The sequence below is a fragment of the Streptomyces sp. NPDC006435 genome, assembly GCF_040612315.1.
Taxonomy (GTDB): Bacteria; Actinomycetota; Actinomycetes; order Streptomycetales; family Streptomycetaceae; genus Streptomyces.
In genome coordinates this window covers 1-49,846 of the sequence record NZ_JBEXPY010000053.1, presented here as the reverse complement: position 1 = coordinate 49,846, position 49,846 = coordinate 1, and the positions used below count along the sequence as shown (strand labels likewise).

The following is a 49,846-nucleotide window of genomic DNA, read 5'->3' as shown; positions in this document are numbered from 1 at the left end:
CGCATGGTCAAGGAGTACAAGGCCGAGCTGATGCACCCGTACTACGCGGCCGAGCGCGGACTGGTCGACGACGTCATCGACCCCGCCGAGACCCGGCAGGTGCTGATCGCCTCGCTCGCCATGCTCCGCAACAAGCACGCCGACCTGCCATCCCGTAAACACGGCAACCCGCCCCAGTAAGTCATGAACGACGGGGCGCGGCGGGACCGGCCCCGATCGGGGGTCGTGCCGCCGGTCCCGTAGCCAGGAGACATTTGATGGTCAAGCAGGACCGTGCGGCCCGCACACGTCAGTCGTTGATCCGTGCAGCCGCCGAAGTGTTCGCGCGGGAGGGCTTCGCGCCCGCCTCGCTCACCGCGATCAGCCGCGGGGCCGGGGTGAGCAACGGCGCGTTGCACTTCCACTTCGAGAGCAAGAAGTCGCTGGCCAGGGCCGTGGAGGAAGAAGCGGTGCAGGTCGTGCGCGACATCATCGGAAAGGCGCTCGACGGCGGGGGAGGAGGTCTGCGGACGCTCATGGGCACCACGCGCGAGCTGATGGGCCGACTGGGCGACGACATCGTCCTCCGGGCCGGTTTCGAACTGGGCGGCGACCCGGCCCGGGGGGAGGAGGAGTCCCTTCTGAGGAGCGAGTGGCAGCAGTGGGTCGAGAGCATGCTGCGGCGCGCCGAGGAGGAGGACGAACTGGCCGAAGGGGTGTCGCCGGGCGATGCCCTGCCCGCCATCATGGCGGCGACCGTGGGCTTCGAGGTCCTCGGTGCCGAGGACAAGGCGTGGCTGTCCGAGGAGACGATCGACGGGTTCTGGGAGCTGGTGCTGCCCGGCCTGGTGGGCGGACGGGAACAGCCGGTGCCGGTGGGTCCGCCCTCGGTGGAGGCATCCGGCCATCGGGTCGTACGGCCCGCGCAGCCAACAGACTGATCATGCTGTTTTGATGGTTCATCGTGGATGATCATCACCCGACACCCCTCCTCGCCCGCCGGGCGCGGAGGGGTTGTTTTTTCTGCCGTCTCATTGAAATGCCAGGTCAGAGGGTTTTTTGAATGCCAAGGGGGAGTCAAAAGAAACAGCACGTTCGGTTTGATATTGACAAACCGTACGTCCTGTTTTTTACTCGAGGTACTTCGGAGCTCATGATTCATGCACGAACAGGGGAGACGGCGTGGATATCGATGTACTGGGCGCGTTGGCCGTCCGTGAGAACGGGCTCTCGGTGACGCCGACGGCGCCGAAGCCGCGGCAGGTCCTGGCCCTGCTGGCTCTGCACGCCGATCGGGTCGTGCCCGTGGCCACGCTGATCGAGGAGCTCTGGGGCGACCGGCCGCCGCGCAGCGCCCGCACGACTCTGCAGACGTACGTGCTGCAGCTGCGGGACCTGATCGCGGTCGCGCTGCGGGAGGACCCGGAGGGTGCCGGGCCCCGTTCCGCCAAGGACGTGCTCGTCACCACCCCCGGTGGCTATCTGCTCAACACCTCGGGCGGCACCAGCGACGTCCGTGAGTTCGAGCGGCTGGCGGGGCTGGGGTACCGGGCGATGGACGCCGGTGACTTCCCGGGCGCGGCACGGCAGTTGGGCGACGCGCTCGCGCTGTGGACCGGCGCCGCGCTGGCCGACGTGCAGACCGGGATGCAGCTGGAGATGGAGACCCGGCGGCTGGACGAGACCCGGCTCTGCGCGCTCGATCAGCGCATCGAGGCCGATCTGCGGCTGGGCCGGCACCGGGAACTGCTGGGCGAGCTGACCATGCTGGTCAGCCGCTACCGCACGCACGAGAATCTGCACGGCCAGTTCATGCTGGCGCTGCACCGCTCCGGGCGCCGCAGCGAGGCGCTCGACGTCTACCAGCGACTGCGCTCCGTCCTGGTACGGGAGTTGGGGTTCGAGCCGTCCGCCGGGCTGCGGCGGTTGCAGCGGTCGATCCTGATGTCCGGCCCGGAGTCCGCCCTCGACCCGGCCGCCGCCGGCGGTGGTCGCGAGCGCCTCAGCCGGGTCGGCTGAGGGGAGGGGGACGAAGATGCAGGCCAGATCGCAGCGGACCCGCCAGAGGCTGGTTCGCGCGGGCGCGGAGATGTTCAACCGGAACGGCTACGCCAACGCGACGCTGGGACAGATCGCCGGAGCCGCCGGGATGACGAAGGGGGCGCTGTACTTCCACTTCGCCTCCAAGGACGGACTCGCCGACGCGGTGCAGGAGCGGGGCCGCGACATGCTGCAGGACTTCATCCGGGAGCACTGGGAGGCGGGCGTACCGCCGGTGCAGGTGCTCATCGACATGACGCACTGGCTGGCGCGGACGTTCCACGACGACCCGGTCATCCGGGCCAGCTTCCGGATCACCAACGAGTGCACTGGGCGGCAGCCGCCCGTCACCGACTTCCACCAGGCGTGGATCACCGAGGTGCTGCGGCTCCTCGGCCAGGCCCGGCAGGAGGGCGCGCTGCAGGACCGCGAGGCGGTGGACGGGCCCGAGGCGCTGCTGTCCGCGACGGTGTGCGGCATCGGGGTACTGGCCGGCACCGGCATGCCGTACCCGCAACTCGGCGACCGGGTCGCGGCGTTGTGGAAGCCGTTGCTGTCGGCGCTCGTACCGCCCGGTGACGCGGCGCGCTACCGCACCCACCCGCCGGCCGTCGCGGGGACCCCCCGGCCGCAGGTCGTCGTCGAAAGCCCCCACACGCAGGTTGCCCATGCGCAGGTTCCCCGCGCGGACGCCCACCGGCCGGTGGCCGCTGCCGCTGCCGCTGCCCACGCCCCCGTGTCCGCGACGGGTGCCCCCGTGCCGGTCGGCGGCGTGAACGGAGAGCCGGTGCTTCCCGCCGGGAGTCCGGTCGGGGACCGGGCCGCCTGAGCGGCGCCGGGACGCCGTGCACGACGACACGGCTCGCTCGTACGGAGTAGTCGCGGGGGAGCGCTCCCTCCCGGGGACCAGCCCGCGGCCGCACATTTCAGCACGGACGGCGATAGCCGCCGGTCGGACGCGCCTTCGATACTTCCTTCGTCGGCCAGCCGGGACGGACACTTTGGAGCCCATCCATGCCCCATGAACGTCAGAATTCCCTCAGGGCGGATGTCATCGCACCGCCGCCCGACGCGATGACCGAGGCCGTGGTGACCGAGGTCGTGGTGATCCTCGCCGACGTACTGCGGCTGAAGCCGGAGAAGATCGACCCCGAGCAGACGTTCCGTTCGCTGGGCCTCGACTCGCTGCTGACCGTGGAGTTCGTCGCCACGGTGAACGCCCGGTACGGAACGGCCGTCAGGGCGGCCGCCCTGCTCGACCATCCGACTCCGCTGGCCTTCACCCGGCACGTGGTGGGTGAGCTGGGGACACGGGGTTCCGCGACGGGGGCCGTGCCGACGTCCGGTGCCCGGAGCACGGCCGCGGTCCAGGGCCGGGGACCGGCGCCCGTCGTGCCGGTGGGGGGTGTCGGGATGCCGACGCCGGTCGTTCCGGTTCCGGAAACCGTGTCCGTGCCCGTCCCGCCGTCCGGCGGTCCGCTGCCCGCGGCCACGTCCTCGACGTTCGGGGCGCGGGAGATCCTCGACCACCTGCGCGAGGAACTCGCCCGCATCCTGTGCTGCGACCCGTGGGACATCGACCCCACGGCCGCGTTCAACCTCCTCGGCGTGGACTCCATCATCGGCGCCCAGTTCATGGCGGTCATCAACGGCACGTACGGCATGGAGGAGCGGCCGGTCGCGCTCTACGAGCACCCCAGCCTCGCCGCGATGGCCGCGCACATCGCCCTCGCCACCACCGGGACGGCGACGGCCGCACCGGCGCCGACGGCCGGGCCGGCACCCGCACCGGCGGCGGAGCCGGTCACGGAGACCGAGGACCCGGGGCTGCGGGCGCTGCTCGACGCGGTGCGCGACGACCGGCTCTCCGTCGACGAGGCGCTGACTCTGCTGCCCAGGCGGGCGTGAACGGGCGGAAGGCAATGGACGAACGAGAAATACTCACCCGCTTCAAGGCCGGAACCCTGGAACGGGGCCGGGCCGTGCGACTGCTGGCCGGGCTGAAGGCCGTACCCGGCCCCGCTCCGGAGCCGGTCCTGTCGACGGCCCCGGACACGACGGCTCCGGGGACCACGGGGCCGGTGACGCTCGGGACCGCGGGCCCGGTGACGTCCGGGACCACGAGCCCGGTGACGTCGGAGGCCCCGGACGCGGTGACGCCGGAGGCCCACGACCGGGTGCCCTCGCAGGTGCCCGGTCAGGTACGGCCGCGGGCGCAGACGCCGGTACCGGGGTCCGTGCCGGTACCGGTTTCTCCGGCGGATCCGTCGGCGGCCCTCCCGCAGGGCCTGCCGCAGGTCCGCCGGACCGATGAGGCCATGGCGGACGTCGAGGACCGGTTCGCCGTCGTCGGGATCGCCGGTCGTTATCCGCTCGCCCCCGACCTGCGTGCCTACTGGCAGAACCTGCGTGAAGGACGGGGCACCTCGTCGGGCGCGCCGCTCGGCCGCCCCGGTGCGTCACCGCTGGGCGCGGGACAGTGCGGACACTTCCTGGACGGGGCCGCCGATTTCGACGCGGACTTCTTCGGACTGACCGACCGGCGGGCCAGGCTGATCGACCCCCAGGAGCGACTCTTCCTCGAAACAGTCTGGGAGGCGCTGGAGGACGCCGGCTGCACCGGCACCCGGCTCGACGCCCTGACCGGTCCGGGCGGTGCGCCGCGCGGCCTCGGGGTGTTCGTCGGGGTCAGTGCCGCCGACTACTCGCTGGTGGCCGCCGAGGCATGGGCGCGCGGCGGGCGGGAGATGCCCGACAGCGGGCACTGGAGCGTGGCGGGCCGGCTCTCCGGCCTGCTGGGGTTGAGCGGACCGGCGCAGGCCGTCGACACCGCGGAGTCCTCCGCCCTCGTCGCGGTGCACCTCGCCGTCGGCGCACTGCGGCGCGGGGAGTGCGCGGCGGCGGTGGCCGGTGGGGTCGAACTGCTGCTGCATCCCTCGCGCGGCCGGCAGGGCGCGGGGGAGGGCGTGGGCGCCGTGGTGCTCAAGCCGCTGGCCCGTGCGCTGTCCGACGGCGACCACGTGCACGCCGTCGTGCGTTCCACCTCGGCGGGCACCGGTTCCTGGACCGGCCCGACCGGGCTGCGCGAGACGAGGGGGACGACCGCCCGCCGGGTGGGCGACGCCGGGGCCGTCACCGGCCTCGCCGCGCTGACCGCCGCCGTGCTCCAACTGCGGTACGGAGTCCTCGCCCCCGCACGGGGCGAGGACACGGCCACGCCGTGGCCGAGGCCCCGCGACGCACAGGGACACGAGCTGCCCCGCACGGCCGTCGCCGAGGTGACCGGCGCGACCGGGCCGTTCGACGCGTACGCCGTCCTGGAGGAGTTCGTACCGGCCCGGAGCCCGGGGGACGGATCCGGGAACGGGCGGAGCGAGGCCGGTCGCGCCGACGGGACCGGTATGACCGATGGGGTCACCAGTGTTGATGGGACTGACGCGACCGGTGAGGACAAGGGGAGGGACGGTGCCGGACGCGACGAGCTGATCCTGCTCTCCGCCCCCACTCCCGGCCATCTCGCCGCCACGGCGACCAGGCTGGCCGACTGGCTCGCCTCGGACAACGGCAGGAGCGGTGACACCACCACCGGGGACGAACGGGTGGCGCTCGTCGATGTGGCCCACGCCCTGCGCGTCGGCCGTGGGGCGAGGGCCTGCCGGATCGCGCTGCTCGCCCGTGACCTGCCCCAACTGGTCGACTCATTGCGGGAGTTCGTCCGTTCCGGGATGGCCGCCGGCGGAGCCGATGGGGCATCCGGCACGCGCGGTGCAGGTGCAGGTGCAGGTGTCGGCATCGGTGCAGGTGGGGTGCGGTACGCGGATCTGCGTACCGGCGGGACCGACCCGCTGGGCCTGGGCGACGTGCCGGAGACCGGCGACTACCTCGGCGCGCTGTGGCGGGCCGGTCGGGTCGAGCAGCTGACGCGCCTGTGGCTGTCCGGGCTCGACATCGACTGGGCCGCGCTGGAGTCCGGGCCGGACGCCGGACCTGAGACGGGCAGGACCCTGGTACCGCTGCCGCCCTCGGCTTTCCTGCGCCGTTCCTTGTGGCTGGGGGACCAGGAGGGCACGGAGGAGAAGGGGGCGTCCGGATGACCGGCCTCTCGGTGGTGGAGCGTCCCGTCGACAGGTTCGCGCCGGCCCGGTCCGAACCCGTCAAACTGTGGTTCTGCCCCAATGACGAGCTCACGCCGGGGATCGCTGCGACCCTGGCCACGCACTGGCTGGACGAGCACGAACAGGAGATCGCGAGCCGGTTCCTGTTCGAGCGCGACCGGCGCCAGTACCTCGTCGCCCACACGCTCGTACGGCGGGTGCTGGCACTGGAGAGCGGCGTGCCCGAGGCGGAGGCCGTGATCTGGCGTTCCTCGCGAGGACGGCCGTTCCTGCAGAAACCCGTGGAGGGGCTGCCGCGCGGCGGCCGGGAGCTGGACTTCAACCTCTCCCACGCACACGGCCACAACTTCCTCGGCGTGGTCCGGCGGCACCGCATCGGGGTGGACGTGGAGCGGCTCGACCGGGGCGACCAGGGGTTCGACGCCATTGTGGAGACCTTCGCGCCCGAGGAGCAGCAGTGGGTGGCGCAGGCGGCGGCGGGCCGCCCCCGGGACCGCCGGGTGCTGCGGCTGTGGACGCTGAAGGAGGCGTACTCCAAGGCGCGCGGGCTGGGGCTCGGGCTGCCCTTCGACAGCTTCGCCTTCACACTGGCCGAGGACCGGGGGGTACTGGGCTTCCGTCCGCCCGAGACCGAGTCCGCGCTGCCGTGGCGGTTCCTGGAGCTGGAACCCGTGCCCGACGTCCTGGCGGCCGTGGCCGTGGCGGCCGACACGGACGTCCCGCCCGTCTTCCACCTGCACCACGGGTTTCCGTGGGACCGGGGGGCGCCCCGGCTGCTGGCACTGCCGGAGCCGGTCGCCATGGCTGCGTAGAAGCAGCCCCACAGGGGAGCCGCTCCACAGGGAACTGTCCGGCAGGGAGCCGTTCCGCAGGAGGGGCGTTTCGTAGGGGGCGAGGACAGGGGGGCCTTCGGGGTTCCGGGCGACGGGCGGACCGGCCGACGATGGGTGCGCCCACGTACGGGCCGGTCACCGGCCCGTACGAGACAGCGCGGGCCGGCCGCGACGCGTCGTACCCGCGCGCGGGCCGGCCGTCGACCGAGGGAGCCCCTTCTGTGACCGTGCCGTACACACCGCCGCGGGCCGCCGCGACAGGTGCCCAGGAATTCCGGGACGCGATGGCGCTGCTCGCCGCACCCGTCACCGTCATCACCACCGTCGACGGCGACGGCCGCCCGCGGGGGTTCACCGCCAGCTCGGTCACCTCCGTCTCGCTCGACCCGCCGCTCGTCCTGGTCGGCGTCACACGCGGTTCGAGCTGCCACCGACCCCTCCTCGAACAGGGGGAGTTCGTCGTCAACGTGCTCGGCGGCCGGCACGGCGCACTGGCCCGGCGCTTCGCGACCACCGGTGCGGACCGGTTCGCGGGCGGGGAGTTCGAGACGTGGCCCGGCAGCGGCCTGCCGTACCTGCCGGACGCATCCGTGCTGCTGCGCTGCACCCTGGCGGACGTCGTGCCCGCGGGCGATCACGACCTGCTGCTGGGCAGCCCGGTCGAGGTGCGCACGAACGGCTCGAGCGGGGCTCTGGTCTGGTACCAGCGAGGCTTCCACGTTCCTGTGCAGACTTCCCAGGAGAGGACGGCGGCCATCCGGGTGGCCTGACGACGTGGGGGGTGCCGGTGCGGCTGGTCCGGCGGGACGCACAACTCGACCTGATCGAGCGGCATCTGACGGCCGCCCGGCGGGGCGGGGGCGGTGCGGTGCTCGTCACCGGCAGTCCCGGCACCGGCAAGAGCGCGCTGCTGCGGGCCTTCGCCGAGCGGGCCGGGGACTCGGGCGCGCTGGTGCTGGACGCGTCCGCCTCACCGGCCGAGACGGACCTGCCGTTCGGCGTGGTGGGGCAACTGCTCAGCGGCGCGGGCCGGGACGCCGGACGCCACCGGCCGGAGCCCCCGACGCCCCGTTCCCCCGCCCGGCCGATCGTGCCCGGGAATCCCGGCGACGACCCTGCGGTGCTCCACGAGGCCCTGCGGGAACTCGCCGTGACCGCCCCCGTGGTGGTCCTCGTCGACGACGCGCACCACATGGACGAGGTCTCCGCCCGGTGCCTGCTGTACGTGTGCGGGAGGCTCGCCGCGAACCGGGTCTTGCTGGTGATGAGCGGCCCGCCGCGGCCGCGCTCCCGGCCCCCGCTGCCCCTGCCGCTGGCCGAACTGCTGAGGCACCCCCGCTGCACGCCCGTACCGCTCGCCCCCCTCGACGAGGACGGCGTCGCCGCGTTCCTGGCCGCGTCCCCGGGCGGTGCGGCGGACCTGCCGACGGCACGGCGGCTGGCCCCCGACTGGCACCGGTTCACCGGCGGGAACCCGCGACTGCTGTGCGGGCTGCTCGACGACCACCGGGACTGCGAGCCGGTGCGGCCGTCCCGTCCGGTGGCGGGTACGGCGTTCCGGCGGGCCGTCACCGGCTGTCTGCGGGGCGCCGGTGATCCGGCGGTCTCGGCCGCGCGGGCCCTGGCCGTGCTCGCCGACGCGGCGACGCTCACCCTGCTCGCCCGGCTGCTGGAGCTCCCCGAGCGCGCGGTCGGCCCCTGCCTGGCCGAACTCGACGCGATCGGACTGCTGGACGGCGGACGGCTGCGCCACGAAGGAGTGCGGGCGGCCGTACTGGAGGAACTGTCCGCCCGGGAGTCCAACCGGCTGCACACCACGGCGGGCCGGATGCTGTACGAGAACGGTGCCGAACCGGCCTCGGTCGCCCGCCACCTGGTCGCCGCGGACACCGCCGGTGGCGGACCCGGCCCGGCGTGGGCCGTGCCCCTGCTCGCCGAGGCGGCCCGGCACGCGATGAGTTCCGGCGGGGCGCGGCAGGCCGCGGAGTTCCTGCGCACCGCCCACCGGGCCGGTGGCCACGAGGCGGCCGGGCTGCTGACGATGCTGGCCCGCGCCGAGTGGGAAGCCGACCCCGCGGCGGTGATCCGGCATCTGCCCGCCCTCGGACGGACCCTCGCCGGCACCCGGCGGCAGACGGCCGAGGACACGGCGGGAGCGATGGGGCTGCTGCTGTGGCACGGACGCCCCGCCGAGGTGGCACGGGCCCTGGCCGGGGCCCCGCGCCCCGGCGGCGCGGATGGCGCGGACGGGTCCGGCGGAACCGGTGGAGCGGGCGGAACCGGTGGGATGGACGGACCGGCCGCGGCGTTGGCGTACGTCTACCCGGGTACGGGCGTCGGACCGTACTCGTACGGCGCCGACGGCGCCCGCAGTGCCGACGGCGCCGATCCGTCCCCGTACTCCCCGCTCGACGACCGCAGGCAAGAGGCTTCCCCGTACTCCCCGTACTCCCCGTTCGACGACCGTGGGGACGGGTCCTCCTCGCGGGACGCCGACGACATGGCCGGACTCCGGGACGAGGCCGCCGAGCGGGTGCTGGCGTCGATCGTCTACGACCACGCGCCACCGGCGCCCGTGGCCGCCGTCCTGTCGGCGCTCCTGCACACGGGGGAGACCGGGCGGGCCGCCCGGTGGTGCGGGCTGACGGCCGACGGGGACCGGACGGGGGCCACCACGGCCCGTCGGGCGGTGGCCGCCGCTGCGGCGGCCGTGGTGCACGGCCGCACCGGTGCGCACGACATCGCGTCCGGGTACGCGGATCGGGCGCTGTCGCTGATGTCTCCGGGCGCGTGGGGCGTGGCCATCGGCATGCCGCTGTCCGCCGCCGTGCTGGCGGCGACGCGCCGGGGCGCGCACGAGGAGGCCGTGCGGTGGCTGCGCGTCCCGGTGCCCGCCGCGATGTTCCGCACCCGGGCCGGGCTGCACTACCTGCTGGCCAGGGGCCATCACCAGCTGGCCGTCGGACGGCCGAAGGCCGCACTCGGCGACTTCCACGCCTGCCGGGACGTACTGTCCGGATGGCGACCGGAACTGCGGGGCGCCGTCGACTGGGACACCCCGGCGGCCGATGCCCTGCGGGCGCTGCGCGGGGAGGACGCCGGGAACGGGGACCCGATCGCCGGACTGACCGAGGCCGAACGCCGGGTCGCGGTACTGGCCGCCGACGGCTGCACCAACCGGGCCATCGCGGCCCGGCTGTACGTCACCACCAGCACGGTGGAGCAGCATCTGACCCGGGTCTACCGCAAGTTGTGCGTGAAGTCGCGCGGGGACCTGGCACACCTGGTGGCGGCCCGCTCGCACTGAGCCCCGCTCGCACCGGGCCCCGTCCGCGCCGAGCCCTGTCCGTACCCGGATCGGTTCCTCCGTACTACTGGTGTGTCACCGGGTTCCCGTGAAGGCCGCCGTCCGCGCACGGCCAGACACCGCTGTCCAGGGGGCCGAGGCCCGTCCGCCGCAGGACGAGGAGTTCGTCGTGGAGGGCGAAGAGCACCCGTCCCCGGTCGAGCAGCATGATCCTGCTCATCACGGCGCGCTCCTCGCCCTCCGGGGCGAACAGCTCCCGCATCCGCGATCCGGCGTCGACGGCGAGCAGCCGGCCGTCCCGCCAGAACACCGCGGTGCCCTCGTCGTCCAGGGCCGGGTAGGCGGTGTAGTAGCCGGAGAGTTCGGGGCCGTGCCGCACCGTGCCGTCGGGGTCGAGGCGGACGAAGCGCGAACGGGACGGCAGGACGTTCTCGGACTCGGGTCCGCTGATGGCGCCATGCCGGTTGACCAGCGGCATCGTGTGCGTCGGCCACTCCCGTACCACGGCGCCGGAGGAGTCGTGGTGGGCGGTTCTGAACGCGCCGTAGCCCTGGGAGCCGATCAGGAACTCGCCGGGTGCGACGATCGCCTTGTGGTGGCCGGGCCCGGGGCGGCTCGCGGCGACGGGCCGACCGGTGGCGGTGTCCAGGAAGAACGTGACGGATATGCCGCTGCCGCCGTCGGCGAACGTCGCGGCGACGCGGTGACCCGAGACCAGCAACGGTTCCCAGTGGTGCGCCTCCACCGTCCGCGGAGTCCACGGCTTCGAGGGCCGTGTCTCCCAACCCGTCTCCGCACTGATCTCGATGCAGCCCGGAAACGACAACCGGTCGAGCACGGCCGGTGTCGACCATCGCACCGAGCCGTCCCCGTCGTGACGTGCGACCCGCGGATGGCGGCCGGCCGGGACGACACGGCCCCGCCCGGCGGGCAGCCAGGACGCGCACACGCCGTCGGGCAGCACCACGAACGCGCCGAGGTGTTCGTGGGGTTCGTGGTCGGGGACGACCGAACGCAGAGTCGAGCCGGTGGCGTCCAGCTCGGTCAGCACGACACCCTCCGGCCCGCGACGGGCGACCCACACAGATCCGTCCGGACCCACGCGCGGCGGGCCCGGGTGTCCGTCGAACCTGCGGCGCCACAGGACCTCCCCGTCCACGTCCACGGCGGTGAGCACCGTGGTGGACAGGTCCTTGCCGTCGTAACCGGTGATGAAGACGGGCCCACCGGAATCCGGTGCCGCCAGACCCCACACCTGCCCGGACATCGGTACACGCCGCGGTTCAGCCATGGGTTCGGCCCCCTCTTTCCCCGATCGGGCGGATCAGGAGCCTACACAGGCGCGCAGGAGCGGTGCGGTGCCTTTCCCGTGACGGTTCATCATGGGAAAGGCACCGGCGGGGTCCGTCAGCGTCGGGCGCCCGTGGTGCGCAGACCGCGGCCGTTCTTGCGGCCGAGCAGGCCCGCGGCCACCAACTCGTCCAGGGCTGCGGCCGGTTCGTACTCGGGGGTGCGGAAGCACTCGTACAGCCGGTTCTGGATGGCGAGCGAGACGTCGAGGCCGATGGTGTCCAGGAGCGCGAACGGGCCCATGGGGTAACCGAATCCGGACCGGATCGCGTGGTCGGTCTCCTCGATGTCCGCGTCGTGCCGCTCCAGCAGGGCGAGGGCCGCGCCGAGGTAGGGGAACAGCAGGCTGTTGACGATGAAGCCGGTGCGGTCCGGACACGTCACCGTCGTCTTGCCGAGGGTGCGGCAGAAGGCGTGCGCCGTCGCCAGGGTTTCCGGGGCCACCGTGTCCGTGTGCGCCAGCTCCACCAGCTTCATCACGGGGGCCGGGTTGAAGAAGTGGACGCCCACGACATCGGCCGGGCGGCCGGACGCCTCGGCGCACGCGGCGACCGAGAGGCTGGACGTGGTGGTGGCCAGTACCGTGCCGGGAGCACAGACCCCGCCGAGCGCCGCGAACATCGCACGCTTGACGTCGAGGTCCTCGGCGACCGCCTCGATGACCAGGTCGCAGTCGGCCAGCGCCGTCATGTCGTGGGCGCCGGTGAGGAGTTCACCGGCCGACGCCTTGGCCTCGACGGTGACCCTGCCCCGCCGTACGCCCCGGGTCAGGGAGTCGGCGACGGCGTCCAGCGCCCGCTGCGCCTTCTCCGGGTCGCGGGCCACCAGGACCGTGGGGTACCCCGCCGTGGCCGTGACCTCGGCGATGCCGCGCGCCATCGCGCCGGAGCCGAGCACGCCCACCCGGCGCACCGGCGCACCGTCCGGTTCGCCGGTGCCGTCGGCCGGCCGGCCGAGCACGGCACCGGTCTCGTCGTACGTGTGGAAACCCTCGCCGGTGGTACGGCCCAGGCGCCCGGCCGCCACCATCCGGCTGAGCAGCGGGGCGGGCTCGAAGGTGCTGTCGCCGGTGCGCCGCCACAGCTCCGTCAGCGCGGCGTGGGCGGTGCCGAGACCGATGCGGTCGAGCGTCTCCAGCGGACCGGCCGGCAGTCCGCAGCCCAGCCGCATGGCGGTGTCGATGTCGTGCTGGGTGGCGTAGCCCTCGTCGAAGAGGATCACGGCACGGTTGAGGAACCCGAGCACCAGGGCGGTGGCGTCGGCGGCGGGCCGGGCGCCGACCGCGACCGGGGTGAGACCGGCCGAGGCAACCAGCGCGTCCATGGCGGCAGCGGTCTCCGGGGAGGTCAGGGCCGTCCGCACCGGTTCGACGGGACCGCCGGGGACGGGCGGGGTGAACAGGCGCAGCCCCGCCACGTCGGCCGGCCGGCCGGTGGCGATGGCCAGACGGGTGACCGGCAGCGTCGCCGTGGTGGTCAGCACCGGGGTGCCGGGCGGGCAGACCGCAGTGATCCTGCCGAGTGCTTCGGTCTTGGCGGCGAGGTCCTCCTGGACCGCCTCGACGACCAGACCGGCCGCGCCCAGCGCGGTGTGGTCGGCGGTGAAGGCGACGTCGGGGCGGTCGGGGCCGTCCCCGGCGGCGACGGTGGCCTTGAGCCGCCCGGCCACGCGTGCCAGGACGTCCAGGTCGGTGTCCACGGCGACGACGGTGTGGCCCGCGTCGTGCAGCAGGTGCAGGAGCGCCTCGCCCGTCGGGCCCAGGCCGACGATGCCCGTCACGGGTGCGGGGGCGACGGTGCTCGCCGCGGGTGCGGCGGTGGCGGTGCTTGCCGCGGGTGCGGCGGTGGCGGTGCTTGCCGCGGGTGCGGCGGTGGCGGTGCCCGTCGCGGCTGCGGTGGTGCCCGTCGCGGGTGTGGTGTCGCTCTGTCGCGCAGTCATGAGGTCCGCGCCTCCTCTTCCCGGAACCGGTTGATGGCGTCGATGTGCTTCTCGCGCATTTCCTCGTCCCGGACGCCGAGCCCCTCGCGCGGGGCCAGGGCCAGCACGCCGACCTTGCCCTGGTGGAGGTTGCGGTGCACCTCGTACGCGGCCTGGCCGGTCTCCTCCAGGGAGTGGACCTTCGACAGGGTCGGGTGGATCTTCCCCTTGGCGACCAGGCGGTTGGCCTCCCACGCCTCGCGGTAGTTGGCGAAGTGCGAGCCGACGATCCTCTTCAGCGACATCCACAGGTAGCGGTTGTCGTACTCGTGCCGGAACCCCGACGTGGAGGCGCAGGTGACGATCGTGCCGCCCTTGCGGGCCACGTACACCGAAGCGCCGAAGGTCTCGCGGCCCGGGTGCTCGAAGACGATGTCCACGTCCTCGCCGCCGGTCAGTTCGCGGATGCGCTTGCCGAAGCGCTTCCACTCGCGCGGGTCCTGGGTCTGCTCGTCCTTCCAGAACCGGTAGCCCTCGGCGCTGCGGTCGATGATCGCCTCGGCGCCCATCCTCCGGCAGATCTCCGCCTTCCGTTCGCTGGAGACCACACAGATCGGGTTGGCGCCGCCGGCCAGCGCCAGCTGCGTCGCGTACGAACCGAGTCCGCCGCTGGCGCCCCAGATCAGCACGTTGTCGCCCTGCTTCATCCCCGCGCCGTTGCGGGACACCAGCTGGCGGTACGCGGTCGAGTTCACCAGGCCGGGGGAGGCGGCCTCCTCCCAGCTCAGGTGCTCGGGCTTGGGCATCAGCTGGTTCGACTTCACCAGCGCGAGCTGTGCCAGGCCGCCGAAGTTGGTCTCGAAGCCCCAGATGCGCTGCTCCGGGTCGAGCATCGTGTCGTTGTGCCCGTCCGCCGACTCCAGCTCCACCGACAGGCAGTGCGCGACGACCCGGTCGCCGGACCGCCACCGGTTCACCCCGGGACCGGTGCGCAGGACGACGCCCGCCAGGTCGGAACCGAGGACGTGGTACGGCTGGTCGTGGCGGGCGGCGCCGGGGAACCGCCTGGCGTACCGCTCCAGAAAACCGAAGGTCGGCAGCGGCTCGAAGATCGACGACCACACGGTGTTGTAGTTGATGGCGCTCGACATGACGGCGACCAGGGCCTCGCCCGGACCGGGCTCGGGGGTCGGTACGTCCTGGAGGTGCAGCGACTTGCGCGGGTCCTTGTCCGCGGAGGCCATTCCCTCGAACATGCCGGTGTCCTCCTTGCGGACAACGGCACCTCGATAGCTCTCCGGGAGCCGCAGACCCGCGAAGTCCTGCGGCGTCGCGTCCTCGGAGAGAAGAGCACTGATGATCTCGTCCACGTGAATTCCCTGATTCTCTTGAGAGCCGAGGAGAGCGGAGCGGGCCACCGTGTCCGTCACGGGTGTCTGCCGGCAGACGTCCGTCACGGTGTCCGGTCCCGGATGCCCGTTCCGGACGTCCGCCACAGGTGCCTGTCACAGATGTCTGTCACAGGTGTCCGTCCAGCGTGGGACACCGCACCGCCCACGGGGCACCCCTGTCCGCCCCCAGAAGGCGCGCGCCCGGTCATAGGGGGCGATTAGGGGAGGACCGGGAGCGGGGCGCGCAGCCATCCTGTGCGCAGGCCCCACTCGGATCGGCTAGGAGAACTCATGACGGGAATTCCCGGCGACAGCCCCTGGTTCAGGAACTACCGGCCCGCCCCCGACGCACCCGTGCGCCTGGTCTGCCTGCCGCACGCCGGCGGTTCGGCCAGCTTCTACTTCCCGGTGGCGCGGGAGCTCTCGCCGCAGGTGGAGGTCCTGGCCGTCCAGTACCCCGGCCGGCAGGACCGCCGCACCGAGCCGGCCACCACCGACCTGGAGTCGCTCGCCGACCGGATCGCCGAGGCGCTCGGCCCGTGGACGGACCGGCCGTACGCGCTGTTCGGGCACAGCATGGGCGCCGTCGTCGGCTTCGAGGTGGCCCGCCGGATGGAAGCCGCGGGCAACGGCCCCGCCGAACTGTTCGTCTCCGGCCGCAGCGCCCCCTCGCTGGACCGCGCGGACGCGTGGTACCCGGACACCGACGAGGAGGTCGTCGCCGAGATCCGGAAGCTGGACGGTACGGGGGGCGCGCTGCTCGACGACGAGGAGACGCTGCGCATGATCCTGCCCGCGCTGCGCGCCGACTACCGGGCGGTGCGCGGCTACCGCTACCGTCCGGGCCCGGCCCTGGACTGCCCCGTCACCGCGTTCACCGGCGACCACGACCCCAAGGCGCGCATCGAGAACGTACAGGCGTGGGTGAACCACACCAGCTCGGGCTTCGGCCTGCGGGTGCTGCCCGGTGGGCACTTCTTCCTCGTCGACGAGCAGGAGGAGGTGCTCCGCACGGTCCGGGAGCGGCTGGCCCGGACCCCGGTGGCGGCATGACCGTGTACTCGCCCGCCCCGGGCGGCACCGGCATCCTCGGCACCGGCTCGTACCTGCCCGAAGGGATCGTCACCAATGAGACGGTCGCCGCCCGGGCCGGGGTCACCGCCGAATGGATCGAGCGCAAGACCGGCATCCGCGAGCGGCGCTACGCGGCGGACCACGAGGCCGCGTCGGACCTCGCCACCGAGGCCGCCGTACGGGCCCTGGCCGATGCCGGGGCCGGCCCGGAGGATCTCGCCTGGATCGTCGTCGCGACCTCCACCCCCGACCATCCGCAGCCGGCCACGGCCGCGTTCGTGCAGCACCGGATCGGCGCGCGCCGGGCGGCGGCCTTCGACGTGAACGCCGTGTGCGCCGGATTCATCGCCGCGCTGCACACCTGCTCCCGGCTGCTGGCCGGGCCCGGGACCGACGGGCGGCAGCGCCTGGGACTCGTCGTCGGCAGCGAGGTCTACTCGCGCATCATCGACCCCGAGGACCGCAGGACCGCGCCGCTGTTCGGGGACGGGGCGGGCGCCGTGGTGCTCGGTCCGGTGTCCGGGGGCCGCGGCCTCCTGGGCACGGGCATGCGCACCGACGGCCATCTGCACGGCCTGATCGGCGTCACCGCGGGCGGCAGCAGGAAACCCGCGTCGGAGAAGACCGTCGCCCGCGGCGACCACTTCTTCCGGATGCAGGGGAGGGACGTGCGGGCCTTCGTGGAACGGGAGCTGCCGGACGCCGTCGCGGGCACCCTCGACGCCTTCCGGGTCACGGCCGACGAGATCGACCACTTCGTACCGCACCAGGCCAACGGCGAGATGCTGCGGAGCGTGGCCGCCGGGCTCGGGCTGACCTCGGCACGGGTCCACCTCCCGGTGGAACGGCACGGGAACACCGGGGCCGCCTCGATCCCGCTGGCACTCGACCACGCCCGCCGCACGGACGGGCCGGTCGACGACGACCTGGTGCTGCTGGCGGGATTCGGCGGCGGAATGACCCTCGGAACCACCCTGCTGCGCTGGGGCCGTTAGAACGCGTCCGACGAGGGCCGCCGTGCAACCGCGTCACCTCGCGGTCGCACGACGGCCCTTCTCCGGTGACGGCCTTCGCCGGTACGGCTCCTGCCGGGCCGGGCCTTCGCCGGGTTCGGCCCTCGCGGGGCCCGGTCCTCGTCGAGCGCGGTCGGGGGCCGTCGTCGGGACCGGTCAGTCGTTCTCGCGGGGTTTGCCGAACTCCTCGATCAGCACGGGGTATTGCTCCCCACCGTGCCCCGCGGCGATCGCCCGGTCGGCCATCGCCTTGAACAGTTCGGGAAGTTCGGCGTTGACACCCAGCGCCCTGCTCTCCTCGATCAAGTGCTCCATCGCCCGTGCGTCGGTCTCCAGGGCCGACACCTCGGCGGGGAAGGAGCCGCTGTCGATCTGCTCGGCGTACCCGGGCAGCCATTCGGCCACGCCGGTGGCGATCCGCTGGGCGAACGGCGCGTACGTCGCGGCGTCGACACCGGCCGTGCGGAGCAGGGCGGTGCCCTGGAGCCAGGCGTTCAGGACGCTCCACATCATGGCCAGCCCCGCCACGTCGTACAGGGCCGCCAGTCCGTGGTCCGCACCGAGGTGGGTGACGGTGCCGAGCGCTTCGAGCGTCGACCGGTGCGCCTCGAAGTCCTCCTGCGGCCCGCTGTGCAGGATCACCGCCTCGGCGGTCCCGATCACCGGCGGGACCGCCATGATGGCGCCGTCCAGGTAGCGGGCGCCGATCCGGTCGGCCCACCGGGCCGCCTCCCGGGCACCGGCCGAGTCGCCGGAGGTCAGGTTGACCAGCGTCGTACCGGCCGGCACGACATCGTCCGCGCCGAGCAGTTCGTGCACGGCCGTGTAGTCGGTGAGGCAGACGACCGTCAGGGGGGAAGCCTTGAGCGCGGCACCGACGGTGGGCGCCAACTGCGCGCCCTCGGAGACCAGTCGGTCGGCCTTGGCGGCCGTACGGTTCCACACGGTTGTGGGGTGGCCGGCTTTCAGGAACGCGCCGGCGAGCGCCTGACCCATCAGCCCGAGTCCGATGACCGTCACGGGCGCAGTGGTTGTGTTGTTCATGGCAGCATCGTCAACGTTGATACCGGTATGAAGGTCAAGCGAGGTTTCGATGAGGATCGGGGAACTGAGCCGTCGGACGGGCGTCAACGCCCATCAGTTGCGCTACTACGAGGCCCAGGATCTGCTGGAGGCGGATCGCGGCACGAACGGATACCGGGAGTACGACGAGAGCGCCGTGCTGCGGGTGAAACAGATCCGGCACCTGCTCGGCGCCGGTCTGTCCTCCGAGGACATCGCGTACCTGCTGCCCTGCGCGGTAGGGGAGGCCCCGGAGCTGGCCGGATGTCCCGAGCTGCTGGCCGCGATGCGGTCACGGCTGCGGCAGCTGGACGACCGGATGGAAAGCCTCGCCCGGTCCCGTGAGGCCCTTGCCGGCTACATCGACGTGGCCGAGCGCATGGGCGGCGAGAACTATCCACCCTTCGACGGCGCCGACCCGGAGCCCGTCCCCGCCTGAGCGGGGCCGCGGCCGACCGGGGGCCGCCGCCCCTCCGGTCGGCCGGCCCGCCTCAGCGGCGCAGATACCGCCGCAGGGCTCCGGCCAGGCCCTGGTGCCAGGTGTGGAGGTGGGTGGCGCGGCGGGCGTTGATCTCGCAGGAGTACGACGAACCGTCGTGCAGCGCGAGGGTGACGAGCAGCCGGGTGCGGCGGACGGTGCGACCGGTGACGTCGGCGATCTCGGACCAGGCGAACTCGGCCTCCACGTCCGGCTGTTCGGGGTCCTCGTCCTTCGCGCCCCGGTCCGGGGCGCCGGTCCGGTACAGGGTGAACATCACGCCGTCGGCGTCCACCAGGATGCTGGAGTCGGAATCCGCGGCGATGAACACCTCCTCCTCCTCGGAGGCGGGGGTGTGCGGGGCGGAGACGTGCGGGGCGTGGGCGGGCCTCGGCGGCATGTCCAACCGCGTCGGTACGTACGTGGCGGCCTGCGCCACCGGGACCGGATCCGGGGTCGGAGTCGGCAGCGGTTGGGAAACGGGGGCCGGAGCCGGAGCCGGGTCCGGCCCCCGGACAGGGGTCGGCGGGGGTGTCGGGTCCGATGCCAGCAGCCGGCGCGGGTCGGTGCCGGGCCCCTCGCCTCCCTCCGTCCGTTCCGCGGGCGCCTCGAACCAGTCCAGGAGCCGGTCGGTCGTCGGGCGCCGTTCCGGCTCCTTCGCCAGGCAGGCCGCCGCCACATGCCGCACGCCGTCGGGCACGGCGTCGAGATTCGCGGGTTCGTGCACCGTGCGATACATCATCCCCATGGGCGTCCCGCCGCCGAACGGGCTGCCGCCCGCCGCCGCGACAAGGACCGCACCGAGCGCGAACACGTCCGCCGCACCGGTGACTTCGTCGCCCGTCGCCTGTTCGGGGGCGAGGAAACCCGGTGTGCCGAAGGCATGGCCCGTCGCCGTCAGGCGGGTGGACTCGACCGCCCGCGCGATGCCGAAGTCGAGCACCCGGGGACCGTCGTCGGCCATGATGATGTTGCCGGGTTTCAGGTCGCGGTGGACGAGCCCGCACCGGTGGATGGCCTCCAGCGCCTCGGCCAGACCGGCACCGAGTGCCCGCAACGCCCTTTCGTCCATGGGGCCCCGCACACGGAGGAACTCCGCGAGCGTGGGCCCGGGGACGTACGCGGTGGCGAGCCAGGGCGTCGGGGCGTCCGGATCGGCATCGACGACGGGCGCGGTGTGGAAGCCGCCGACGGCGCGCGCCGCGGCGACCTCGGCGAGGAACCGCTCGCGGAAGACGGGATCGGCGGCCAGCTCGGACCTGGCCACCTTCACGGCGACGGCCCGCCCGCCGCGGGACCGGGCGAGGTACACGCTCCCCATCCCGCCCTCGCCGAGCTTGCGTTCGATGGTGTACGAGCCGATACGGCTGCCGGGCGCCCCGAGCGCCCCGCCCCCTGTACTCACGCGGTCCCCCACAGTCTTTCCGCCGGCCACCCCGGCCGATTCCCGCCGACGTGGTGGAGGAGATCGTCTCACCACTCCGGCCCGGGGAACGCGGAGGGCGGAGTTCCAGCCGCCTCCCCGGCCGGGCGGATCATCGCGCGTGACGAGGCGAGCTGATTCGAACCGATCCGAACCGAACCGATCCGGGCCACTCGGATCGGTGCCGACCCGGTCGGGTCAGAGCCGGGCGGTCAGGGCGTCGATGCGGCGGGACAACGCCTCCTGCTCCCGGCCCAGTTCGTCGACGCGCCGCCGCAGCCGGGCCAGTTCGTCCCCGGGGTCGGGGGCCGCCCCGACAGTCACCGGGGCGTCCGACGGGGCCGGGGCGGACAGGGCGGGCGCGTGGTTGAGGATCGCCTCCATCCGGCCGCGCAGCGCCGGACCCGGCTCGATGCCGAGCGCGTCCCTCAGCCGACGGCGCGCCCGCTCGTACACGCCCAGCGCCTCGGCCTGGCGGCCACCGCGGTACAGGGCGAGCATCAGCAGGTCGTAGAAGCGTTCCCGCAGCGGGTGATCGGCCGTCAGTTTCTCCAGCTCGCCGGTGATCTCGCCGTGCCGGGCGCAGCGCAGGTTCGCCTCGTACAGCGTCTCCAGGGTGGTGAGCCGGTTCTCCTCCAGCCGGTCGGCCTCGGTGGCGCAGATCCGTCCGTGCCCGCTGTCCTGGAGGGCGGGGCCGCGCCACACGGCCAGGGCGCGGCGCAGCAGTTCGGCGGCGCGGCCGGGGTCGGAGGCGAGCATCGCCCGGCCCTCCGCGGACAGGCGGTGGAAACGCTGGACGTCGGTGGTGGCCGGGCCCAGGTGCAGCAGGTAGCCGGCCGGCAGGGTACTGATCCATTCCCGCCCGCTGTCGACCGCGTTGCCGCCGGTCGCACCGCCACCGTCCGGGCGGCTGCCGGGGGCCGGGAGCAGCCGCCGCAACCGGGCGACATGGGCCTGCAGGGCGTTCGCGGCGTTCGCCGGGGGACGGTCGCCCCAGAGTTCGGCGGTCAGCCGGTCGCCGGGCAGGAGCTGTCCGGCGTGGACGACGAACGCGGAGAGCAGGGCGCGTTGCTTGGAGCCCGGCGGGACGATGCTCGTACCCGTCAGCGGATCGCGCACCTCCACCGGCCCCAGCAGCCGGAACTCGACCTCGCTGCCGTCCGCGGCGGCCGGGGGCGCCGGTGCCGCGGACGGCGGGGCGAGTTCGAGCACGGACATCACGGCATCTCGGGGGCGGACGCGGCGAGGGCGAGCGCACGCCGGGCGTCCTCGGCGATCCGCCCGGTCAGCGCGGTGGGGTCGGGCTGGAAGTAGAAGTGCCCGCCCTCGAACAGGTGCAGGCCGAGGAAGTGCTCCGCCCGGTCGGCCCAGCCGGACATCCGGGCGGGCGGCGCCACCGTGTCGTCGATCCCGCCGAAGACGGACAGCGGCACGGGCAGGGGCACGGGGTCGGGGGTGGGCCGCCAGGTCTCCACCAGTCGCAGGTCACCCCGGATGGCCGGACTGAACAGCTCCCACATCTCCTGGTCCTCCAGGACCACGGCGGGTGTGCCGCCCATCGCGGCCAGCTCCCGGCGCAGCCCGGCGTCGTCGAGCAGGTACCGACGGGTTCCCTCACCCTCGGGGCGCGGCGTCCCGCGTGCCGACAGCCCCAGCCAGACCGGCGGGGTACGGCCCTCGGCGAGGATCCTGCGGGTGAGTTCGTAGGCGACGAGGCCACCCATGCTGTGGCCGAACAGGGCGTAGGGGCCGGTGAGTTCGGCATCCAGTTCGGTGAGGAAGTGGTCCACGAGCCGATGGGCGTCCCCGATGGCGGGCCGGTCCGCCAGCAGACCGTGCCCGGGGGCGTCGACGAGCCGTACCTCCCAGTCGGCCGGGAGACGACCGGGCCAGTCGCGGTAGAGCAGATGGGAACCACCCGCGTGGTGGAACACGAACAGGCGCAGTTCCATGCTGACTCCGTCTTGTGGGACTTGTGTCTTCGGTCGGAGTACCGGACCTTAGCCGATGTACGCGAACGGTGATCACTCCTCCGGCCCTGTTCGAGCACGTGTGCACTTCGCCTGGACGCCCGACGACCCCGCGCACGGTGGGAAGCCGGTCCCGGCCCCCGCGCGACGAAGAAGGGTGGCTCGTTCCGGTTCGAGGACCCGGACGGGGCGTGTACCGGTCCGGGCCGAAACCGGACGGTCGTGAGCCGCCGAAGGAACCGGAGGCGGAGCGGTGGCGTTTCCCGGGCGGTCGAACTTTGGGGAGACACAGTGCGGATCTACATCAGTGTGGACTTGGAAGGCATCACAGGGCTCGTGGACGCCGACGACGTCCAGCCCGGCGGCCGGGACTACGAGCGTGGACGGCTGATGATGGCGGAGGACGTCAACGCCGCCGTCAGGGGAGCCGTCGCGGCCGGTGCCACCGACATCACCGTCAACGACGCGCACGGCCCGATGCGCAACCTCCTGCCCGAGGCGCTGCATCCGGCGGCACGCCTCATCCGCGGCAGGCCCAAACAGATGGGCATGCTCGAAGGCCTCGTTCCCGAACACGACGCCGTGATCTGCGTCGGCTACCACGCGCGGGCCGGTGCGCTCGGAGTGCTGAGCCACAGCTTCATGGGGCACGAGATCGAAGACATCTGGCTGGACGGACGGCCCGTGGGCGAGATCGGCCTGGCCCACGCCACCGCGGCAGCCATGGGTGTGCCGGTGACGGTCCTCACCGGTGACGACAGTGCCTGTACGGAGATGGCGGAGTGGGACGCCTCGGTGACGACCGTGGCCGTGAAGTACGCGCGGGACAGATTCGCGGCAGATCTGCGCCCGACGGAAGAAGCACGTGCGGCGATCGAGAGTGCGGTCGCTTCCGGTCTTGCCGCACTTCCGAAGGTTTCGCCCATGCCCCCGAAGGGTTCAGCCGTTGCTGCGACCCCGTCCACCCTCGAAGTCCGCTGGCAGTCGGCCTCGGTGGCCTCGACGCTCCTGGGAATTCCGGGAGTCACCTTGGTGGACACCCGGACCGTCCGGGCACAGGGCGCTCTGCCCGGCCTCTACAGGCTGTTCGGAGTGTGGATGCGAGTGGCGGCGTCCCTGACCAACCAGCCGCCGTACTGCTGAGAAGAGTTGTTCCGTCCTGCCGGGGCCGTCCCGCCGGGGGGTCGTGCCGGGGCTGTCCCGCCAGGGGGGCGTGCCGGGGTTTTCGCGCCGGGTTCTTCGTGCCGCCGGTCCCGCACGGGGTGCGGGACCGGGGCGGAGGGGGCGTCAGCCGGTGCAGGTGGCCTTCACCGCAGATATCGCGTGGTGTTCGTAGTGGTCGTCCTCGCCCCGGTCGTGCAACCGCACGGAGAGCTTCATGGCCTCCACGGGGAAGGTGCCCGGCACGTTGTACCAGGTGCCGCGGCGCTCCGTCTGGCGGATGGTGAAGGAGCCGACCAGGTTGCTGGTCCGGGGCAGGAAGCGGTCGTAGACGGTGTAGTAGCTCGGGTTCCCGCCCACCTGGACGATGTTGGAACTGCCCGGGACGTGGACGGAGACGCTGCACTTCTTGGCGGTGGAGGGCAGGTCGAACAGCCAGGTCGCCGAGCCGCCCGAGTCCTTGGAGGAACTGCCGGACATCGGCATGGAGAGGTACTTCCCGTCGCAGCCGGAACCGCCGTACCCGCCGGAGTGTGTGGCCCAGCCCTCCTTGCCGTCGGTGTAGTAGCCGTACTGCTGGAAGCGCTGGGTGTCGCACTCCGGTCCGGACACGCCGCTGTACACCACGGTGGTGGTCGACTTGGGTGCCGTGCCGGTCGAGGGGGCCTTGGCGGAGGTGCCCGAATCCTTGTCGCCGGAGGAGCTGCCGCCGGTGCCGCTGTTCGAGGTCCGGTCGGTCCCGCCCCCGGTGGACTTGGTGTTCCCGGTGTCCTTCGCGCCGTCGGCCTTCGTGTCGGTGCTGTCGTTCACGGGCTTCCCGCCGGTCCCCGTGTCCGTCCGTACGTCACCGGCCGGGCCCTTGCCGTGCCGGGCCGCGCCCTCCCGGTCCTTGGACCCGGTCGGCCCCTTGCCCTGGGCGCGGTCGGGGTCGGTGCCCGGGACGTAGCCGCCGGAGCTGCCGTCGTCCTTCCACGCCGCCGCGGCTTCCTTGGTCTTCCTGTCGGGCTCGTCCTGCTGCGCCCCCGCCACGATGAAGGGGGTCGCCAGGAGCAGCGCACCGGCGAAGGCGGCCGCGACCACCATGGGGCGCGAGATGCGGCCGGGGCGTTCCGGTGCGTCTCCCGTTTCCGCCGAGCCCTCAGCGGGGGGAACGGACGAGGCTGCTGTGGAAGCGGACGCGGAAGCAGAAGCGGTCGCGGTGGAGGCGGCCATGGCGGTCTGCTCGGCGGTGGCGGATGCGCTTGTGGTGGCCGGTTCGGTGGAGGTGGAGGCGGAGGGAGTCGCCGCCTCCGCCTCGGGTCCGCTTTCCGCCTTCGCGGTGTCCGACGAGGTGGCGGGGGCGCCCACGGCCACGGAGGCGGTGCTCGGGCGGGCGGCCTTCCGGGGCGCCGGAGCCTCCTCCTGCGCCGCTGTCACCGCCGCCGCCGCCGCGTCGTCGCCGTCCGGCTGCTCGGAATCGGACGTGTTCCTGCCGATGGAGACCCCGACCGCGTGCACCACCGCCGCGGTTTTCTCAGCGGGCTCGTCGGGCTCGTCGGGCTCCTCCGGGCCGGACTCCGAAACGATCGGCGTCCGTGCCCCGCCGCCGGTCGTCGTGTCGGTGCCGCTCTCCGTCGACGTGCGGGACGACGGCTCGGACGGTGCGTCCACGGCCTCTCCCCGGCCGCCGACGGGCTCGCTCTCCTCGCCGGACCGCTCCCGCTCCACCGATCGCCCCTCTTTCCCTGCCATTGCCCCTTCTCGTCCCTTCACTCGTTCTTCCCACTCGCTCTTCGGCACAACACCTGACGTTGTGTCACTTCTCGTAGGCCTGGTTCTCGCTCTCGGGGGTCAGCCATGCGACGGTGCGTTGGAGACGTCTCCCCGCACGCTGGAACGTTCCGAACTCGCCCGGTTGCAGGTTCCGCACCCCGAACTCATCGTTCAGATGGGATTCCAGCACTTGCAGCAGGGGGAACGGTCCGCTGGCCGCGGGACCGGACATCAGCATCTCGTCGGCTTCGGAAAGGCCCTGCCGTTCGATGTTGTCGCGGACCTTCTCGATCAGGCTGTCGATGAAGACGGATTCCTTCTGCGCGGCGATGAAGTGATTGCCGTAGCCGCCGGTGTGCAGCAGGTGCTCCGTAGCGATGTCGATCCGGGTCTCGGCGGGCTCTTTCAGCAGTCGGGCGAGGTCCATGCCGCTCGCCCTCGCCACATCGGCCAGTACTCCCCCCAGGCTCTTCTCGTCCCGGATGAGGGGGCCGAACACGGGCAGGTCGTTCTCGCGGAGCCTGAGCGCGTCCGATCCGAGGTCCACCGTCCCCGGCCCCAGGTCCACGTCGGCGTACACACCACCGTGCATCTTGAGGATGCTGTACCGGGCGAGGTCGGAGGCGAACGGGTACGCCTTGCCCTTGCTCGCCACCGAATAGGTGGCCGCCAGGCGCTCGTCCAGGGCGCCTTCGATGGTCTTGTGCACCAGTCCCGCGCGCCAGATCTTCGCCTTGCTGGCGAGACTCAGCGCCGTGTTCCCGTCCGTCCACAGGTTGGTTCTCCACTTGGCCGGCGTGGCCTTCGCCGCCCATTTGGCGATGTTCGTGAGCGCGGCCGCGGGGATGTCCCCGCCGATCCAGACGAAGTGGAGCTCGTGCGGGATCTTGGGCGGAGCCGGGATTCCGGTGAGAAGGGGCTCGGCCAGCGAGCGCAGGTCCTCCAGTTGGCCCGATGGGAGGGGCGAGCCCTTCAAACGGCTGAAGAGCAGCTCCACGGCGTCCACGTCGTGCTTGTCGATCGCGGTGAAGAGGTACGCCTGCAGCTCCGCCTTGTCGCCGGAGCTCAGGATCTGTTCGGTGTCGTCGTTGCTCCTGAAGGCGATGTCCAGCGATACCGATGCGGGTCCGGTCTGCTCTCCGGCATGTTGCTGGGTCTGCTGGGTCTGCTGCTCGGTTTCCGGGGTGTTCGTCATCGCATCGGAGGAAGCCGTCTGCTCCGTCGATTCCTGAGTGCCGGTCGGCGGAACGAAGTTGAGGGCTTCGAAGATCATGTCCGAGTACGTGGACGCGGACGTGGATGTGACCGGCTGGGCATCCAGGCCCTCCTGGGCATCCTGGCTCTCGTGGGCATCCTGGCTCTTCTGGGCCTTCTGACTCTCCTGGCTCTTCTGGCTCTCCTGGTCCGGAGCGGGCGTCGCGTCCTCGATGCCCTCGCCCGCCGTGAACCATTGGCCGCGGCGGCCGGTGACCGGGTCCGAGAGAAGGCCCAGCACCCCCGAATCGACATCGGTCCCGGTCGTCGGCCTGGCGTGACCGACCGCGACGTCGGGTGCGTACCAGAGGCGTCCCGGTACGGCGCGTGCCGCGTCCATCACGAGGCTGCGGCCGTCGGTCCGCCGGGGCTTCCCGGTTTCGCACGCGACCAGCACGACCGGGGCCGGGGGCCGTGCCGGGTCGCGCAGCGTCTCCATGAAGTGCGCGAACTGGGCCCCGTCGACCACCAGCGGCTTGTCGCCCACCACATGGAGTTCGACACCGTCCTCGGAGCCGTGCGCGTCGAAGAACAACGGGCTGACCGGCTTCTTCGCCCCTTGCTCCTCGGCCTTCGAGGTCTGCGCGTCGGCCTGCCAGGGGACCTCGCCGGTCGCGGGGCCCTCGTCGGTGTCGAGGACGTACGTCTCGTCGCCCACGGCCCGGTGGTGCGTGAACACCGTCTCGTCCGGCCGGTACGTGGCGTAGAAGTCCTTGCGGGGGCCCCAGTCCTGCGGGTTGTGGGACGCGTACCCCAGGGTACGGCCGTCGGCGCCACGGATCACCTGGAGGCCCTCGTATATACGGCCGTAGGTGACCCGGCGGCCGTCCTTGCCCGTGAGGACGGCGTCCGGCTTCGCGTGGGCGGACGCCGACGGGGGCGGCGGTCCGTCCGAGGGCCAGGAGAGCGGGGAGGACGGCGCGGGGAGGCCGTTCCCGGTGAGGGGCGACGTCGTCCGGTCGTTGGAGAAGAACTTCTGCGTTCCGGAGAAGAGGGAGGAGGAACCGGTGCCGTGGCCGGTGGGGTTCCTGCGCAGCGTGCCGGTGAGCCTGCCCAGCCTCTCCCGCAGCGTGCCGGACCGCTCGACGGACTGCGACACCGGCTCGCTCGGGCCGGTCAGGGACGCGGTCTCCTGGTTCGCGCTCTCGGCCGTCACCCACTCCAGGTCGATCCAGGTGTTCCGGACGGCCTCCGTGGGCCTGAACCTGGCCGGTCCCCGCTGTGCGCCCTCCTGCTGGGACGGGTTCTTCTCCAGCCCGTAGCTGTTCATCATCTTGTCGATGAACCCCGGCCCCGTGATGCCGGCCACGTTCCGCTCCCGCATCTCCTTCTTCCGCGCCTCCCACAGGAGGTCCGCGTACTCCTTGCCCCTCTTCTTCCCGAGGTCCTTCTCGTACTGGTCCACGAGCCCCTTCTTGCTCACGAGGTTGTCCAGCAGGTGGTTCAGGAAGGGGTTCTGCGGGTGGGCGGCGATGAACTGGTTGCCGTACTCGCCGGTCTCGTAGCAGTGCACGGCGGCGTCGCGGATGTTCTCCGGGGTCAGGGGCGGGGGCGCCTGCTCCTCGGTGATCGTGAGCGGTTCGGTGGTCGAGGACTGCTGGGCGGTCGACGGCTGCGTCGTGTCCGTGCCGGGGCCGAGCCTCTTGCGTACGCTCTCCTCGTCCCGGAGCAGGGGGCCGAGCATGGGCAGGACGTCGCCGTTCGACATCTGTACGCCGCCCTGGGGCAGGTCGAGCCGGCCGGGCGCCAGGTCCACGTCCATGTACACACCGCCCTGCTCGCGGAGGACCGTGTACCGGGTGACGTCCGAGGCCATGGCGTAACTCCGGTACTCCTGGCCCATCCTGTAGAGATTCCTGGCCTTCGCCAACGGGTCCTTGAAGGAGAGGTCGTGCCAGTTCTTCTCGAAGAGCTGGTCGACGGAAGGGTTCTTGACCCGGCGGGTCCGCGCGAGTTCCTCCAGGAACGCCCGGTTGTTCCTCGCGCCTTCCTCGTCGGTCCAGAGCTTCATCTCCCAGCCCGCTTCTTCGGCCTTGGCCGCCCAGTCCCGGAGGTTCGTGCGGGCGGCCCGGGTCATCTCGCCGCCCAGCCAGACGAAGTGCAGGTTCTTGGGGATCGGCTGTTGGTTCTCGGTACCGCCGCCCAGGGTCAGTCCGTTGGGCGTGGCAGGGGACTGCGCATCGGAAGGAGAGTTGAGCAGTAGCGTGTCGGTCCTGTGCCAGGACTCCGCGGGGGCCGAAGCCTTCGTCGCGGTCGAGGTGTTCGAGGTGTTGGGAGCGTTGGGGGTGCTCTCGCCGGCGGATATCCACCGGCCCGGACGCTGGGTTTCCGGGACCGGGAGCAGCGCGAACACCCCGGTGTCGACGTTCCCGCCCGTCCCGCTCTTCGACGCCACGTGGCCGACGGCGACGTCGGGTGCGTACCAACGGCGTCCGGGCATGGCCCGTGCCGCATCCGTGAGGAAGCTTCCGCCGTCCGTCGACCGGGTGCCAGCGGTGTTGCAGGCGACCATCACGACCGGGGCCGGGGGCTGTGCCGGGTCGCGCAGCGTCTCCATGAAGTGCGCGAACTGGGCCCCGTCGACCTCCAGCGGAAGTTCGCCGCGGATGTGGAGCTTGACGCCGTTGCGGGAGCCGTGCGCGTCGAAGAAGAGCGGCTTCGGCTTCTCCCGACCGGGTGCCGTGCTGCTCGCCCCGGTCTGCCAGGGGGACTCGGGGGGCGGGGCGGTCTTGTCGGTGAGGGGGACGAACTTTCCGTTGTCCGTCTTCCGGTAGGACCGGGAGGACAGTTCGTCCGCGCGGTACTTGGCGTAGAAACCCTCGCGCGGCGCCCAGTCCGTGTCGCTGTGCGACGCGTATCCGACGACGGCCCCGGAGGCGTCGCGGATCGTCCGGAGGTTCTCGCGGATCTTTTCGTACGAGACCTTCCGGCCGTCGCTGCCCACGAGTTCGCCCGGGGACTGCGTGGTCTGCGTGGTCCGCGCGGAAGGCTCCGACGACATGTGGAGGTCGCCCGACCACGTCTCGTTGGTCGGCAGGACCGTGGGCCGCGTCCGCGTGCTGCCGGACCGCAGGGTGAGGTTGCCGAGGGCGGAGGTCATGCGCCGGACCAGGGTGTTCCGCCCGGACTGCGTGGACGTCGTTCCGGGAGCCTCCTGGTTCTCGCTCTCGGCCGTCACCCACTCCAGGCCCGTCCAGTCCTCCCAGTCCGACGCGTGGACGCGGAACCGGGGAGGCCGCTGCCGAAAGGAGTGCGCCGCGCCGTCGGCGTTCCGGAGGGGCTTGGTGTGCTCCGACAGCTGTTTCCAGAGGAAACCCGGACCGGTGCTCCCGGCCACATTCTTGCTCTTCATGGCCGCGTGCAGCGTGCCCCTGATGACGGCGTCCTTGTGGTCGGGGTCCGGCAGGGCACGCAGGACCCGCCCCATGAAGGCGCTCCCGGGGTGGGCGACGATGAACTGATTGCCGAGTTCCCCCTGCTCGTACATCGCGAGGGCGGCTTCCCGGCCACGGCCCGTTGTCGGGTCGTCCTCGCCGAGACCGAGGGCTCTGCGAACAGTGCCCGAGTCCCGCAGCAGCGGGCCGAACATCGGCAGGGTGTCGTCGCCCTCCGGCAGCAGCAGACCCTCGGGGCGCAGCGTCACGGCTCCCGGCCCCAGGTCCACGTCGAGGTACACCCCGCCGTGCTTGTGGAGGAGCGCGTACCGGGCGACGTCGGACGCCATCGCGAAGCTGTCCGCCTTCTTCGCGGCCCGGTACAGGGCGGTCGCGTGGGGCGGGATCTTCTCCTGACCGCTGCCCTTCTCCGGGGCGAACAGGGACTTGGTCGACCTGAGTCGGACGGTGTCGGGGGCGGCGGCGACGAGGTCCTTCAGGAACATCTCGTTGCTGAGGCTTCCGGTGCTGTTCGTCCAGACCGAGACCTTCCAGTCGGCTTCCTGCGCCTTCTGCATCCAGTTCCGGATGTTGGCGCGGGCCGCTTCCTTCAGCGGGCCGCCCATCCAGATGAAGTTGATCTCCTTGGGAACCGCGACGCGCGGTCCGGTGCCGCTGCCCACGTAGTGGACCGGGGCAGCGGGAGCCGTCACGGTCGGGGCCGGCGTGATCTCGGTGGTCTCGGTGGTTTCGGTGGTCTCGGCGTTGAGCAGTACGTCGTCCACCTCGGTGGCCACGGCGGCCCGGTACAGGTCGTCCGCGAGGTGCAGCACCACGCCGGGCAGCGGGGGAGCCCCCGCCGTGAGCGGTCCCGCGGCGTCGAACGTCTGATGGTTCAGGTCCTCCCGCACCACGGTCACGGGGATTCCCAGCACCCGGGCCGCGAGCAGCGCCATCAGGTCACCCGCGCCGTGATTCCAGCCGGCGTCCTTGCGGTCGCCGATCTGTTCGCCCGCCGGGCGCAGCAGCGCCGTGCGCGCCAGGGCCAGTCGCTGGTCCGGGGTCAGCCGGTCGGCCACGGCCTGCGGGAGACGACCGCGCGCATCGGTGTGCTCGACGGTCTCGGGGGCGCTGAGCACGACACCGGCGTCGGCCAACTCCTGTGCGGTGAACCGCTCCTGGGGGTCGGTCGCGAGGAACGCCGCGAGCTCGTCGCGGTCCGCCGTCAGCTGCTCGGCGAGCCGTTGCCTCAACCGTACGACGTCGGCCCCCGGCCGGTCCTTCCCGTGCCGTCCGCGCAGCCCCAGTTCGGTGAGCAGCCCGGGGCGGGCCCGCTCGACCGCGTCGAGGAGGGAGCGTTGGAAGCTCGTACCGATGTCGAGGAGCGGGGACGTGCTGCTCGGCGGCTCCACGAGTTCGAGGACACGGCCGTCCGGGTCCTTCAGGCCGACCGTCCGGCCCTCCCCGTCCTTGAGGTGGACGGTGTACGGCTCCGGGAGGGACGTCGCGTCGGACGGGCGGACGTGGCCCTCGGGCTCCGGCTCGGGGTGCCAGGGGGCGAAGTCCTGGTCCTGCGGGCGCGGTCCGAGGACCTGGGCGGCGGACGCCGTCGCCGCCTCGAAGTTCGCCAGGACCAGGGCGAGTTCGCGGTGCGCTGCGGTGAACTGCTCGATCGCCCGGTCGTACGCGGGCTGCGCCGTCTGCACCGTCTGCTGTGCGGCCCCTATCAGGTCGAGCCGGGCGGCCAGTACCTCTTCCAGGGCCGACCGGTACGCGGCGTCCGCCGCCCGCAGGCGCTGCGCCGCGCCCGCCGCCTTGATCTGCTCCCTGCGCACGAGGGCGGTCTCCGACAGGGGCCGGGTGCCATCGAGCCAGCCCGCCGTCCGGGTGAGGACGTCCTCCCGCGCGACGAGGGCCGGCAGCGGGGTGAGGACCTCGGTGGGGGACGGGTAGCCGGGGGCCGTGACCGGGGTCTGCCCGGTGACCGGTGCGGCCTCGGTGTCCTCGCTCCACGGGACCGGCGGCGTACCGGTGGGGCGGGGCCCGCTGACGGTGTAGTGGTCGACGGCCCGCCAGGCGGCCGCGGACGCGTCGGTGAGGCGGCGCTCGGCGGCCCGGAGGTCGCGGCGGTGGTTGGCCAGGTCCTGGTGCGCCTCGGCGTGCCGGACGAGCGCGGTGGCGAGCCGCCGCTCCGCCGAGGCCACTGCGGCCGGGTCCTCCGCCGGGTTCTCCGCGGTCGAGAGCCGCCGGGCCTCCTCGTGGAGGGTGGACACCTCGTCGTCGAGCGCGCGCAGCCGGCGCTCGGCCGTCTCCACCAGGGTGGCGGCCGCGGTGTACTTCTTGGTCTGCTCCTTCACGACCTTCGCGGCGGCCTCGACCTCGGCCGGCAGCAGACCGTGCTCCCGGGCGACGTCGAACGAGACCCACATGGTCACGCCGTCCCGCACCGTGTGTTCGACGGTGACCGGGTGCCGGGAGGCGGTACCGGAGGGCGACACGGCCGCGAGCACCGTCGAGACGACCGGCAGGTCCTTGATCCGGCGCGTCGCCGTCGCCGTCTGCCACACGTGGAGCGGGGCCCGGACCAGCACGGCGCCGCCCGCGAAGGGCTTGAGCGTGTTCAGCGCGGAGGTCCGGCGGTCCGCGGCGCCGCCCGACGCGTCGGAGTCCGTCCAGCCGGGCATGGTGCCGGTGGACTGGACCGGTGGCTGTGTCTGGAAGCCCGGCCCCAGGGTCAGCGCCGGGGTGTGCGATTCGGTGGTGTCCCCGGTGTAGGTGTCGTTGTCCATGGTCCGTCGGCTGCCGCCGAGACCCGCCCCCGGGTCCACCGCCAGCAGCTCGGCCTGCGCCAGGTCGACGCCCACGGAGATCTTCAGGTCCGCGTCGGTCCCGCCGATCTCCGACGTGGTGTCGTGCAGGGTGATGGTCAGGGATTCCCGGACCATCTGCGGGAGGTAGGCGCTCAGCACGTCGGAGTTGATGCCGCCGTTGAGCACCTCGCCCGCGGCGGTGCCGGGCCGGGTCAGCGGGGACTTCCCCGCGTACGGGGTCCCGTCGCTCCCCGGTATCGCCGTCGCGGTGTCCGTTCCGGAGCGGCTGCCGGAGACGGCCCGGTCCACGGCGTACGCCCCGGCCTCCCGGAGCGCGGTGATGCCGCCGACGGTGGTGACGACGACGTTCTCCGGCCCGGCGGCGAACAGGTTCTTGCCCGCCGTGTACGTCTCGCGGAGGGCCACCGTCCCGTCCGTCCGGTGGGGGAGCAGCCGGGGGCGTGCGGGGGTCGGCGATTCCTTCACGGGCGCCGGGACCTCCTGCGGGCGGGCCAGGCTCAGCGGCAGGACCACCTCGGTGTCGCCGACGTCGTACGTCCGGCTCACCGGCGGCTTGCCGGGCAGCTCCAGGGTGAAGGTGACCCGGAACGCGGCCCGGCCGCTCACCACCGGCCCCTCGAAGGCCACCTGGGCGCTGACCGCGTCGGTGACGGCGTGCGCGAGGGCGGAGGAGCTGGTGGAGCCGGCCTTGTCGTCAAGGGTGAAGCCGCTGTTGCGGACGACGTTGTTGTCGACGGTGGGCGTCTCGGCCAGCCGGTAGCCGGCGTCGCTCCCGCGCGCCAGCTTCTCCGTGACGGTCTCCGCCGTGGACGTGGGGCGGGTGATCGTGGGCTTCACGTCGTGGCGCAGCCCGCCCCGGGTGGGGCCGACCCGTTCCAGGGTCACGGTGAGCCTGGCGTTCCTGGCCGACCGGACCCTGTTGCGCACCAGGCGCAGGGACGTGCCGCCGTTCTCCATGCCGGTCTGCAGGGCACGCACCCCGGACGGCGACAGGGCGGCCATCTGCCGTGCCATGTTGCCGAGTTGGTCCTCCAGGAGGTGCGCGGGACCGAGCCAGTCCTTGTGCGCGGGCAGGGTCGTCCGCAGCAGGTCCGTGAACTGGCCGATCGCCCGGGCCAGGTCGATGCGGCCGGTGGTGAGCGTGGCGTGACCGGCCGCGGGGACGGCCGTGTAGAGCGGCGGGGGAGGCGGGATCGTGAGGCCGTCGTCGAAGAGGCCCGCCCGTCTGGCCTCGGCGAGCGGCACCCACATGAGCAGACCGTCGGGAATTTCCACGATCCGGCCCTCGGGACGGCGCCCGCGCACCAGGTTCATGGGCCCCTGGAGCAGGCCGGACGGCTGCGAGCGGGCCGCGAGGTGCCAGGCCACGTCGGCGGAGACCAGGGCCATCGGACCGGTGTACTGGACCGTGTTCACCGGGTTCGTCGAGAAGGTCAGGGCCGTGGTCGAGGTGTGCGTGCTCTGGTACGGGGTCGCGGTCAGCCCGTAGGTGCCCGCGGTCCCGAGCGCGTCGGTGTGCTTGGCCCGGAAGGCGAGCAGACCCGAGACGGTGTGTCCCCGGACGTGGGCGACCGAGTGGCCCGCCCCGCTGGTGCCCGAACCGATGGCGGAGAGCGCGAGGTCGGTGGAGTCGACCACGGCGATCACCCGGGGCCGCCGCACCGCCGGCCAGGCGCTGACCGACGCGGTGATGTCGGTGACGGCCGTCCTGCCGAACAGGTCGCTGACGTGCTTGCCGGTCTGTGCCGCGTCGCTGAAGTCCGCCTCGTTGCGGCCACTGGCGAACGCCTCGGTCAACGCGCCGGAGGCGGGCGTCCCGTCCGTCCCGTACACCCAGGAGCCGTGGGAGACGGAGGCCAGCAGCTGCTTGAGGTGGTCCAGCACGATCTCGGGCCCGGTGACGCTCTGCACCTGGTGCAGGCCCTCGAAGAGGGGGTGGGAGGTCCAGCTCTCCGACGGGACGGGCTTCCCGGAGGAGAGCAGCTCGGCCATGGCCGGAGTCATCGGGGTGAACGCGACCGCGGTCGTGTTCGGCAGGGGCGCCGGGGCGACGAGGGCGGGGGCGGACACGGAGGAGGGGACGACGGACAGCGAGGCGGGTACGGCGAGGGTGACGTGCCCGGTCACCGAGGCCGGGGTGACCGGCGCGTCGCCCAGGGCGGTCCGGTCCCCGGTGTCCAGGACGTCGATGCTGCCGGGCGCCTGCTTCACGAACCAGCGGGTGCCGAGCAGCTCGCCGGTCGCCGTCCGCACGAACTGGCGCGGGCGGGAGAAGCTGGTGGCACTGGCGGTGAACGACAGGTCGTACGCCCACAGGTGCTGTGCCCCGGAGCTGGTGATGCCGCCGTCCGGGGTCAGCGTCGGGCCGTACGTCATGCCGTAGGCGGTCTGCCGGGTGTACCGGTAGCCGATGCTCCCGGTGCCGCCGTAGCCCACGCCACCGGCGTCGCCGATGGACTTGATACCGGTCAGCCCCAGATCGAGGCCGCCGGTCAGGCCGTGGGTGCGGGTGGTCGCGCTGTCGGCCCGACGGGTCGACAGGAGGTTGTTGGCCAGGCCCAGGTCGTGGTGCGTGCCCAGGAACCGGCGGTTGGTGGCCTGCACCCGCACGGTGACGACGACGTACCGCTTCAGGGCGTTGTCGAGCTGCTCCAACTGGATCCGCAGCCCGGTGCTCACCAGCCGGTCGAGGGAGCCTTCGAGCACCGCACGGGAGATGGCCTGGCGCAGCAGATGGGTGTTGCGCACCGCGTTGTTGTACGCCCGGTCGCCCCCGACGGTCCGGCCGTCCGCCCCGGGCGGCAGCACCAGACCGGGGTGGGCGCGGTGCAGCCCCGCCAGGATGCGGTCGGCCAACCGGTCCGCCAGGGAGGTCGGCGTGAGGTTCCCCGGCGGTTGGGTGGCCGAGAGCTCCAGGACCGCGTGCAGTCCGAACGTCGCCGGGTTCGACGGCGACAGGTAGGCGGGGGCGGGCGGTGCCTCGGCGTCCGGCACCGGTGCGGTGCCGTCGTCCCAGCCGGCCAGCCTGCGGGCGTCGGCGCGCGGCAACTGGACGGCGGCCGTCAGGAACGCCTGCCGGCCGGTCGCCGCCTCCTGGTGGGGCGATTCCCACGTACCGCCCTGCCTGCGCAGCTCGATCCGGAAACGGATGTCGTAGAGCCCCGAGTGGCCGCGGCTGTTGAGCGTCCGCACGGACTCGGCCGTGTTGCCGCTGTAACTGCTCTCGGCGCGCTGGGTCGACGCCCCGACCGTCCCCGAGACCTGGACGCCCAGGGCCGTCACGGGCTGGAGCGGGGAGAACTGCGGGCCGAGGGAGAGGGTGAGACCGCCGCCCTGGGTGTTGCGCTTCTCCGTGGTGGCGGTGGTGCGCTGCGCGTCGGCCTTCTTGATCTCGGTCTTGTCGGACGCCTGGCGCAGTGTGGCGTCGACCGGGATCAGCCGCAGTTCGAGGGAGCCCGGCGACCGGCCCTTGGGACCGGCGAAGAGCGGGGCGCTGATCACCGTCTCGCCGGAGCTCTGCGCGATCATGAGGCGCAGGCTCTCGTCGCCCACCAGGTCGGCCAGTTGGCGGCGGAGGAAGGTGCCGGGAGCCGCCTCGGGGAAGTTCCTGAGCACCCAGTCCAGCAGTCGGGTCTCCGTGGTGACGCTCAGCGGTGCGAGCAGCCGGGGGCGGGCGCCGGGCGCGAAGGCGATCGCGGTGGGCAACTTGTCCGGGATCGCCGGGTCGGTGACGCTGTCCGGCACCCGCCAGGCGATCCCGTCCCGCACCCGGTAGCGCCTCGGCGCGGTGGTGGTGGCGGGCTGCCGGCCCGCGGGCAGCTCGCGGCCCTTCTTGTCCCAGACGTGCGACGACTCGACGACGACGTGCAGATCGCTCACATGCAGATGGCTGCCGTCCTTGCCGACAGCGGTGACACTGCTCTGGGCGCGGCTCTCCTGGCTGTAGGTGTAACTGGCCTCCGTGCGCCGGACGTTGAACGCCAGCGATCCGAACGCCCCGAAAGGAGCCGGTGCGGCCGTCAGGGGGATCGCCAGGCCGAACGAGCGGGACGTCCCGAGGGTCTTGGTCTCCGTGGCCCCGGGACGGACACGCATCTCCGTCTCGACCTTGACGGGGGCGTCGTCGGTCTTCGCCTTCGTCTCGGTGGTCTCCGTGTCGGTGCTCTTCGAGCCCTCCGCGTTCTCCGTGCTCTTCGCGTTCTCCGCGCTCTTCGAGCTTTCCCCGGTTTCGGTGTTCTTCGTGTTCTCGGTGCTCTTCGAGCTTTCCGCGTTCTCCGTGCTCTTCGAGCCCGCTGCCTTCTTCGCGTCCTGCGCGTCCTGCGCGTCCTGCGTGCTGGTGGTCTTCACCTGCGCGGTGGTGGACGTGGGAGGTACGGCCAACGGCGACGGCTCGGCATGGCGGCGCCAGTTCCCGTAGCTCTCCAGCGACACGGAGATCTCCCGGTGGCCGCCGTCCATGGTCGGCAGGACGAACGTCCGGGGGCTCAGCAGCGTGTGCGGGCCCTGGGCGAGCACGAGCTTCAACTCGTCGAGCGCGTCGGGCCGCAGGCGCAGGTCCGTCGCCATGGATTCGACCAGCCCGTCGGTGCCTCTGAGGGTGATCTTCCCGTGGCCGTGGCCGCGCAGCGACTTGGGCAGCATCGCGTTGTCGTCGAACGTGACGAACTCGCCGGGCCGTTGCCGGGGCAGCGGCTGCACGCCGGATTCCAGCAGCGGATCGGCGAAGGTCGCCTGCACCACCGGCTCGCCCGGATTCTCCATCCGGCGGAACACCTCGTCGCGGAGCTGCTCCTCGGTCACCAGGTCCGGCCGGTCACGGCGGGCCCGGTACATCCGCTGCTCGTACTCGTCCGCGGAGAGTGCGCCGAGCGCCTTGTCACGGGCCGTCTGCGGAGGCGTCGCACCGTCCTGTTCGTTCCCGTCCGGCGTACGACTCCCGCCGGGGCCGCCGGACGGTTCGTCGTCCCGTCCCCGCGACTGGTGGGAGTCGCCGGAGAGGGGGCCGGAGAGGGAGCCTTCGGGGCCGGAGTCGTCGGTCTTCTCGGGCGAGGTCTCGGAACTGGTGTCCTGCTTCTGGTCGGTCTTGGAGTGGTTTTCCTGCTCGTGGTCGGTCTTGTGCCGCACGTCGGTGTCGGACGTCGTGTTCGTCTCGTCCCCGGACTGTGTGCGTATGTGCCGGGTGCTCGGCGACGGCAGGTCGTCCCGGTCCTGCGAGTGGGTGCCGTCCTCGTCCGTCTCCCCGGACTCCCGGGTCTTCTCCCGCAGGCGCAGGGGTTCCATCTGCTCGCCCGGCTTCGTTGGACGCTGCTCGTCCCCGTTCGAGCCGGTACGCCGGTTGGGCTCGCCCGACAGATTCGGGCTGCTCGTGGTTTCGGTGTTCGGCCGGGTGGTCGGGGGCCGGACGGTGTCACCGGCTCCGGAGTTCCCCGGGCCCGATCCGCTCGGCGGGTCCGTGTTCTGGACGTGCGTGTTGTTCTCCGGTGTGGAGCCGGGCGCGTCGTCCGGGCGGGACGGGGAACGGTCGGATGAATCGGGCGAGTCGGAGGAGTCAGGGGTCTTCAGGTCCCGCAGGCGCTCCACGAGCGTGCGGGCGTCCCGGGCCGCCTGCTCGCGCACCGCTTCGGGCAGCCTGTCGAGCGAGCGGTCGATGCGCTGGTCGAGGTTCCGCAGCCGGTCCGGGGAGCGGAGCTCGCGCTCCAGGCTCTCCCGGCCCTCCTGCCGCAGTTGCGCCGTCTCGGCGTCGTAGTCGTCGAGGACGCGGTCGACGGCGCGGGGGTCGCCCGCCGCCTCGTCCAGCCGGGCCTGCCACACGGCCTGTTGCTCGGGGGTGCGCTCCGCGCCCGCGGGGCCGCCGTCGGTCAGGATCCTCAGCCGGCGGTCGCGCTCCAGCGCCTCCATCCGGTCGAGCTGTGCCCGCTCGACCGCCTCCTGAGCCGCTGCGTCCTCGGCCTCCGAGCGCCGGGCCTCCCACTGCTGCCGCTCCTCGCGCGACAGCCTCGTGGCATCCGTTCCCCCGCTCAGCCGGTCGAGCCGTTCCTGGAGCAGCCGGTCGGTCTCCGCGTGGTCGTTCTCGTCCCGGTCACGTCCCGGTGCGTCATCGTCCGGGCGCGGTGCGGTCCGGTCCGTCGAGTCCTGCGCGGGGCCGCCCTCGCGCAGGGCGTTCACCCTCTCCTGCAGATCGGCCAGTTCGGCCTCGGAGCGAAGGGTGTTCAAGCGGCGCTCGTACTGCGCGTCGAGGTCGTCGCCCCGGCCCTGTCCCTCGAACCGCCTCTGCCAGGAGGCCAGTTCGGCCTCGGAGGCACCCAGGTCCCGCAGGTTCGAGAGCCGCTGTGTCGTCTCCAGCTCCGCCCGGTACTCGGACTGGATCCGGTGGAGGTCCTCGGGGGTCTCGGCCTGCGAGCGCCGCTCCTCCCACTCCCGGATGCGCTCGCGGTCCATGCCCGCCGCCTCGGCCTCGGCGCGCGCGGCGTCGTCCAGTCGCCGCCGGAGCGCCTCGGGGGAGTGGTCGCCGAGGGTCTCCAGCTCAGTCCTGAGAGTGCCGAGGCGGTTCTCGAACTCGTCCAGCAGCCGGGTCGTCGCCTGATGGTCGCTGGTGAGGGCCGACTGCTCGATGTCGAGGGCGTGCCGCAGCCACTCCGTCCGGCGCATGCCCAACTGCGCGGCCCGTGCCTCGTACCCGCCGTCCACATGGGTGCGGAAATGCCGCAGGCGCTCGCCGAGGCCGTGCAGGGCGACGAGGTCGTCGAGTTCCCGCAGCTTCCTGGCCGCCTCGGAGTGCCTGCCCGCCCGGACGTCGGCCCGGATCTCCTCGTCCAGCCTCCGCCGTACGTCGCTGTCGACGCCCACGCGGCGGGCATCGGCCAGCAGGGAGTCGAGCTCGTGCCGCACCTCCGCGCCCAGCCTGCGCTGCTCGGCGGCCGGAACGGTGTCGGGAACGGTCGGCAGCTGTTCGTCCAGCCGGATCGCAGGGTGGTCGGAGGCGCTGCCCAGTTCTTCGAGGTGGGCGAGCAGGGCGTCGGCATCGGTGTCGCGACCGGCGTCGAAGCCGTCGGGGAAGGGCAGGGGGTCGTCCGAGGTCTCGGTGCGCATCGGCCCCGACAGGTCGTCGACGTCGTTCTTGCCCGGGTTCCCGCCACCGTCCCCGCCGTCGCCGCCGCCGTCGCTCTGGACCTTGTGCGCACCCTGCTGGTTCCCGCCCTCGGAGCCGGGGGCGGTGAGGGGAACGTCCGGGAGCACGAGGTCCGGTGTGTTCTCCGGGCCGGGCGGGGTGCCGGGCCCGTGCTGCGGGACGTCCGGGAACACCGGGACGTCCCCGTCGGGCTCCGGCCCGTCGGACTTCGACCCGGTGGGCTCAGGTCCGTCGGGTTCCGGTCCGTCGGACTTCGAGCCATCAGGCTTCGAGCCGTCGGGGGCCTCGTCCCGGAGCGCGAGGCGGTACTGCTCACGGAGCATGTCGACACGCGAGGGCCGGCCCGACCCGTTTCCGTCCGCCAGCCGCTCGAACCGTGCCGTCAGTTCGGCGTCCTGGTCCGCTTCCGGCGTGTCCTGCCGGTTCTTCAGCCGGTTCAGCCGTTCCCGGAGCTGGTTGAGGTCGTCTCCGCCCCGGTGCCCCGGCCCGGATTCGTCGGGGCGGGGGGCGGACGGCCCCGCCGGGTCGTCGCCGGACGGGTTCGGGAGGTCGTGCCGCGGTACGTCGGGCAGGTCCGCGAGGAGCCCGGCCATGTCCGGCGGGATGTTCGTGGGGAGCGGGGTGTCGGGTACGTCGGGCAGGTCCGCGAGGAGGCTGTCCACGTCCGGCGGGACGTTGGTGGGGAGCGGGGTGTCCGGTACGTCCGGCAGGTCCGCCAGGAGGTTGTCCGCGTCCGCCAGGACGTTCGTGGTCAGCGGGGCGTCGGGTACGTCGGGCAGGCCCTCCGGGAGGTTGTTCGCGTCCGTGACCGTGTTCGGGTCCGGGGAGAGCGGCGCCGGGGTGTCGTCCGGGAGGCTGTTCAGGAGCAGATCCACCTCCGACACCATGTCCGGCGGAACGGGCGTCCCGGAGCCGTCGGGGACGAGGGGCGGCACCGACGGGCCGGAGGTCGTGTCCGGGACGTCACCGGTCGAGTGCCGCTGGTCGGACCCGGACGAAGGGGTCCCGCCGTCCGAACTGGTGGCGAACGAGGGGGCGGACGCGTCGGACGGCTGGTGCTGCGGCGCGTCGCCGTCGTCGCCGCGCGGGAACGGCGTACCGCCGTCCGAGGCGTCGTCGCCGTCCCGGAGGAAACCGGCGTCCGACTCGGACTCCGTGACCGGCTTGGTCGGGGGCCGACTGTCGGTGTTGGTGTCGGTGTTGGTGTCGGCCTTCGGACCGGAGCTGTCGCGAACCGTCCCGGAGCTGTCGCGGACCGTTCCGGAACCGTCGCGGACCGTGGCGCCCGACTCGGTGTTCGGCCGGGGCGTGGCGGTCGGCGCGGACGGTGCGGACGGCGAGTCGGACGAGAAGACCGGAGGCCGCGGCGGCGGAGTGGCCCCCGGGCCCGAGCCCTGCATCGCCTGGTGCAGCGTCTGGAAGCCGTGCCCGAGGCCCCGGCCCATGAGACCGCCCGCGGCCCCGGCGGCGGCCGTCCAGCCGCTGACCGTGAATGTGTGATCGGGGCCGAAGAGCAGGTTGTACATGCCCTCGGTGACCACGGCGTGCGCCGAGTCGCCCGCGAGCCCGCCGACGAGGTTGCCGATCCGGTAGCCCAGGTTCCCCTCGATGTTCTTGCTGATGGTCTGGACGAGGGAGCCGGGCAGATCGTGCGAGAGGGCCCGGACGCCGGACGCGCCCAGGTCCTTCGCGTAGGGCATGAGCGCGTCGTCCAGCGAACGGGTCAGCCCCTGCCAGTCGGCCTTGCCGGCCCAGTTCTTGACCAGGGCCTCCCCGTAGTCGCGGCCCAGGTTCCGGGCGGTCTCGTTGCCGAGGGAACCGCCGAGGTTCTTCTCGAAGGCGTTCGCGAAGTCCTTGACGACCTCCCTGCCGACCGCGCCCGCCGCCGCCCCCCTGACGCCATCCGCGCCCACGTGGTTGAGGGACTCGCTGGTCCGGCCGAGGATGTTGCCCAGGCTCTCGCCGAGCTCGCGGGCGGATCCCTCGGAGATCGTCCGGCCCGCGGCCCCCGCCCCGGCCCCGGCCTTTCCGCCCGCACCGGCCACGCCCTCACCGGCACCGGCCGCACCGCTGCCGATCCCCGTTCCCGCCGCGCCCGCGCCCTTCCCGGTACCGCTTCCGACCCCGGCCGCGCCCTTCCCGGCCCCCGTTCCCGCCGCGCCCGCGCCCTTCCCGGCACCCGAACCAGCGGCGCCCGCGCCCTTCCCTGCGCCACTGCCCGCGGCGCCCGCGCCCTTGCCCGCACCGCCTCCGGCCGCGCCCGCGGCCTTGCCCGCGCCACCGCCCGCCGCGCCCGCACCCGCGCCGCCGGCCCCCTTGCCGAGCCCTCCTGCCGCCCCCTTGCCCAGACCGCCCGCGACACCCTTGCCGCCCGCACCGCCCGCGATGCCCTTGCCGCCCCCGCCCAGCCCCTTGGCCAGTACGTTCCCGGCGTCGTTGCCGAGGATCTTGCCGAGCCCCTTGCCGCCCAGGTTGCCGAGGATCTTGCCGAGCCCGCCGCCGATCAGTGCGAACGGGCCGCCCAGCACACCGCCGATGGCGCCGAACTTCGCCGCGTTCCCGGTGAAGTCCTTGTTCCACTCGGTGCGGTCGCCGCGGGCGAACTGGGTGAGCTGGAGGATGGAGTCGAGCAGCAGACCGCCGACGATGCCGGTGACGGTCTGCATGATGATCTGGGCCACCAGGAACTTCAGGATCAGCAGCGCCATGGCGCGGAACGCGCCGATCGCCGCCGCCGCCCAGATCTCGGACAGCCCGGCCGTCACCGGCATCAGGGCCTGTGCCAGGGCGATCTGGACGACGAGCAGGGCCAGTTGGCCGAAGATCGCCCACTTGGTGTACTCGATGTCGGCAGCCGTCTTGTGGGCGTTCTTCGACAGCTTGAGGGCGTCCTCGTAGGCCCGTTCGAGGATGCTCTGGTTCCCGTTCGTGTCCTGGACGAACTGACGGGCGTACGACACGAACCGGGTCGCCGTCTCGCCCTCGAAGTCCTCGTCCACACGGGTGACGACCTGGCGGAGGAGATCCTCGACCTCGCGGAACTTCTCCGCCATCTGACGGTACTCGTCGCTGACCACCCGCAGCATGTCCTCGTTCGCCTGCGGGAAGGGCATGCCTGTCAGGGTCTTGAGGAGGGTCGCCCACCCCTCGGGAACCTCGATCGCCATCGTCGTGCCGCCGTGTCTCCGGGATTCGTCCGGCTCAGCCGGCGGCCAGTTGGTTGGCGTCGGTCTCGGCGTCGTTCAGGATGTTCGACGCCTTGTTTCCGCTGATGCCGACCATTTCGAGCAGCTCGGAGAGCCCTTCGAGGCCGTACGTGAGCCCCTTGCCCGTCGATTCGACGAACTTGTGGTACTCCTTCGCGTACACGTCGTCCTTGCCGCCCGCGGTCTTGTTCTCCAGGTTGATGCGGTCGTTGAGCTCACCGAGCTCCCCGACGATCCTGGCGATGTCGCCGAACTGGGTGAACCGCCGCGTCAGGTCCTGCGGAACGCTCAGGGTCCCGTCAGCCATAGAACTCGTCCTCCTCGCCGCGGCCGCCGGCCGGCTTCTTCCGGTCCCCCAGCACCGTCCCGGTCAGACCCTCGGGCTGCATCTCCCGCAGCGGGGCGAGCAGTTCGTCCAGCTCACCGCCGCCGAACAGGCCCTTCGCCAGGTCGTCCTGAGTACCCATCAGCGGGCGCACGGAGCCGCTCACCTTGTTGTTCATCTCGAGCCGTGCCGCGTTGACGGTGGTCTTCAGCACCTCGGCGAGCTGGGCCGCGGGCATCGTGCGGTAGCCCTCGGTGTGGAACTTGAAGGAGAGGACCTCGCCGTGGGCGTTGACCGAGGCGGTCACCATCCGGTCCTTGGAGGTCGCCGAGGCGGACGCCGTGGCGAGTTCCTCCTGAACCTGCTGGATCTTCCTGGTCTGTTCCGCGAGACCGGCCATGGCCTCCGCGAGCTGTTCCTGGAACGACACCATCAGTCCTGCTCCTCCTCGTCCTTCGCGGCCTCCGCCGCCTCCAGCGCGTCCACCGCGCGGGTCAGGTCCGCGGCGGACAGCCGCAGGGCCACGGGGCCCGTCGGGTTGAGGTACAGGTCCTGGCCCTCGGGCACGAGCGCGAACGCCTCGGCGACGGGCAGCACCCGATGGGCGAGTGCCCCCGCCCGTTCCAGGTGGGCGGGGGCGGTGAAGACCGGCACCACCGGGTCGCCGTCCGGGGTGCAGGCGCTCACCGCGCCACCGCCGGGCGCGGTCAGTACGGCCAGCTCGGCCCTGATCGCGGCGAGGGCGACGTCCTCGACCGGGCCGTAGCCGGTGGCCGCCAACTGCATGGCGGCGTCCACGTCGTCGGTCGGTTCCGGCCAGCCCAGCATGCCCGGCGAGGGCCGGTACCCGTCGTTGTGCTGCCATTCGGCGATCTCGCCGTCGGCGTCCGAACGCCACTGCCCGATCACCGCCCACAACGGGGGCTCGCCCTCCCCGCGCCACGCGGGGTCCACCATGCCGAACCAGTGGTCGGGCGCGGTGCGCGCCGCCGCCCGGATGTCGTCGGGCACCGGTGGCACGGCGGGCTTCCCGTCCGCGGTGCCGGCTCCGTCCGTCGCTGTCCCTGCGGAACTCATCGCCCGATCACGCCCGTTCCGGTGCCGGACTCCGTGCCCCACACCTCTTCGTCCTCCGAGAGCCATACGTTGCGCTGCCGGTCGGCGCCGTTGCCCCCGCCCGGGGCACCGCCGCCCATGCCCATCGGGGGCATGAAGGGCGTGCCCCCGGTTCCCGTCGTCTGGACGGTCCGGCCCAGGGCGCCGAGCGACTGGGTGGGCACACCGCTGTTCACCGCCGTGGTGACGGTGGGCACCGGGGGCAGCCCCAGGGCTGCGCGCGCCCGGTTGCTGAGACCGGACACCATGGAGACCGGTTCGCGGATCGCGTTGCCGTTGCCGTCCGCCAGCCTGCGCACGGCGTCGGTGGTGCTCTTCGACCCGCCGAAGAGGTCGCCGCTCGTGGTGGAGGGGCGGCGCTGGCCGTTCAGCAGTTCCTCGACGGTCTTGGGGGCACGGGTCCGCAGGTTGTTGCTGCTCTCGGTGATGTGCTTCCCCTGCGGGTCGGTGAGGGTCCCGTCGGGGTTGACCCGGGAACCCGGCGGCACGGTGAGTTTTCCGCCGTAGATGTTGGTCAGCGGCTTGCCGTCCGGGCCGATCAGGTTCCCCTGGGCGTCCACCTTGGTGCCCTTGGGAACGATGACGTTGCCCTCGGCGTCGACACCGAAGCCCCGTGTCAGGTCACCGGTGGTGGAACCGCTGGGGAGCGTCGGCGGCTTGGGGACGGTGGTGGCGGGGGGAACGATCCTTCCGCCGGACCCGATGGTCGAGCCGGGCGGCACCACCAGGGGCAGGCCGTCCGCGCCGAGAACGGGCTTGCCCTTGGCGTCGGTGACGGCACCGGTCTTGGGGTCGATGCGCGAGCCGGCCGGAACCGTCAGGGAACTTCCGCCGTTGGGACCGGTCGTGCCGCTCGTACTGCCGCTGGGGCCCGTGATCGGGTTCGGGATGTTGGGGAGGTTGGCCGAGGTGACGCTTCCACTCGGACCGGTCACCGGGGGCGGGATGTCGACGTTCGGGCCGCCTTCGCCCGTACCGTCGGGTCCGCCGCCCGGCCCCTTGTTGAACAGGTCCTTGAACGAGTTGAGGAAGTCATCGGTGGCGCTGTCGGTCCCGCTGCCCGACGGGACGTCGAACTTCTTCTCCTCCTCGGAGGTCAGCGAGATGGTGAACGTCGACTTCACGATGGAGTTCGCGTCGGAGAACTTGCTGCTGGCGGTGTCGTAGGCGGTCGCCAGGTTGGCCATCGTCTGCGACGATGCCTCGTCGAGACCGGACTGGACGAGGCTGAGCCACTGGGCCTTGGCGTCCCTCTCGATGCTGTCCCAGTCGAGACCGTCGACATTGGGGTTGTGGTTCGAGGTGGGTTTGATCCTGGCCATCACATCGAGGAACTTGTTGTACAGATGGGGGAACGCCATGGAGATGGCGCCGAGTTCCTTCGTCGCCGACGCGAAGCCCATCGTCAGGCCCGTGTTGAACCAGCCGGAGAAATTCGCCTGCAAGATCTGCACGGTGGCCGTCAGCTGAGCGCTCACATCGGTGAGCTCGTTCTTCAGCGCGCCCCCCAGATAGTAGGACTGGGTCTCCTGGAGGGCGCGTTTCACCGCCTGGAGGGTGGCCTCGAAGATTTCCGCGGACTCGCCCTCGATCTCCTCGGAGCCGTTTCCCACGTTCTCGGCCCACTTGTTGAACTCGGTGACCCAACCGTCCGTCCAGGCGTCCATGTTGGCGAGGATGTCGGCCGCCTTGCTCGACATCACCGGATTGGCGTCCTTGTTCGTCTGGGCCAGGACGGACCCCAGAATGGGGCCCGGCGCTCCGGTGAATTCGGCCAGGGCCCCGGAGTCGTTGCCGAAGTCCGCCCAGTTGTAGCCGAACCCGAACAGGAGCCACTGCTCGTTCGCCCGGGTGGGAAAAGCGAACGCGTGGTATCCGTCCAGGCCCCATTCCGCCGCTTTGGAGGCCGGGTTGGCGTCGATCCACGCGCCGTTCACCTGCCGGGTTATCCACTGCTTGGACCCCGGACCCGCCACCTGGTTCCGGTCCGGGAGCTTGGTGGTCCCGTCGTGAAACATGGCGAGGATGTCCTCCCACTTGGCAGGCATCCCGGGAGGTACCTCGGCCATGGTTTCACTTTCCCTTCGGGGTCAGGATCTCTAGGAGTTCGTCGACGAGGGAGCCACCGATGGCGGTGGAGTCGTCCTCGGCCTCCTTGTGGGTGTCCTCCACGTCCCGCAGGGCGGCCGAGAAGTTGTTCAGGAGCGTGATGGCGTTGTCGTACCGGGTGCGCATGCTGGCGCGGTAGGTCTCCAGCTGGGTCTCCAGCGCCTTCGCCTGCGTGCACTTCTCGGGATTCCCGATGGCGAGGGGAATCTTCGATCCCATGCTCACGTAGTTCGGGTTGACCGTGAGGTCGCGCCGGAAGCGGGGGATCTGCTGGTTGGCGTACTTGAGGTAGACGCCGTCGGTCGATTCGAAGATGTCGCCCGGATTCTCGTCAGCGGCCATGTCCGTACCTCACCTCACGGAAGTCGACTCGGTCAGAAGGTCGGGAAGGTCAGCTGCCCTGGAGGGTGCCCAGGGTGCGGCCGCCCTCCTGGTCCCCGTCGATCTGCCGGGAGTGCATCCGCTGAAGGGTCGTCATGGCGGTCCCGTACTGGGTTTCGAGCTGGACCTTGATCCTCTTCAGCTCGTCGTTGAACTCCTCCCAGGACGTACGGGTCTGGCCGGTCAGGGTGTCGCGCAGGGCGGTGAAGTTGTTCTCCATCCAGGTGAGGGCCTCACGCATTTCCGTCTGGGCCGTCTGCATGTTCCGGATGGCGTCCTGGACCCCTTGGTGGCTGATTTTGACAGTCATGACAGAACTCCTCTTGGGGCGGCGGTGAGATCGGGAAGGGCGGGGAACGGGAGAGTTACTTGGGGTTGATCTCGCCGGAGATGCCCGCGGCGTAGGTGTTCGCGTCGAACTCGGCGTCCACGAGGAGCTGCTTGGCCATCGCGGTGCCGTCGCGGAAGAACTGGGTGCGCTGCATGACCCGGCCGTGGAGCTTGAGCCACTCGTCGATGCCCGCGGCGTGGGTCTCCGAGGAAACCGCCTGGTAGGCCGCCCGGACCTGGCCCTGGATCGTCTTGACCTTGACGCCCGCGTCGTCCATGTCGGTGAGGTGCCGGTCCAGCGTCTTCAGCGTTTCGAGCATCGCTGTCTCGTCGTTGGACAGGCCGTCGGCCGAATTGATGTTGAAGCCGGAGACATCGGGCATGGAGGTCCTCCTGGACTCTGCTGGAACGCGGCGACACCACGGGTGCACGGCAGACCGACCGCACCGGGAATGAATCCCTCCGGGTCGGTTGATCATCAGATTAATACGCGGTGCGGGATCTTGGTACGCGCGCTCACCGGCAATCTGAATGTTCACCTGCGATACGCGTGTGAGCTGCGACGATGCGGAAGAAAGCGCGTGTTTGAAGACCTTCCCAGCCTCAAGGAAACCTCAATTCCCTTAAGACGTCGGGAAGTCGGTTATCGGGACGCCCCGTTCGCCGACGTCTCCACAAGTCCCTGCGACAACAGGGCGGCGTCGTCCAGCGCGGGTCCGGACGCGAGCATCCCGAGAACGGCGGACGGCACGGGGACGGACTGCTCGGCGTCGTAGCCGAGTTGCTTGATCGTGCTCCCGCCCCCGGGCACCGGGTACTTGGCGCCCGTCTCGGTGACCAGGTAGTGGGCCGTTCCGGTGCCCGCGGAGGACAGCGCCGTGACGAGGGCGCCGCCCCCGGGACGTACCGCGAAGAGGTCGGCGGTGCCGGAACCGGCCGAGATCCCCGGCTGGTTGGACACCGGGCGGCCCCCCAGCCGCTCCGCGTCGGGCAGGACGACCGAGACGGTCGGCCGGCCGTCCGCGGTGCCGATGACGGCGCACACGGCCTCGTCCGCCGCGGCCGGCATGGGCTCGGGCAGTTCGGTCGGGACGGTGCCGCCCCCGGCCGCCACGAGCCGGGTGCGCTTCGGGTCCTGATGGCGTGCCAGGTCGTCCGGGCCGATCTCGGGAAGGACGACGGCCCCTCCCGAGTAGGCGGTGCGCTGGGTACGGGGATCGCCCTTCAGGAGCGCCTCCTCCAGCGCGGTGACCGGGGTCAGGCCGTGCTCCGTCAGCAGGTAGTGACGGCCGGAGCCGGCGAAGAGCTGCCCGATTTTCGTGGGGCGGCCGGCCAGCGCCGGGCCCGCCTTGCCGCGTCCCGACACCTCCGGCACCGCCAGGTCGGGGCCCGAGGGCAGGGCGTTGAGGAAGGCGTCCGGGACCGGGCGCACCCCGCTCCGGTCGTGACCCAGCGCCTGGACCGCGTAGTTCGCGGTGTCGAGCCGCAGCCGGGTGCCGTGCCAGAGCAGGTACGTGACGCCCCCCGGGACACTGCGGACCAGGGTGGCCCGGTCCGAGGTGACGGGCCTGCCCTCGGCCTCCAGACCGACGGCCAGGACGAGCCGCGGCTGCTCGCCGGACCCGGCCGGGGCGGCACACACCGACCAGGCGTCACGGCTGAGGGAACCCGTCCGGGGCAGCGGGTCCGGCGCGCCGACGATGCCCAGGGTCGCGCCGCGCGGGGCGTCCTCCAGGGAGGCGGGCTCGACGCTCACCGTCTTCATCCGGCTGCCCGCCAGCAGCTTGGCCGAGGTCTCGTTCAGCACCGGGTGCAGGACGCCGTCGAGCGTGAGGTAGCGGGCGCCCGAACGCTCGTCGATCACCAGGGTCCCGGTGGCCTTCCACGCGTTCGAACCGCCCGGTACCACCAGCCCGTACACCGTGACGCCGAGCGCGGCCAGCACCGCGACGACGAGGCCGATGACGAAGCCCTTGGAGGTCCGCCGGTGCGCCGACTCGGGGGCGTCCGGGTCGTCCCGGAGCATTCCCAGCGACAGCCGGCTCATGACGAACATGTGCGCGTGGACCTGGTCCCGCCTGGACTGCATTCCTTGCCTTTCCGACCGGGCACCGCCCGGCACACGAGGACCCGGGGCCCCGGGGGTCGGGGCCCTCGGCCGGGGAACCCCGGGACCGGCCCGTCGTCCGGCGTCCGCCGGGCGACGGGCTCAGCCGTTGAGGCCCCGCAGGTACTGGTAGAGGCCGGCGACGAGCAGGGCCAGCGGGACGAGAACGATGGCGAAGAGCAGGTGGAGCAGGTCGACCGCGCGCCCCCAGTAGGGCACCAGCCGGCGGCCGGGCAGCGTCCACCCCGTGATGGCGAGCACGGCGGCGACGGCCAGCAGCCCGGCGAGCAGCAGCGGCCGGGAACCGTCCGGCACGTGCAGGACCAGACGCACCGTCAGCAGTACGGCACCGTAGGCGGCCGGCAGGACGACGGCGAGGCGCTGCCACGCGCCGCCGATCGCCCGCGCGTGCGTGAACAGGAGCGCGCACAGCACCGATGCCAGGGCGAGCGGCGCCCAGGACGTCTCGAACGCCAGCACCGTGAGGCAGCCCGCGGCCACCAGGCCGGTGGCACCGTAGAGACCGGTGAGGTAGCCGTCCGCGACAGCGCCCCGGGTGGCGATCTGCTCGTCCGGGGTGGGGTCGATGCCCTCCTGGAGCTGCCCGGCGTTGGTGGGCAGCAGCGGCACCTTCAGGCCGGACAGCCGGAACGCCAGGGAGGGCAGGAAGTTCCCCAGCAGGACGACCACCAGGACCAGCGGGGCGGCCGTGGCGGCGGCCGGTGCGCCGAGGAGCATGACGGCGCCCCCGATCGCGCCGAGCGCCGCGGCCAGGGCGGCGCCCAGGAACAGCGGGGCGCACGCGCCGACGGCGGCGAC

Annotated in this window: 31 protein-coding genes; 13 read left to right on the top strand and 18 right to left on the bottom strand. The window is 72.3% G+C overall.

All coding sequences use genetic code 11. The features are described from left to right. From ABZZ04_RS33765 to ABZZ04_RS33725, 9 genes are all read left to right on the top strand, one after another. Window positions 1–180, top strand: a 180-nt coding sequence (locus ABZZ04_RS33765) for a carboxyl transferase domain-containing protein (protein ID WP_356936039.1), incomplete at its 5' end; no start/stop codon positions are given. 77 nt (window positions 181–257) lie between these two features. After that, on the top strand, window positions 258–920 hold the full coding sequence (locus tag ABZZ04_RS33760) for a ScbR family autoregulator-binding transcription factor (RefSeq protein ID WP_356936038.1): 663 nt from the start codon (window positions 258–260) through the stop codon (window positions 918–920). A 241-nt stretch (window positions 921–1,161) separates the two neighbouring features. Further along, window positions 1,162–1,998, top strand: coding sequence for an AfsR/SARP family transcriptional regulator (locus tag ABZZ04_RS33755; protein ID WP_356936037.1), 837 nt, complete (start codon window positions 1,162–1,164; stop codon window positions 1,996–1,998). A 16-nt stretch (window positions 1,999–2,014) separates the two neighbouring features. Beyond that, window positions 2,015–2,848 (top strand): ScbR family autoregulator-binding transcription factor, encoded by an 834-nt coding sequence (locus tag ABZZ04_RS33750; RefSeq protein ID WP_356936036.1) that lies wholly within the window; start codon window positions 2,015–2,017, stop codon window positions 2,846–2,848. 185 nt (window positions 2,849–3,033) lie between these two features. Next, window positions 3,034–3,927, top strand: coding sequence for a phosphopantetheine-binding protein (locus ABZZ04_RS33745; RefSeq protein WP_356936035.1), 894 nt, complete (start codon window positions 3,034–3,036; stop codon window positions 3,925–3,927). Window positions 3,928–3,941: 14 nt separating this feature from the next. Further along, window positions 3,942–6,113: a polyketide synthase gene (locus tag ABZZ04_RS33740; protein ID WP_356936034.1), complete on the top strand. Its 2,172-nt coding sequence runs from the start codon at window positions 3,942–3,944 to the stop codon at window positions 6,111–6,113. Continuing rightward, complete coding sequence (locus ABZZ04_RS33735; RefSeq protein ID WP_356936033.1) at window positions 6,110–6,946, top strand: 4'-phosphopantetheinyl transferase superfamily protein; 837 nt, start codon at window positions 6,110–6,112, stop codon at window positions 6,944–6,946. The genes ABZZ04_RS33740 and ABZZ04_RS33735 overlap by 4 nt, the downstream gene beginning before the upstream one ends. A gap of 242 nt (window positions 6,947–7,188) precedes the next feature. After that, window positions 7,189–7,737 (top strand): flavin reductase family protein, encoded by a 549-nt coding sequence (locus tag ABZZ04_RS33730; RefSeq protein ID WP_356936032.1) that lies wholly within the window; start codon window positions 7,189–7,191, stop codon window positions 7,735–7,737. Between the two features lie 11 nt (window positions 7,738–7,748). Beyond that, window positions 7,749–10,274 (top strand): LuxR family transcriptional regulator, encoded by a 2,526-nt coding sequence (locus ABZZ04_RS33725; RefSeq protein WP_356936031.1) that lies wholly within the window; start codon window positions 7,749–7,751, stop codon window positions 10,272–10,274. Between the two features lie 64 nt (window positions 10,275–10,338). Here the strand turns inward: ABZZ04_RS33725 and ABZZ04_RS33720 are convergent, their stop codons facing one another. The 3 genes from ABZZ04_RS33720 to ccrA form a co-directional block, all read right to left on the bottom strand. Beyond that, on the bottom strand, window positions 10,339–11,565 hold the full coding sequence (locus ABZZ04_RS33720) for a hypothetical protein (RefSeq protein ID WP_356936030.1): 1,227 nt from the start codon (window positions 11,563–11,565) through the stop codon (window positions 10,339–10,341). 116 nt (window positions 11,566–11,681) lie between these two features. Beyond that, window positions 11,682–13,562, bottom strand: coding sequence for a 3-hydroxyacyl-CoA dehydrogenase family protein (locus tag ABZZ04_RS33715; protein WP_356936029.1), 1,881 nt, complete (start codon window positions 13,560–13,562; stop codon window positions 11,682–11,684). Then, complete coding sequence (ccrA, locus tag ABZZ04_RS33710; protein ID WP_356936040.1) at window positions 13,559–14,917, bottom strand: crotonyl-CoA carboxylase/reductase; 1,359 nt, start codon at window positions 14,915–14,917, stop codon at window positions 13,559–13,561. The genes ABZZ04_RS33715 and ccrA overlap by 4 nt, the downstream gene beginning before the upstream one ends. A gap of 306 nt (window positions 14,918–15,223) precedes the next feature. Here ccrA and ABZZ04_RS33705 point away from each other — a divergent pair, with 306 nt between their 5' ends. Together ABZZ04_RS33705 and ABZZ04_RS33700 are read left to right on the top strand one after the other, a co-directional pair. Beyond that, window positions 15,224–15,985, top strand: coding sequence for a thioesterase II family protein (locus ABZZ04_RS33705; RefSeq protein WP_356936028.1), 762 nt, complete (start codon window positions 15,224–15,226; stop codon window positions 15,983–15,985). Further along, window positions 15,982–17,001, top strand: a complete 1,020-nt coding sequence (locus ABZZ04_RS33700; protein WP_356936027.1) for a beta-ketoacyl-ACP synthase III — start codon at window positions 15,982–15,984, stop codon at window positions 16,999–17,001. Before ABZZ04_RS33705 ends, ABZZ04_RS33700 begins: the two co-directional genes overlap by 4 nt. A gap of 174 nt (window positions 17,002–17,175) precedes the next feature. On the opposite strand, the gene ABZZ04_RS33695 is transcribed toward ABZZ04_RS33700, so the two are convergent. Beyond that, on the bottom strand, window positions 17,176–18,063 hold the full coding sequence (locus ABZZ04_RS33695; protein WP_356936026.1) for an NAD(P)-binding domain-containing protein: 888 nt from the start codon (window positions 18,061–18,063) through the stop codon (window positions 17,176–17,178). Between the two features lie 49 nt (window positions 18,064–18,112). Between ABZZ04_RS33695 and ABZZ04_RS33690 the strand changes: the two genes are divergently transcribed. Then, on the top strand, window positions 18,113–18,520 hold the full coding sequence (locus ABZZ04_RS33690) for a MerR family transcriptional regulator (protein ID WP_356936025.1): 408 nt from the start codon (window positions 18,113–18,115) through the stop codon (window positions 18,518–18,520). Between the two features lie 52 nt (window positions 18,521–18,572). Here ABZZ04_RS33690 and ABZZ04_RS33685 read toward each other — a convergent pair whose 3' ends face one another. The 3 genes from ABZZ04_RS33685 to ABZZ04_RS33675 all read right to left on the bottom strand — a co-directional run bounded on the left by ABZZ04_RS33685 (window position 18,573) and on the right by ABZZ04_RS33675 (window position 21,934). Beyond that, window positions 18,573–19,964: a serine/threonine-protein kinase gene (locus tag ABZZ04_RS33685; protein ID WP_356936024.1), complete on the bottom strand. Its 1,392-nt coding sequence runs from the start codon at window positions 19,962–19,964 to the stop codon at window positions 18,573–18,575. 216 nt (window positions 19,965–20,180) lie between these two features. Continuing rightward, window positions 20,181–21,200: an AfsR/SARP family transcriptional regulator gene (locus ABZZ04_RS33680; protein WP_356936023.1), complete on the bottom strand. Its 1,020-nt coding sequence runs from the start codon at window positions 21,198–21,200 to the stop codon at window positions 20,181–20,183. Further along, complete coding sequence (locus tag ABZZ04_RS33675) at window positions 21,200–21,934, bottom strand: alpha/beta fold hydrolase (protein ID WP_356936022.1); 735 nt, start codon at window positions 21,932–21,934, stop codon at window positions 21,200–21,202. Before ABZZ04_RS33675 ends, ABZZ04_RS33680 begins: the two co-directional genes overlap by 1 nt. 309 nt (window positions 21,935–22,243) lie before the next feature. Here ABZZ04_RS33675 and ABZZ04_RS33670 point away from each other — a divergent pair, with 309 nt between their 5' ends. Beyond that, window positions 22,244–23,095, top strand: a complete 852-nt coding sequence (locus tag ABZZ04_RS33670; RefSeq protein ID WP_356936021.1) for a M55 family metallopeptidase — start codon at window positions 22,244–22,246, stop codon at window positions 23,093–23,095. Window positions 23,096–23,239: 144 nt separating this feature from the next. Here ABZZ04_RS33670 and ABZZ04_RS33665 read toward each other — a convergent pair whose 3' ends face one another. From ABZZ04_RS33665 to eccD, 11 genes are all read right to left on the bottom strand, one after another. Continuing rightward, on the bottom strand, window positions 23,240–24,844 hold the full coding sequence (locus tag ABZZ04_RS33665) for a hypothetical protein (RefSeq protein ID WP_356936020.1): 1,605 nt from the start codon (window positions 24,842–24,844) through the stop codon (window positions 23,240–23,242). 64 nt (window positions 24,845–24,908) lie between these two features. After that, window positions 24,909–42,620 carry a glycosyltransferase gene (locus tag ABZZ04_RS33660; RefSeq protein ID WP_356936019.1) on the bottom strand — a complete coding sequence of 5,904 codons (17,712 nt, stop codon included), beginning with the start codon at window positions 42,618–42,620 and terminating at the stop codon, window positions 24,909–24,911. Between the two features lie 34 nt (window positions 42,621–42,654). Continuing rightward, complete coding sequence (locus tag ABZZ04_RS33655) at window positions 42,655–42,966, bottom strand: hypothetical protein (protein WP_356936018.1); 312 nt, start codon at window positions 42,964–42,966, stop codon at window positions 42,655–42,657. Further along, window positions 42,959–43,417, bottom strand: a complete 459-nt coding sequence (locus ABZZ04_RS33650) for a YbaB/EbfC family nucleoid-associated protein (RefSeq protein WP_356936017.1) — start codon at window positions 43,415–43,417, stop codon at window positions 42,959–42,961. Before ABZZ04_RS33650 ends, ABZZ04_RS33655 begins: the two co-directional genes overlap by 8 nt. After that, on the bottom strand, window positions 43,417–44,061 hold the full coding sequence (locus tag ABZZ04_RS33645; RefSeq protein WP_356936016.1) for a type VII secretion system-associated protein: 645 nt from the start codon (window positions 44,059–44,061) through the stop codon (window positions 43,417–43,419). The genes ABZZ04_RS33650 and ABZZ04_RS33645 overlap by 1 nt, the downstream gene beginning before the upstream one ends. Then, complete coding sequence (locus tag ABZZ04_RS33640; protein WP_356936015.1) at window positions 44,058–46,169, bottom strand: hypothetical protein; 2,112 nt, start codon at window positions 46,167–46,169, stop codon at window positions 44,058–44,060. The genes ABZZ04_RS33645 and ABZZ04_RS33640 overlap by 4 nt, the downstream gene beginning before the upstream one ends. A 4-nt stretch (window positions 46,170–46,173) precedes the next feature. Beyond that, the gene (locus ABZZ04_RS33635) at window positions 46,174–46,551 is read right to left on the bottom strand and encodes a hypothetical protein (RefSeq protein ID WP_356936014.1); all 378 of its coding nucleotides are present in this window, start codon (window positions 46,549–46,551) and stop codon (window positions 46,174–46,176) included. A 49-nt stretch (window positions 46,552–46,600) separates the two neighbouring features. Further along, complete coding sequence (locus ABZZ04_RS33630) at window positions 46,601–46,900, bottom strand: hypothetical protein (RefSeq protein WP_283856569.1); 300 nt, start codon at window positions 46,898–46,900, stop codon at window positions 46,601–46,603. 55 nt (window positions 46,901–46,955) lie between these two features. Then, a complete protein-coding gene (locus ABZZ04_RS33625; RefSeq protein WP_356936013.1) occupies window positions 46,956–47,303 on the bottom strand; it encodes a hypothetical protein in 348 nt (115 codons plus the stop codon). Window positions 47,304–47,563: 260 nt separating this feature from the next. After that, a complete protein-coding gene (gene eccB, locus ABZZ04_RS33620; protein WP_356936012.1) occupies window positions 47,564–49,009 on the bottom strand; it encodes a type VII secretion protein EccB in 1,446 nt (481 codons plus the stop codon). A gap of 120 nt (window positions 49,010–49,129) precedes the next feature. After that, a partial coding sequence (gene eccD / locus ABZZ04_RS33615; protein ID WP_356936011.1) for a type VII secretion integral membrane protein EccD occupies window positions 49,130–49,846 on the bottom strand: 717 nt, incomplete at its 5' end.

Coding starts and splice junctions, on each gene's coding strand:
- ABZZ04_RS33760 (WP_356936038.1), top strand. CDS start 258: ATGGTCAAGCAGGACCGTGCGGCCCGCACACGTCAGTCGTTGATCCGT.
- ABZZ04_RS33750 (WP_356936036.1), top strand. CDS start 2,015: ATGCAGGCCAGATCGCAGCGGACCCGCCAGAGGCTGGTTCGCGCGGGC.
- ABZZ04_RS33745 (WP_356936035.1), top strand. CDS start 3,034: ATGCCCCATGAACGTCAGAATTCCCTCAGGGCGGATGTCATCGCACCG.
- ABZZ04_RS33740 (WP_356936034.1), top strand. CDS start 3,942: ATGGACGAACGAGAAATACTCACCCGCTTCAAGGCCGGAACCCTGGAA.
- ABZZ04_RS33735 (WP_356936033.1), top strand. CDS start 6,110: ATGACCGGCCTCTCGGTGGTGGAGCGTCCCGTCGACAGGTTCGCGCCG.
- ABZZ04_RS33720 (WP_356936030.1), bottom strand. CDS start 11,565: ATGGCTGAACCGCGGCGTGTACCGATGTCCGGGCAGGTGTGGGGTCTG.
- ABZZ04_RS33715 (WP_356936029.1), bottom strand. CDS start 13,562: ATGACTGCGCGACAGAGCGACACCACACCCGCGACGGGCACCACCGCA.
- ABZZ04_RS33705 (WP_356936028.1), top strand. CDS start 15,224: ATGACGGGAATTCCCGGCGACAGCCCCTGGTTCAGGAACTACCGGCCC.
- ABZZ04_RS33700 (WP_356936027.1), top strand. CDS start 15,982: ATGACCGTGTACTCGCCCGCCCCGGGCGGCACCGGCATCCTCGGCACC.
- ABZZ04_RS33695 (WP_356936026.1), bottom strand. CDS start 18,063: ATGAACAACACAACCACTGCGCCCGTGACGGTCATCGGACTCGGGCTG.
- ABZZ04_RS33690 (WP_356936025.1), top strand. CDS start 18,113: ATGAGGATCGGGGAACTGAGCCGTCGGACGGGCGTCAACGCCCATCAG.
- ABZZ04_RS33680 (WP_356936023.1), bottom strand. CDS start 21,200: ATGTCCGTGCTCGAACTCGCCCCGCCGTCCGCGGCACCGGCGCCCCCG.
- ABZZ04_RS33675 (WP_356936022.1), bottom strand. CDS start 21,934: ATGGAACTGCGCCTGTTCGTGTTCCACCACGCGGGTGGTTCCCATCTG.
- ABZZ04_RS33665 (WP_356936020.1), bottom strand. CDS start 24,844: ATGGCAGGGAAAGAGGGGCGATCGGTGGAGCGGGAGCGGTCCGGCGAG.
- ABZZ04_RS33660 (WP_356936019.1), bottom strand. CDS start 42,620: ATGGCGATCGAGGTTCCCGAGGGGTGGGCGACCCTCCTCAAGACCCTG.
- ABZZ04_RS33655 (WP_356936018.1), bottom strand. CDS start 42,966: ATGGCTGACGGGACCCTGAGCGTTCCGCAGGACCTGACGCGGCGGTTC.
- ABZZ04_RS33650 (WP_356936017.1), bottom strand. CDS start 43,417: ATGGTGTCGTTCCAGGAACAGCTCGCGGAGGCCATGGCCGGTCTCGCG.
- ABZZ04_RS33645 (WP_356936016.1), bottom strand. CDS start 44,061: ATGAGTTCCGCAGGGACAGCGACGGACGGAGCCGGCACCGCGGACGGG.
- ABZZ04_RS33640 (WP_356936015.1), bottom strand. CDS start 46,169: ATGGCCGAGGTACCTCCCGGGATGCCTGCCAAGTGGGAGGACATCCTC.
- ABZZ04_RS33635 (WP_356936014.1), bottom strand. CDS start 46,551: ATGGCCGCTGACGAGAATCCGGGCGACATCTTCGAATCGACCGACGGC.
- ABZZ04_RS33630 (WP_283856569.1), bottom strand. CDS start 46,900: ATGACTGTCAAAATCAGCCACCAAGGGGTCCAGGACGCCATCCGGAAC.
- ABZZ04_RS33625 (WP_356936013.1), bottom strand. CDS start 47,303: ATGCCCGATGTCTCCGGCTTCAACATCAATTCGGCCGACGGCCTGTCC.
- eccB (WP_356936012.1), bottom strand. CDS start 49,009: ATGCAGTCCAGGCGGGACCAGGTCCACGCGCACATGTTCGTCATGAGC.